47 protein-coding genes (1 of these 47 running past the window's edge) are annotated in these 57,671 nt (G+C 70.7%); 35 read left to right on the top strand and 12 right to left on the bottom strand.

Annotation, left to right across the window (positions count from 1 at the left end; translation table 11 throughout):
* A protein-coding gene (locus tag ACWCPY_RS27910; protein ID WP_451269463.1) for a glutamate ABC transporter substrate-binding protein crosses the window boundary here: on the bottom strand, window positions 1-381 show its beginning. Its footprint begins 456 nt before the window's first position; 381 of the gene's 837 nt are visible here — the first part of the coding sequence; it begins with the start codon at window positions 379-381; its stop codon lies beyond the left edge, outside the window.
* 69 nt (window positions 382-450) lie between these two features.
* Window positions 451-1,236 carry an amino acid ABC transporter ATP-binding protein gene (locus ACWCPY_RS27905; RefSeq protein ID WP_389981264.1) on the bottom strand — a complete coding sequence of 262 codons (786 nt, stop codon included), beginning with the start codon at window positions 1,234-1,236 and terminating at the stop codon, window positions 451-453.
* A gap of 357 nt (window positions 1,237-1,593) precedes the next feature.
* Here ACWCPY_RS27905 and ACWCPY_RS27900 point away from each other — a divergent pair, with 357 nt between their 5' ends.
* Together ACWCPY_RS27900 and ACWCPY_RS27895 are read left to right on the top strand one after the other, a co-directional pair.
* Entirely contained in the window at window positions 1,594-2,286 is a 693-nt protein-coding gene (locus ACWCPY_RS27900) for a response regulator transcription factor (protein ID WP_329819299.1), read from the top strand.
* Between the two features lie 15 nt (window positions 2,287-2,301).
* Complete coding sequence (locus ACWCPY_RS27895) at window positions 2,302-3,696, top strand: ATP-binding protein (protein ID WP_451269460.1); 1,395 nt, start codon at window positions 2,302-2,304, stop codon at window positions 3,694-3,696.
* Window positions 3,697-3,720: 24 nt separating this feature from the next.
* Here the strand turns inward: ACWCPY_RS27895 and ACWCPY_RS27890 are convergent, their stop codons facing one another.
* Window positions 3,721-4,719, bottom strand: coding sequence for a TAXI family TRAP transporter solute-binding subunit (locus ACWCPY_RS27890; protein ID WP_451269458.1), 999 nt, complete (start codon window positions 4,717-4,719; stop codon window positions 3,721-3,723).
* Between the two features lie 124 nt (window positions 4,720-4,843).
* On the opposite strand from ACWCPY_RS27890, the gene miaB reads away from it, so the two are divergent.
* The gene (gene miaB / locus ACWCPY_RS27885; protein ID WP_451269456.1) at window positions 4,844-6,373 is read left to right on the top strand and encodes a tRNA (N6-isopentenyl adenosine(37)-C2)-methylthiotransferase MiaB; all 1,530 of its coding nucleotides are present in this window, start codon (window positions 4,844-4,846) and stop codon (window positions 6,371-6,373) included.
* Window positions 6,374-6,432: 59 nt separating this feature from the next.
* The gene (locus ACWCPY_RS27880) at window positions 6,433-7,146 is read left to right on the top strand and encodes a class III extradiol dioxygenase subunit B-like domain-containing protein (RefSeq protein WP_451269454.1); all 714 of its coding nucleotides are present in this window, start codon (window positions 6,433-6,435) and stop codon (window positions 7,144-7,146) included.
* 83 nt (window positions 7,147-7,229) lie between these two features.
* Here ACWCPY_RS27880 and ACWCPY_RS27875 read toward each other — a convergent pair whose 3' ends face one another.
* Window positions 7,230-7,466 (bottom strand): antitoxin, encoded by a 237-nt coding sequence (locus tag ACWCPY_RS27875; protein WP_451269452.1) that lies wholly within the window; start codon window positions 7,464-7,466, stop codon window positions 7,230-7,232.
* A 182-nt stretch (window positions 7,467-7,648) separates the two neighbouring features.
* Here ACWCPY_RS27875 and miaA point away from each other — a divergent pair, with 182 nt between their 5' ends.
* From miaA to hflX, 6 genes are all read left to right on the top strand, one after another.
* Window positions 7,649-8,587 (top strand): tRNA (adenosine(37)-N6)-dimethylallyltransferase MiaA, encoded by a 939-nt coding sequence (miaA, locus tag ACWCPY_RS27870; RefSeq protein ID WP_451269450.1) that lies wholly within the window; start codon window positions 7,649-7,651, stop codon window positions 8,585-8,587.
* A gap of 107 nt (window positions 8,588-8,694) precedes the next feature.
* Entirely contained in the window at window positions 8,695-9,132 is a 438-nt protein-coding gene (locus tag ACWCPY_RS27865; protein ID WP_451269524.1) for a hypothetical protein, read from the top strand.
* Between the two features lie 76 nt (window positions 9,133-9,208).
* On the top strand, window positions 9,209-10,081 hold the full coding sequence (gene dapF, locus ACWCPY_RS27860; protein WP_451269448.1) for a diaminopimelate epimerase: 873 nt from the start codon (window positions 9,209-9,211) through the stop codon (window positions 10,079-10,081).
* A 208-nt stretch (window positions 10,082-10,289) separates the two neighbouring features.
* Window positions 10,290-12,464 carry a RelA/SpoT family protein gene (locus ACWCPY_RS27855; protein WP_451269446.1) on the top strand — a complete coding sequence of 725 codons (2,175 nt, stop codon included), beginning with the start codon at window positions 10,290-10,292 and terminating at the stop codon, window positions 12,462-12,464.
* A gap of 96 nt (window positions 12,465-12,560) precedes the next feature.
* The gene (locus tag ACWCPY_RS27850; protein WP_451269444.1) at window positions 12,561-14,015 is read left to right on the top strand and encodes a M1 family metallopeptidase; all 1,455 of its coding nucleotides are present in this window, start codon (window positions 12,561-12,563) and stop codon (window positions 14,013-14,015) included.
* 144 nt (window positions 14,016-14,159) lie between these two features.
* Window positions 14,160-15,680, top strand: a complete 1,521-nt coding sequence (hflX, locus tag ACWCPY_RS27845) for a GTPase HflX (protein ID WP_451269442.1) — start codon at window positions 14,160-14,162, stop codon at window positions 15,678-15,680.
* An 88-nt stretch (window positions 15,681-15,768) separates the two neighbouring features.
* Here the strand turns inward: hflX and ACWCPY_RS27840 are convergent, their stop codons facing one another.
* Entirely contained in the window at window positions 15,769-16,938 is a 1,170-nt protein-coding gene (locus ACWCPY_RS27840; protein WP_451269440.1) for a trypsin-like serine peptidase, read from the bottom strand.
* Between the two features lie 245 nt (window positions 16,939-17,183).
* Window positions 17,184-18,404, bottom strand: coding sequence for a trypsin-like serine peptidase (locus tag ACWCPY_RS27835; RefSeq protein WP_451269438.1), 1,221 nt, complete (start codon window positions 18,402-18,404; stop codon window positions 17,184-17,186).
* A 329-nt stretch (window positions 18,405-18,733) separates the two neighbouring features.
* Here ACWCPY_RS27835 and ACWCPY_RS27830 point away from each other — a divergent pair, with 329 nt between their 5' ends.
* Genes ACWCPY_RS27830 through ACWCPY_RS27810 form a run of 5 tightly spaced genes read left to right on the top strand, consistent with a single transcriptional unit; the run spans window position 18,734 to window position 26,794 of the window.
* Window positions 18,734-20,113: a diaminobutyrate--2-oxoglutarate transaminase family protein gene (locus ACWCPY_RS27830; protein WP_451269436.1), complete on the top strand. Its 1,380-nt coding sequence runs from the start codon at window positions 18,734-18,736 to the stop codon at window positions 20,111-20,113.
* A 29-nt stretch (window positions 20,114-20,142) separates the two neighbouring features.
* On the top strand, window positions 20,143-22,017 hold the full coding sequence (locus ACWCPY_RS27825; protein WP_451269434.1) for an IucA/IucC family protein: 1,875 nt from the start codon (window positions 20,143-20,145) through the stop codon (window positions 22,015-22,017).
* Between the two features lie 44 nt (window positions 22,018-22,061).
* The gene (locus ACWCPY_RS27820) at window positions 22,062-22,826 is read left to right on the top strand and encodes a GNAT family N-acetyltransferase (RefSeq protein ID WP_451269432.1); all 765 of its coding nucleotides are present in this window, start codon (window positions 22,062-22,064) and stop codon (window positions 22,824-22,826) included.
* Between the two features lie 60 nt (window positions 22,827-22,886).
* On the top strand, window positions 22,887-24,785 hold the full coding sequence (locus ACWCPY_RS27815; RefSeq protein ID WP_451269430.1) for an IucA/IucC family protein: 1,899 nt from the start codon (window positions 22,887-22,889) through the stop codon (window positions 24,783-24,785).
* A gap of 38 nt (window positions 24,786-24,823) precedes the next feature.
* Entirely contained in the window at window positions 24,824-26,794 is a 1,971-nt protein-coding gene (locus ACWCPY_RS27810; RefSeq protein ID WP_451269428.1) for an ATP-dependent DNA helicase, read from the top strand.
* Between the two features lie 81 nt (window positions 26,795-26,875).
* Here ACWCPY_RS27810 and lexA read toward each other — a convergent pair whose 3' ends face one another.
* Window positions 26,876-27,670 carry a transcriptional repressor LexA gene (lexA, locus tag ACWCPY_RS27805; RefSeq protein WP_072488421.1) on the bottom strand — a complete coding sequence of 265 codons (795 nt, stop codon included), beginning with the start codon at window positions 27,668-27,670 and terminating at the stop codon, window positions 26,876-26,878.
* Window positions 27,671-28,192: 522 nt separating this feature from the next.
* Between lexA and nrdR the strand changes: the two genes are divergently transcribed.
* The 5 genes from nrdR (at window position 28,193) to ACWCPY_RS27780 (ending at window position 35,321) form a co-directional block, all read left to right on the top strand.
* Window positions 28,193-28,705: a transcriptional regulator NrdR gene (nrdR, locus tag ACWCPY_RS27800; protein WP_362452646.1), complete on the top strand. Its 513-nt coding sequence runs from the start codon at window positions 28,193-28,195 to the stop codon at window positions 28,703-28,705.
* Between the two features lie 159 nt (window positions 28,706-28,864).
* Window positions 28,865-31,759: a vitamin B12-dependent ribonucleotide reductase gene (locus ACWCPY_RS27795; RefSeq protein WP_451269426.1), complete on the top strand. Its 2,895-nt coding sequence runs from the start codon at window positions 28,865-28,867 to the stop codon at window positions 31,757-31,759.
* Between the two features lie 167 nt (window positions 31,760-31,926).
* The gene (locus ACWCPY_RS27790; RefSeq protein WP_451269424.1) at window positions 31,927-32,376 is read left to right on the top strand and encodes a helix-turn-helix transcriptional regulator; all 450 of its coding nucleotides are present in this window, start codon (window positions 31,927-31,929) and stop codon (window positions 32,374-32,376) included.
* Window positions 32,377-32,381: 5 nt separating this feature from the next.
* The gene (locus tag ACWCPY_RS27785) at window positions 32,382-32,792 is read left to right on the top strand and encodes a VOC family protein (protein ID WP_451269422.1); all 411 of its coding nucleotides are present in this window, start codon (window positions 32,382-32,384) and stop codon (window positions 32,790-32,792) included.
* A gap of 132 nt (window positions 32,793-32,924) precedes the next feature.
* Window positions 32,925-35,321, top strand: a complete 2,397-nt coding sequence (locus ACWCPY_RS27780; protein ID WP_451269420.1) for an ATP-binding cassette domain-containing protein — start codon at window positions 32,925-32,927, stop codon at window positions 35,319-35,321.
* 96 nt (window positions 35,322-35,417) lie between these two features.
* On the opposite strand, the gene ACWCPY_RS27775 is transcribed toward ACWCPY_RS27780, so the two are convergent.
* Together ACWCPY_RS27775 and ACWCPY_RS27770 are read right to left on the bottom strand one after the other, a co-directional pair.
* Window positions 35,418-35,954: a TerD family protein gene (locus ACWCPY_RS27775; RefSeq protein WP_451269418.1), complete on the bottom strand. Its 537-nt coding sequence runs from the start codon at window positions 35,952-35,954 to the stop codon at window positions 35,418-35,420.
* Between the two features lie 146 nt (window positions 35,955-36,100).
* A complete protein-coding gene (locus ACWCPY_RS27770) occupies window positions 36,101-37,057 on the bottom strand; it encodes a DUF1152 domain-containing protein (RefSeq protein WP_451269416.1) in 957 nt (318 codons plus the stop codon).
* An 89-nt stretch (window positions 37,058-37,146) separates the two neighbouring features.
* On the opposite strand from ACWCPY_RS27770, the gene ACWCPY_RS27765 reads away from it, so the two are divergent.
* Complete coding sequence (locus ACWCPY_RS27765) at window positions 37,147-37,752, top strand: YdbC family protein (RefSeq protein ID WP_451269414.1); 606 nt, start codon at window positions 37,147-37,149, stop codon at window positions 37,750-37,752.
* A gap of 59 nt (window positions 37,753-37,811) precedes the next feature.
* Here ACWCPY_RS27765 and ACWCPY_RS27760 read toward each other — a convergent pair whose 3' ends face one another.
* Window positions 37,812-38,471 (bottom strand): TetR/AcrR family transcriptional regulator C-terminal ligand-binding domain-containing protein, encoded by a 660-nt coding sequence (locus tag ACWCPY_RS27760; protein WP_451269412.1) that lies wholly within the window; start codon window positions 38,469-38,471, stop codon window positions 37,812-37,814.
* An 82-nt stretch (window positions 38,472-38,553) separates the two neighbouring features.
* On the opposite strand from ACWCPY_RS27760, the gene ACWCPY_RS27755 reads away from it, so the two are divergent.
* From ACWCPY_RS27755 to ACWCPY_RS27730, 6 genes are all read left to right on the top strand, one after another.
* Window positions 38,554-40,164 (top strand): ABC-F family ATP-binding cassette domain-containing protein, encoded by a 1,611-nt coding sequence (locus ACWCPY_RS27755; RefSeq protein WP_451269410.1) that lies wholly within the window; start codon window positions 38,554-38,556, stop codon window positions 40,162-40,164.
* 34 nt (window positions 40,165-40,198) lie between these two features.
* Window positions 40,199-40,858 (top strand): histidine phosphatase family protein, encoded by a 660-nt coding sequence (locus ACWCPY_RS27750; protein ID WP_451269408.1) that lies wholly within the window; start codon window positions 40,199-40,201, stop codon window positions 40,856-40,858.
* 12 nt (window positions 40,859-40,870) lie between these two features.
* On the top strand, window positions 40,871-41,773 hold the full coding sequence (locus ACWCPY_RS27745) for an ADP-ribosylglycohydrolase family protein (protein ID WP_451269406.1): 903 nt from the start codon (window positions 40,871-40,873) through the stop codon (window positions 41,771-41,773).
* A gap of 215 nt (window positions 41,774-41,988) precedes the next feature.
* Complete coding sequence (locus ACWCPY_RS27740) at window positions 41,989-43,803, top strand: DUF4153 domain-containing protein (protein ID WP_451269404.1); 1,815 nt, start codon at window positions 41,989-41,991, stop codon at window positions 43,801-43,803.
* A gap of 111 nt (window positions 43,804-43,914) precedes the next feature.
* Window positions 43,915-44,625 (top strand): ribonuclease HII, encoded by a 711-nt coding sequence (locus tag ACWCPY_RS27735; RefSeq protein WP_451269402.1) that lies wholly within the window; start codon window positions 43,915-43,917, stop codon window positions 44,623-44,625.
* Between the two features lie 60 nt (window positions 44,626-44,685).
* On the top strand, window positions 44,686-45,300 hold the full coding sequence (locus ACWCPY_RS27730) for a hypothetical protein (protein WP_451269400.1): 615 nt from the start codon (window positions 44,686-44,688) through the stop codon (window positions 45,298-45,300).
* Window positions 45,301-45,366: 66 nt separating this feature from the next.
* On the opposite strand, the gene ACWCPY_RS27725 is transcribed toward ACWCPY_RS27730, so the two are convergent.
* A complete protein-coding gene (locus ACWCPY_RS27725) occupies window positions 45,367-45,996 on the bottom strand; it encodes a hypothetical protein (RefSeq protein WP_451269398.1) in 630 nt (209 codons plus the stop codon).
* 358 nt (window positions 45,997-46,354) lie between these two features.
* Between ACWCPY_RS27725 and ACWCPY_RS27720 the strand changes: the two genes are divergently transcribed.
* The 7 genes from ACWCPY_RS27720 (at window position 46,355) to ACWCPY_RS27690 (ending at window position 56,741) form a co-directional block, all read left to right on the top strand.
* Window positions 46,355-48,514 (top strand): RecQ family ATP-dependent DNA helicase, encoded by a 2,160-nt coding sequence (locus ACWCPY_RS27720; protein ID WP_451269396.1) that lies wholly within the window; start codon window positions 46,355-46,357, stop codon window positions 48,512-48,514.
* A gap of 235 nt (window positions 48,515-48,749) precedes the next feature.
* Window positions 48,750-50,048, top strand: coding sequence for a DUF4192 domain-containing protein (locus ACWCPY_RS27715; protein ID WP_451269394.1), 1,299 nt, complete (start codon window positions 48,750-48,752; stop codon window positions 50,046-50,048).
* 117 nt (window positions 50,049-50,165) lie between these two features.
* The gene (locus tag ACWCPY_RS27710) at window positions 50,166-50,930 is read left to right on the top strand and encodes an NUDIX hydrolase (RefSeq protein ID WP_451269392.1); all 765 of its coding nucleotides are present in this window, start codon (window positions 50,166-50,168) and stop codon (window positions 50,928-50,930) included.
* Between the two features lie 112 nt (window positions 50,931-51,042).
* Window positions 51,043-52,893, top strand: coding sequence for an ABC transporter ATP-binding protein (locus ACWCPY_RS27705; protein ID WP_451269390.1), 1,851 nt, complete (start codon window positions 51,043-51,045; stop codon window positions 52,891-52,893).
* Between the two features lie 124 nt (window positions 52,894-53,017).
* Window positions 53,018-53,905 carry a FadR/GntR family transcriptional regulator gene (locus tag ACWCPY_RS27700; RefSeq protein ID WP_451269388.1) on the top strand — a complete coding sequence of 296 codons (888 nt, stop codon included), beginning with the start codon at window positions 53,018-53,020 and terminating at the stop codon, window positions 53,903-53,905.
* 324 nt (window positions 53,906-54,229) lie between these two features.
* Complete coding sequence (locus tag ACWCPY_RS27695) at window positions 54,230-55,777, top strand: RNA polymerase sigma factor (protein WP_451269386.1); 1,548 nt, start codon at window positions 54,230-54,232, stop codon at window positions 55,775-55,777.
* A 133-nt stretch (window positions 55,778-55,910) separates the two neighbouring features.
* The gene (locus ACWCPY_RS27690) at window positions 55,911-56,741 is read left to right on the top strand and encodes a S1 family peptidase (protein WP_451269384.1); all 831 of its coding nucleotides are present in this window, start codon (window positions 55,911-55,913) and stop codon (window positions 56,739-56,741) included.
* A 102-nt stretch (window positions 56,742-56,843) separates the two neighbouring features.
* On the opposite strand, the gene ACWCPY_RS27685 is transcribed toward ACWCPY_RS27690, so the two are convergent.
* Window positions 56,844-57,077, bottom strand: coding sequence for a DUF7455 domain-containing protein (locus ACWCPY_RS27685; RefSeq protein ID WP_024489001.1), 234 nt, complete (start codon window positions 57,075-57,077; stop codon window positions 56,844-56,846).
* Window positions 57,078-57,491: 414 nt separating this feature from the next.
* On the opposite strand from ACWCPY_RS27685, the gene ACWCPY_RS27680 reads away from it, so the two are divergent.
* Window positions 57,492-57,671 (top strand): hypothetical protein (locus tag ACWCPY_RS27680; protein WP_451269522.1); only part of this gene is annotated, 180 nt, incomplete at its 3' end.

The raw sequence follows: 57,671 nt of genomic DNA, 5'->3' as shown, positions 1-57,671 counted from the left end.
CTGGTGGGCCAGCAGGTAAGGACCGGCGAAGTCGACCTTCTGCAGGCGCTCGTCGTTGATCGAGTAGGAGGCGGCGATGAACTTGACGTCACCGCGCTCGATCGCGGTCTCGCGGTCGGCGCTCTTGGTCTCCTTGAAGACGATGTCCTTGGCGTCGTAGCCGAGTTCCTTGGCCACGTACGTGGCGACATCGACGTCGAAGCCGGTGTACTTGCCGTCCGGGGTCTTCAGGCCGATGCCCGGCTGGTCGATCTTGATGCCGATCGTGATCTTCTTGCCGTCGCCCGAGCCGCCGTCCTCCTTGTCGGAACCACAGGCGGTGGCGGTGATGGCGAGGGCGAGCACGGCGGCCGAGGCGGCGGTGACCTTACGAAGCTGCATGGTGGTTTTCCCTAGAGTTGACGCGATGTGAGTGATCAGCCGGTCCGGGGCCCGGCGGTGCAGGATCAATCAGTGGTGAAGGATCTTCGACAGGAAGTCCTTGGCCCGGTCACTGCGCGGGTTGCTGAAGAACTGGTCGGGCGTGGCCTCTTCGACGATCTTTCCGTCGGCCATGAAGACGACCCGGTTCGCGGCCGAGCGCGCGAAGCCCATCTCATGGGTGACGACGACCATCGTCATGCCGTCCCGGGCGAGCTGCTGCATGACCTCCAGCACCTCGTTGATCATCTCCGGGTCGAGTGCCGATGTCGGCTCGTCGAAGAGGATCACCTTCGGGTCCATCGCCAACGCCCGTGCGATGGCCACGCGTTGCTGCTGACCGCCGGAGAGCTGGGCGGGGTACTTGTCGGCCTGCGTCGCCACACCCACCCGGTCGAGCAGCGAACGGGCCTTGTCCTCGGCGGACTTCTTGTCCGTCCTGCGGACCTTGATCTGGCCCAGCATCACGTTCTCGAGCACCGTCTTGTGCGCGAAGAGATTGAACGACTGGAAGACCATGCCGACGTCGGCGCGCAGCCTGGCCAGCTCCCTGCCCTCTTCGGGCAGCGGCTTGCCGTCGATCGAGATGGCGCCCGAGTCGATCGTCTCCAAGCGGTTGATCGTGCGGCACAGCGTGGACTTCCCGGACCCGGAGGGCCCGATGACGACCACGACCTCGCCACGGGCGATGGTCAGGTCGATGTCCTGGAGCACATGCAGCGCGCCGAAGTGCTTGTTGACGTTGCTCAGTACGACAAGGTCGTTCGCCGCGGGCGCGGCGTCCTCGGCGCCCTTGGTCACTGAAACTCCGCTCATCGGCTTCTTGCTCCGTCCTCCTCGGTTGGGAAGGACCCTAGTGACGGGGTGCTACCAGCGTCATTACATCTGAGCGGAAATTGAGGATAACGATCCGGCGGCAACCGGACACTCCGTGTGAAGGGGGTGCGGGGTGTGACGCCTGCGGCGTACCGGGTGGATAACAGATGGCCGGATGCGGCGGGCGGGCCTTGACTGACCTGCCTCTCATCGGAGTGGATGCCCTGGTACGCCATGACGTGAAACGCCTCGGTACGGGGAAGTGACGGGGAGCGTACGAGAGACCGCACCGAAACTTCTGCCGACGCGTACCGGCACCGCACGATCGAAACCATCGGGGAACCGGAGAGGGAGGCCATGAGACTGCTGCTCGTCGAGGACGACAACCACGTCGCGGCCGCCCTCTCCGCCATCCTGGCCCGGCACGGCTTCCGGGTCGTGCACGCGCGCAGCGGCGAGGAGGCACTGCAGGCGCTGCTGCCCGCGGACACGGAGCCCTTCGGTGTCGTGCTCCTCGACCTCGGCCTGCCCGACCAGGACGGCTACGAGGTGTGCGGGAAGATCCGCAAGCGCACCTCCACCCCGGTGATCATGGTGACCGCGCGCGCCGACGTCCGGTCGCGCATCCACGGCCTCAACCTCGGCGCCGACGACTACGTGGTCAAGCCGTACGACACCGGCGAACTCCTCGCCCGTATCCACGCCGTCAGCCGGCGCAAGACGACCGGCGAGGACACCGTGCCCACGCCCGTCGCCGCACTGCGCCTCGGGCACGTCCACATCGAGCTGCCGACCCGCCGGGTCAGCGTCGACGGGGCGGAAGTCCAGCTCACCCGCAAGGAGTTCGATCTGCTCGCGCTGCTCGCCCAGCGCCCCGGAGTGGTGTTCCGCCGGGAGCAGATCATCAGCGAGGTGTGGCGTACCAGCTGGGAGGGCACGGGCCGCACGCTCGAAGTCCACGTCGCCTCCCTGCGCTCCAAGCTGCGGCTGCCCGCACTGATCGAGACGGTGCGCGGGGTCGGCTACCGGCTCGTCGCCCCGTCCGCGTAGAGGCGTACGTCCCAGGTGCGCACCCGGCTGCTTCCCCTGCTCATCATTCTCATGGCGGGCGTGCTGCTCGCCCTCGGCTTCCCGCTGGCCGTCAGCGTGGCGGCGGCCCAGCAGCAACGCGTCGTCATCGACCGCATCGACGACACGGCGCGCTTCGCCGCACTCGCGCAGTTCATCACCGAGCGGGCGGCAGGTTACGACGAGCGCCGGCGCACCCTGCGCAGCGAACTCGACACCTACGCGTCGGTGTACGGCATCCGCGCCGGTGTCTTCTACCGCGACGACAGCGCCATGGCGAAGGCGCCCGCCGCCTGGCAGCTCCCGATCGAGGGGGAGGGGCGCGAGGCGTTCAAGGAGGCCCTGCTCGGCCGGCGCAGCCATGATCCGCCGCAGGTCTGGCCGTGGCAGGACGGCAGGGTCGTCGTCGCCTCACCCGTCGTACGGGACGGCGACGTGGTCGCCGTCGTCGTGCTCGACTCGCCCACCGGGGAGATGCGCGCGCGCACGCTGCGCGGCTGGCTGCTGATCGCGGCCGGCGAAGCGGTCGCGATGCTGGTCGCGGTCGGCGCCGCGATCCGCCTCACCGGCTGGGTGCTGCTGCCCGTACGGACCCTGGACGCCGCCACCCACGACATCGCCAGCGGGCGGATGAGGTCCCGGGTCGCGGCTTCCGGCGGGCCGCCGGAACTGCGGCGCCTGGCCCGGTCGTTCAACGAGATGGCCGACAACGTCGAGGACGTGCTGGAGCAGCAGCGTGCCTTCGTCGCCGACGCCTCGCACCAGCTGCGCAACCCCCTTGCCGCCCTGCTGCTGCGGATCGAGCTCCTCGCGCTGGAACTCCCCGAGGACAACGAGGAGATCGCCTCCGTGCGCACGGAGGGCAAGCGTCTCGCGCAGGTCCTCGACGACCTGCTCGACCTGGCGCTGGCCGAACACGCCGCGGCCGATCTCCGGCTCACGGACATCGGCGCGCTCACCGCGGAGCGCGTCGCGTCCTGGCGGCCGCTCGCCGAGGAGAAGGGGGTACGGCTCAGGACGGACGGCCCGTCCGCCGTGACCGCCTGGGCGGACCCCATCGCACTGTCGAGCGCCCTGGACGCGATCATCGACAACGCCCTGAAGTTCACCCCGGCCGAGGAGGAGGTCGTCGTCACGGTCGCCTCCGGCCCCGACGACGTCACGGTCGTCGTCGCCGACCGCGGACCGGGTCTCACGGCGGCGGAGATGGAACGCATCGGCGACCGCTTCTGGCGCAGCACCCAGCATCAGAACATCCGGGGTTCCGGCCTCGGGCTCTCCATCTCGCAGGCGCTCCTGGCAGCCGGCGGCGGCTCCCTGGGCTACGCGGCCCACGAGCCGCACGGGCTGCGGGTGACGGTCTCGGTACCGCGCAACGGCCCGCAGGGCTGAGCGCGACGCGACCGGGGAGAACGGTCAGGGCTTGACCGAGCGGTAGTAGCGGCTGGCCCCCTCGTGCAGCGGCAGCGGATCGGTGTAGATCGCCGTACGCAGATCCACCAGCTGGGCGGCGTGCACCTCGCGCCCGATCCGGTCCCGGCTGTCGATCACGGTCCGGGTGAACGCCTCCGTCAGCGCCGGGTCCGAACGGTCCGTGGTCACCAGCACATTGGCGACCGCGACCGTCGGCACCGCCTGGTCCTGGTGCGCGTTGCGGTAGGCGTCGGCGGGCATCATCGCCGAACGGTAGTAGCGGGCGGACCCGCCCGCCGCCTGGAGCTCCTTGACCAGCGAAGCCTCCAGCGGCACCAGCCGTATCGCGAACCGGTCCGACAACTCCTGCACGGCGGACGTGGGCAGCCCGCCGGACCAGAAGAAGGCGTCGAGCCGGTCGTCCTCCAGCTGCTTCGGCATGGTGTCGATACCGGCGGAGACCGGTTCCACGTCCTCGGTGGGATCGAGACCCGCGGCCGTCATCAGCCGGTCGGCGACCAGCCGTACGCCCGAACCGCGCTGCCCCACCCCGACACGCTTTCCGCGCAGATCCGAGACCTTCCGTATCTCCGAGTCGCGGGGCACGACCAGTTGGATGTAGTCGTCGTACAGCCGCACACAGCCCCGCAGCCGGTCGGCGCCGGGCTTGCCGCCGCGCAGATAGGTGGCGAGGGCGTCGGTGGTGGCGATGGTGAAGTCGGCCTTCCCGGTCGCCACCCGTTCGATGTTCTGCTGCGATCCCTCACTGGTCTGCAGCCGTATCGACACCTTGGGCAGATCCCTGGCCAGGTCCCCCTTGAGACGCTCGCCGTAGCGCTGGTAGACCCCGCTGCGCACACCGGTGCTGAAGGTCAGCGTTCCGGTCGGTGCCGGCTGCCCGAGCGGCAGCAGCCACCACAGCAGCAGCCCGAGCACGACGGCGACGGCGGCGCACGCCTGAAGAACGCGTCGCCTGCCGATACGGGAGAGTGCCTGGAGCATGGCGGCGATCCTGCCAGCCGACTGCGGCGATGACCAGGGCAGGACGCCCGCTCACCACGGACCGGCCGGTGATCACCGCGGCCGCCCGCCGGGGCCCCTCCCGGGACCACCTACCCTGGAGGGCATGACCAGCAGCAGCGACCGGAGCCCCGCAGTGAGCGTCGAGGGACCCAAGACCTACGAAGTCCGCACCTACGGGTGCCAGATGAACGTCCATGACTCCGAGCGGTTGTCGGGGCTGCTGGAGGGCGCGGGCTACGTCCGTGCGGACGAGGGTTCCGACGGCGACGCGGACGTCGTCGTCTTCAACACCTGCGCGGTGCGGGAGAACGCCGACAACAAGCTCTACGGCAACCTCGGCCGGCTCGCTCCGATGAAGACCAGGCGGCCGGGCATGCAGATCGCCGTGGGCGGCTGCCTGGCGCAGAAGGACCGCGACACCATCGTCGAGCGGGCCCCCTGGGTCGACGTCGTCTTCGGCACGCACAACATCGGCAAGCTGCCCGTGCTGCTGGAGCGTGCCCGTATCCAGGAAGAGGCGCAGATCGAGATCGCCGAATCCCTGGAGGCCTTCCCCTCCACGCTCCCCACCCGACGCGAGTCCGCCTACGCCGCGTGGGTCTCGATCTCCGTCGGCTGCAACAACACCTGCACGTTCTGCATCGTCCCGGCCCTGCGCGGCAAGGAGAAGGACCGCCGCACCGGCGACATCCTCGCCGAGATCGAGGCCCTGGTCGCCGAGGGAGTCTCGGAGATCACCCTGCTCGGCCAGAACGTGAACGCCTACGGCTCCGACATCGGCGACCGCGAGGCCTTCTCCAAGCTGCTGCGCGCCTGCGGGAGGATCGAAGGGCTGGAGCGGGTCCGCTTCACCTCGCCGCACCCCCGTGACTTCACGGACGACGTGATCGCGGCGATGGCCGAGACGCCCAATGTGATGCCGCAGCTCCACATGCCGATGCAGTCGGGCTCCGACACGATCCTCAGGGCGATGCGGCGCTCGTACCGGCAGGAGCGTTTCCTCGGCATCATCGAGAAGGTGCGCGCCGCGATGCCGGACGCCGCCATCTCCACCGACATCATCGTGGGCTTCCCCGGCGAGACCGAGGAGGACTTCGAGCAGACCATGCACGCGGTCCGCGAGGCGCGCTTCGCCAACGCCTTCACCTTCCAGTACTCCAAGCGTCCCGGGACCCCCGCCGCCGAGATGGAGGGGCAGATCCCCAAGGAGGTCGTCCAGGAGCGGTACATGCGTCTGTCCGCCCTCCAGGAGGAGATCTCCTGGGAGGAGAACAAGAAGCAGGTCGGCCGGACGCTGGAGATCATGGTCGCGGAGGGCGAGGGCCGCAAGGACGGCGCCACCCACCGCCTCTCCGGCCGCGCCCCCGACAACCGCCTGGTCCACTTCACCAAGCCGGACCAGGACGTGCGACCGGGCGACGTGGTGACGGTCGAGATCACCTACGCGGCCCCGCACCACCTCCTCGCAGAGGGAGCACCGGTGGCCGTGCGGCGGACCCGGGCCGGGGACGCCTGGGAGAGGCGCACCGCTGCCGAGGCCGCCAAGCCGGCCGGAGTGATGCTGGGGCTGCCGGGCATCGGAGTCCCGGCGCCGCTGCCGGCCGCGGCGGCGCCCGGCTGCGCCATCGACTGACAACGGGAGCCCGACGGCGGCCGGCCCGCGTGCCGGGGGCACGCAGTACGCTGCCCACCATGCTTGCCGCCGCCGCTGTCTGCCCCTGCCCGCCCCTGCTGGTACCCGAGGTCGCCGCCGGTGCCGCGCCCGAGCTCGATGCCGCGCGGGACGCCTGCGCCGAGGCCCTCGGTGTGCTCGCGGCCGCGCGTCCCGATCTGCTGATCGTGGTCGGGCCCGCGGACCTGACGGGGCGCGGCCCGCACCCCGAGGGGGCCACCGGCACCTTCAAGGGCTTCGGCGTCGACCTGGGCGTCCGGCTCGGGCGCGACCGGGGACCGGTGGCGGACGACACGCTCCCGCCGTCCCTCTCCGTCGGCGCGTGGCTGCTGGCCCGCGCGGGATGGGACGGTGCGCCGGTCGAGGGGCTGGGCGTGGGGGAGCCGCTGGAGACCGACCGCTGTACGAGCGCAGGACGGGACCTGGCCGCCCGGGCGGACCGGGTCGCGCTGCTCGTGATGGGCGACGGCAGCGCCTGCCGCACGCTCAAGGCCCCGGGCTATCTGGACCATCGGGCCGAAGCCTTCGACGCGGCGGCCGCCCGGGCGCTGGGCGCCGCGGACACCGGCGCGCTGACCGCGCTGGACGCGTCACTCGCGCACGAGCTGAAGGCGGCCGGCCGGGCGCCCTGGCAGGTCCTCGCGGGCGCGGCGCAGGGGGCGGGGCTGGCCGGGCGGCTGCTGTACGAGAACGCTCCGTACGGCGTGGGCTACCTGGTCGCCGCCTGGTCCTGAGCCCCCGCCGCCCGGGACATACGGCCGGCGGCCGTACAGCGTCGCCGCTCCACGGCCGTCCGCCGGACTTGATCAGTTCATGGTCAGGAAGCGGGCGGCGTACCACCCTCGTCCTTGTGGGTCAGGCGCTCGACCGCGTCCTTGGCCTTCCTCGTACCGGACTCGATCTTGTCGCTGTACTTGCCCTTGGTCTTTTGGTCGACCGTCCGTGCGGCCTTGTCGAGTCCCTGGTCGATCTTGTCCCCGTGCTGATGCGCGAGTTCGCCGACCTTTTCCCTGGCGGGGCTCAGCTTGGCCTTCAAATTGTCCAGGAAGCCCATCGGGCACCTTCCCTGCTGGGGGACTACGGATCGGGCGTTTCTCCAAACCATGAAAAAACACCCATATGCAATTTGGATTCTACTGTCGTGGGAGAAGATCCGCGCCGTTCGGCGTGCCTGCGGCGTCACCGGGCAAACTCATTCGTTCGGGAGGAGGCGCGGAGGTTTGCGAGACTGTGGCGGTGAGAAGTTCAGCTCCCGCACCGCGGGTCATCACCGTCGTCGGTCCCACTGCAGCCGGAAAGTCCGATCTGGGGGTATTCCTTGCTCAGCAGCTCGACGGCGAAGTGGTCAACGCCGACTCCATGCAGCTCTACCGCGGGATGGACATCGGCACCGCGAAGCTGACGCTCGCCGAACGCGAATCCGTCCCGCACCACCTGCTGGACATCTGGGACGTCACCGAGACCGCCAGCGTCGCCGAGTACCAGCGGCTGGCCCGCGCCGAGATCGACCGGCTGCTCGCCGCCGGCCGCACCCCCGTCCTGGTCGGCGGCTCCGGGCTCTATGTGAAGGGCACCATCGACGCCCTGGAGTTTCCCGGCACGGACCCTGACGTACGGGCCAGGCTGGAGGCGGAACTGGCCGAGCGCGGCTCCGGAGCGCTGCACGCGCGGCTCGCCGCCGCCGACCCCGGGGCGGGCCGGGCCATCCTGCCGAGCAACGGCCGCCGTATCGTCCGGGCCCTCGAGGTCATCGAGATCACCGGCAAGCCCTTCACCGCCAATCTCCCCGGTAACGATGCGGTGTACGACACCGTCCAGATCGGCGTCGACGTGGCCCGCCCCGAACTCGACGAACGCATCGCTCTGAGGGTCGACCGGATGTGGGCGGCCGGACTCGTGGACGAGGTCCGCGCCCTGGAGGCACAGGGGCTGCGCGAAGGACGGACCGCGTCCCGGGCGCTCGGCTACCAGCAGGTGCTGGCCGCGCTGGCCCGGGAATGCACCGAGGAGGAGGCGCGTGTCGAGACCGTGCGCGCCACCAAGCGCTTCGCGCGCCGGCAGGACTCGTGGTTCCGCCGCGACCCGCGGGTCCACTGGCTGAGCGGCGCCGCGGCGGACCGGGGGGAACTCCCGCGCCGGGCGCTGGCGTTGATCGAACGAGCGGTTACAGCCTGATCACGTGATGGCATCGGGAAGCCCTGCCCGTCATTTCGGTGACCCGGAGCGTGCCATCATCGAGCATCGATCGACCAGTGGAGTCCGAGTTGGGAGGGCGCGTGGCGATGGAGGCCGGCCCTCGCGACACTGAACAAGACGCACCGGACGAGCTGCACGGGACAGGAAGTCTGAGCCCCGACGGGCCGGACGAACTCGAAGCGACCCCCGAGGTCGAGGTCGAGCTGCGTCCCGCGCGCCGGCTGCGGATCTGGCAGCTGGCACCGATCGTCATGCTCGCCGCGGTGGGATCGCTGATGTTCGCCTTCCCCCTGGCCTTCGAGTTCGGCGACGGCGGCGCGGTCGTGGCCATGCTGGGCCTGCTGATCAGCTGCTGCGCGGCGGGCTGGGGCATGATGGCCGCCCGCCGCGTGGGATACACCTGGCCCGGGCTGCCGCAGCGGGGCTCGGGCGAGCGGTCCGACTGGCGGGTGATCGCCCTGTACGTCGTCGTCGTGGGCGCGCTGGTGGCGCTGGCCATCTGGCGCGTGGCACGGCTCCGCTGACCCCCTGCCCTCGCGCCGGGGTCCGCGGGACCGCCTGGCGCCGCCGGTTGCCGGCGCCGTTTCGTACAGTTGCCCTGTGAGCACCTCGCAGATCGCCTTCCTCAAGGGTCACGGCACCGAGAACGACTTCGTGATCGTTCCCGACCCGGACAACACCATCGACCTGCCCGCGTCCGCCGTGGCCCGGCTCTGCGACCGCCGCGCCGGTATCGGCGGTGACGGACTGCTGCACGCCGTACGGTCCGCCGCGCACCCCGAGGCGCGGGCCATGGCGGGTGAGGCCGAGTGGTTCATGGACTACCGCAACGCGGACGGCTCGATCGCCGAGATGTGCGGCAACGGCGTACGGGTCTTCGCCGGGTACCTCCAGCGCGCCGGGCACGTCGAGGAGGGCGACCTCGCCGTCGCGACCCGGGGCGGCGTGAAGAAGGTGCACATCGCCAAGGACGGCGAGATCACGGTCTCCATGGGGCGCGCGCTCCTGCCCGGGAAGGGCGTCACGGTCAGCCTCGGCGGCCGCAGCTGGGACGCCCGCAACGTGAACATGGGCAACCCCCACGCGGTGGCCTTCGTCGAGGACCTGGCGCATGCCGGCGATCTGCTTGCGGTGCCGCCCTACAGCCCTGCGGCCGTCTACCCCGAGGGCGTCAACATCGAGTTCGTCGTGGACCGCGGACCGCGCCATGTCGCCATGCGGGTCCACGAACGCGGCTCGGGTGAGACCCGCTCCTGCGGCACGGGCGCCTGCGCCGTGGCTGTCGCAGCGGCCCGCAGGGACGGCGCGGACCCCTCGGAGACCGGCACCCCCGTCACCTACACGGTGGATCTGCCCGGCGGCACCCTCGTGATCACCGAGCGGCCGGACGGCGAGATCGAGATGACCGGACCGGCCGTGATCGTGGCCGAGGGCCTGATCGACACCGACTGGCTCGAAGCGGACAACGCCTAGGTTCTTCCGCTCGGATCAGGCCGGATCCGGACCCGCGAGCCCGGCCCGGTCCAAACGAGAGGCCCCGGAGCTTCGCTCGAATGGGTGATCCGTTTCACGCTGGGCGAGAGCGGGACTCCGCCACGTGGTGGGCTCGGTAGCATCAAGCACCGGCCCGGAGGCGCGACCGCACCTTCCCACCGCCGGTCGATGCCGCCGGAGGTGCCCCATGAGTGCAGAGGCCACCAGCCCAGATGCCCCCATCCGCAGACGGGGCCGCCCCCGGATCGATCTGCGCCGGCTCGGCCGCGTCGCGCTGCTCGGCCCCGTCTCCCGCGACCGGCTGCCCGACGCCATCGGCCATGTCGCCGAGGCCCACCGGGCCCACCACCCGGACGCGGACCTCTCGATCCTGCGCCGGGCCTACGTGCTCGCGGAGTCCTCGCACCGCGGACAGATGCGCAAGAGCGGCGAGCCGTACATCACGCACCCGCTCGCGGTCACGCTGATCCTCGCCCAGCTCGGCGCCGAGACGACGACACTCACCGCGTCGCTGCTCCACGACACCGTCGAGGACACCGATGTGACCCTCGATCAGGTACGGGACCAGTTCGGCGACGAGGTCTGCTATCTCGTCGACGGCGTCACCAAGCTCGAAAAGGTCGACTACGGAGCGGCCGCCGAGCCGGAGACCTTCCGCAAGATGCTGGTCGCCACCGGGAACGACGTCCGGGTCATGTCGATCAAGCTCGCCGACCGGCTGCACAACATGCGCACCCTCGGCGTGATGCGGCCCGAGAAACAGGCCAGGATCGCCAGGGTCACCCGTGACGTGCTGATCCCGCTGGCCGAACGGCTCGGCGTGCAGGCACTCAAGACCGAGCTGGAGGACCTGGTCTTCGCGATCCTCCACCCCGAGGAGTACGAACGGACCCGCACGCTGATCGCCGCCGCGTCGGCACGGCCGGACGGCTCCGGCGCCGCCCGCCAGGACCCGCTCGCCGCCATCGCGGAGAACGTCACGACGGTGCTGCGGGAGGCCGGCATCCCCGCCGAAGTCCTCATCAGGCCACGCCACTTCGTCTCCGTGCACCGGGTCGGCGTCAAACGCGGCGAGCTGCGCGGCACCGACTTCGGCCGGCTGCTGGTGCTCGTCGGCGAGGACGCCGACTGCTATGCCGTGCTCGGGGAGCTGCACACCTGCTTCACCCCGGTGATCTCCGAGTTCAAGGACTTCATCGCCGCACCCAAGTTCAACCTGTACCAGTCGCTGCACACCGCCGTCGTGGGCGAGGACGGGGCGGTCGCCGAAGTCCTCATCCGTACCCACCGGATGCACAAGGTCGCCGAGGCCGGGGTCATCGCCCTCGGCAGTCCGTACGCGGCGGACAGCGGTACCGGCCCCCAGACGGCCGAACCCGCGGACGGCGAGCGCGCCGACCCCACCCGGCCCGGCTGGCTCTCCCGTCTCCTCGAATGGCAGCAGTCCGCCCCGGACCCCGACACCTTCTGGACCACGCTCCGCGCCGACCTGGCCCAGGACCGGGAGATCACGGTCTTCCGGACCGACGGCGGCACGCTCGGACTGCCCGCCGGAGCCAGCTGCATCGACGCCGCCTACGCGCAGTACGGGGACCGGGCGCACAACTGCATCGGCGCCCGGGTCAACGGCCGGCTGGCCACCCTCGGCACCGTACTCAGCGACGGCGACACCGTGCAGCTGCTGCTCGCCGAGGACGCCGCCTCGGGCCCCTCGCCCGACTGGCTCGACCACGCCAGGACCCCCGCCGCCCGCATCGCCATCAGCGGCTGGCTGGACACCCACCCCGAGGACAGCCCGGGCCCGCACGGCGGCCGGACCGGGACCGGGCAGTCGGCGCAGGGGCACTCCAGGCCCGGACCGCAGCAGCAGGAGCCGAGCGGCGCCGGGGCCGCCATGGCCCAGGACGGTAGTGCGACCGCCGTGGTGGACCGCCCGGACGCCACCGTACGGCTCGCGGGCTGCTGCACCCCCGCACCACCCGATGCCGTCACCGGGTTCGTGGTGCGCGGCGGCGCCGTCACCGTCCACCGGCTGGAATGTCCCGCCGTCGCCCGGATGCGGTCGGTCGGCAGGTCGCCCGTCGCTGTGAGCTGGGAAGACTCCACCGAGTGCCGGGTCACGCTGGTCGCCGAGTCCTTCGGGCGCCCCCGGCTGCTCGCCGACCTCACCGAGGCGATCGCGACGGCGGACGCGGCGATCATCGCCGCCACCGTCGAACCGCCCAGCGAACAGCGTGTCCGGCACACCTACACCCTGCAGCTCCCCGACGCGGCCGGACTGCCCGCCCTGATGCGCGCGATGCGTGACGTGCCCGGGGTGTACGACGTGAGCCGCACCCGGCACCCCGCCGCCACCGTCTGACGCCGGCGGGCAGCTGCCGTCCGCCGTACGCTCTCATTCGGGTGGCGCGGCGCGCGCCGCGCCTGCTCGGCGGGAAGTCGCTGGTAGCGGTAGTTCATGCCGTTCATCTCCCGCCGTCTGCGGGCCGCTCTGCTGGTCACCGCATCAGCCACCCTCGTCGCAGCCACCCTCCCCTCACCCGTGCCGCTCGGCATCGGGGATCCGCTCTTCCCCCATCTCGGCAACCCCGGGTACGACGTCCGCGCCTACGACATCGGACTGACCTACCACGGCGACAACAGCAAGCCGCTGGACGCCGTCACCAGGATCGACGCGCGCACCACCGAGCCGCTCGACCGGATCAACCTCGACTTCACCCGGGGCACTGTCCGCAGCGTCGAAGTCAACGGTCTGCGCGCCGACTTCGCCGTCACGGACGAGGACCTGGTCATCGAGCCACTGGGCCGGCTCCCCGCCGGGGTGCCGCTGCGCATCACCGTCCATCACACCAGCGACCCCAACGGCGACCAGGACAGCGGCGGCTGGCTGCGCACCGCCGACGGTCTGGCGATGGCCAATCAGGCCGACGCCGCGCACCGGGTCTTCCCCAGCAACGACCACCCCGCCGACAAGGCGTACTTCACCTTCCGGGTCACGGCGCCCAAGGACCTCACCGTGGTGGCCAACGGACTGTCCGCCGGCACGGCCCGGCACGGCGCCGACACCACCTGGACCTACCGGACCGAACACCCCATGGCCACCGAACTGGCCCAGGTCTCCATCGGGCGCTCCACCGTCCTGCACCGGACCGGCCCGCACGGGCTGCCGGTACGCGACGTGGTGCCCACCGCCGACCGCGAGCGCCTCGAACCCCGGCTCAGCAGGACCCCCGCCCAGCTGGAATGGATGGAACGACAGGTCGGCCGCTACCCCTTCGAGACGTACGGACTGCTCGTCGCCGCCAACGACACCGGCTTCGAGCTGGAGACCCAGACGCTCTCGCTCTTCGAACGGTCCCTGTTCACCGGAACCGGCTATCCCGAGTGGTACCTCGACTCGATCATGGTGCACGAGCTCGCCCACCAGTGGTTCGGCGACAGCGTCTCGCCGCAGAGCTGGTCCGACCTGTGGCTCAACGAAGGACATGCCACCTGGTACGAGGCCCGCTACGCCGAGGAGCACGCCGGCAAGCAGCTGGAGCGCCGGATGCGCGAGGCATACACCAAATCCGATGGCTGGCGCGCGGCCGGCGGCCCGCCGGCCCGCCCCGACGCCCCGGAACCCGGACAGAAGATCAGCCTGTTCCGGCCGGTGGTGTACGACGGCAGCGCGCTGATCCTCTACGCGCTGCGCCAGGAGATCGGCGCCAGCGCGTTCGACCGGCTGGAGCGGAGCTGGGTGCGCAAGCACCGGGACTCCAATGCCACCACCGAGGACTTTGTCCGGCTGGCCTCCCGGACCGCGGGCCGCGACCTGAGCTCGTTCCTCGACGGCTGGCTCTACGGGGAGAAGACCCCGCCCATGCCGGGGCACCCGGACTGGCACAGCGCGGCGCCTGCGGCACAGCGATAAACCGGGGTGACTGGCGAGGTACGGCCGTGCCACTATCGACGGGTCGCCGCGGCGGCCGGACCGGGGATTCACGACAGCGGGAATCATCGGAAGGGGTCACGCGTTGTGACTGACGTAACGGACTTCCATCGACGTAAGGATCCAATGACCTCCTCTTCTTCCCTTCCCCAGGACGCGCAGGACGCGCAGAGTGCTACGGAGAATGTCACCGAAAGCCTCACCGAGAGCCTTCGGGCCGACGCCCTGATGGAAGAGGACGTCGCCTGGAGCCACGAGATCGACGGAGAGCGGGACGGCGAGCAGTTCGACCGCTCCGAGCGTGCCGCCCTGCGGCGTGTGGCCGGACTCTCCACCGAGCTCGAAGATGTCACCGAGGTCGAGTACCGACAGCTGCGCCTGGAGCGTGTGGTGCTGGTCGGTGTCTGGACGTCGGGGACCGTGCGTGACGCGGAGAACTCCCTCGCGGAGCTGGCCGCACTGGCGGAGACGGCGGGCGCGCAGGTGCTCGACGCCGTCTTCCAGCGCCGCGACAAGCCCGACCCGGCCACCTACATCGGTTCGGGCAAGGCACTGGAGCTGCGCGACATCGTCCTCGAATCCGGGGCCGACACCGTCGTCTGCGACGGTGAGCTCAGCCCCGGCCAGCTGATTCACCTGGAAGACGTCGTCAAGGTCAAGGTGGTCGACCGGACCGCCCTGATCCTCGACATCTTCGCCCAGCACGCCAAGTCCCGAGAGGGCAAGGCACAGGTCTCGCTGGCACAGATGCAGTACATGCTGCCGCGACTGCGCGGCTGGGGTCAGTCGCTCTCCCGTCAGATGGGCGGCGGCGGTTCCAGCGGCGGTGGCGGCATGGCCACCCGCGGCCCCGGTGAGACCAAGATCGAGACGGACCGGCGCCGGATCCGCGAGAAGATGGCGAAGATGCGCCGGGAGATCGCGGAGATGAAGACGGGCCGCGAGATCAAGCGCCAGGAGCGCAAGCGCAACAAGGTGCCGTCGGTCGCCATCGCCGGCTACACCAACGCGGGCAAGTCCTCGCTGCTCAACCGGCTCACCGGTGCGGGCGTCCTGGTGGAGAACGCCCTGTTCGCCACCCTGGACCCGACCGTACGCCGGGCCGAGACGCCGGGCGGCCGGCTCTACACCCTGGCCGACACCGTCGGGTTCGTACGGCATCTGCCGCACCACCTCGTCGAGGCGTTCCGCTCCACCATGGAGGAGGTCGGCGAGTCCGACCTGATCCTGCACGTGGTGGACGGCTCCCACCCGGCGCCGGAGGAGCAGCTGGCCGCGGTGCGCGAGGTGATCCGCGAAGTCGGTGCGGTGGACGTGCCCGAGATCGTGGTGATCAACAAGGCCGACGCGGCCGATCCGCTGGTGCTCCAGCGACTGCTGCGCATCGAGAAGCACGCGATCGCCGTCTCGGCGCGCACCGGTGCCGGTATCGACGAGCTGCTCGCGCTCATCGACACCGAGCTGCCGCGGCCGTCGGTCGAGATCGACGCGCTCGTGCCGTACATCCAGGGCGGACTCGTCTCCCGGGTGCATGCCGAGGGCGAGGTGATCTCCGAGGAGCACACGTCGGAGGGCACCCGGCTCAAGGCGCGGGTGCACGAGGAGCTGGCTGCCGAGCTCTCCTCGTTCGTCCCCGTGGTGCACTGACCGCGGCACGACACGGCTCAGCAAGGCCCGAAGGCCCGTCCCCGACCGGGGGCGGGCCTTCGGGCCTTCATCGGGGTGCCGGCCGACGTCAGTGGCCGGCGAACTTCTCGCTCATTGTGGTGAAGACGTCCTTCGCGCCAGGACCCAGGTGGGGACCGGCGAGCCAGCCCGAGGTCACCGGCCCGATCGAGGTGTTGGAGACCAGTACGGACTTGCCGTCACTGCCCTTCCTGAACCAGCCACCGCCGGACGACCCACCCGTCATGGTGCAGCCGATGCGGTACATCGCCGGAGTGCTCGGGCTGATGGAGAGCCGCCCGGGGCGGTCGACGCACTTGTGCATGATCAGGCCGTCGTACGGGGGAGCGGCGGGGTATCCCCAGGCGCCCATGGCGCCGATCTGCGAGACCTCGGGAGCGTCGAAGTCGACCGCCAGGGCGTTGCCCACGGTCTCCTCCAGCGACTTGGTGCCCTTCTCCGGCTTCACATGCAGCACCGCGTAGTCGTAGGGAGCGCCCTCGCCCCCGGTGGGGCCGCCGTCGGCCAGCCATTCCCCGGACGTCGTCGCCCAGTCCGCCCAGTACGCGCCGTACGGGGCGACCTCCTGGGGCTGCGCGTTCTCCAGGGCGGCGGCGGACTTGCCCTTGTCGTTGTACGCGGGCACGAAGACGATGTTGCGGTACCAGCCGCCCTTCGAACCGGCGTGCACACAGTGTCCGGCGGTCCACACCAGGTTGGACCGGCCCGGGTTCCGCGGGTCCTTGACGACCGTGCCCGAGCAGACCATCGAGCCCTCGGGGGAGTCGAAGAACACCTTGCCGACCGGGGCCGCGTAGTTGTGGTACGGCGTCTTCTCGGGCTCGGCCCGCACCGGAGCGGGCTCCGGGTCGGTGACGCCCTGGCCGCCGGAGACGTCACCGGCCGCCATGGTCTTCGCCGGGTCCTTGGCCGACTTCATCCGGTCGGGCTTCCACAGCCCTTCGATGACCGGGTTGACGAAGTCCTTGGCCTCACGCAGCCACTTGTCCTTGTCCCAGTTCTTCCACTCGCCGTTCTTCCACTTCTCCGGGTTGACGCCGTGCTTCTTCAGCGTCTCGGCCAGACCGTCGGGCAGGGAGCCGCCGGCGCCCCGGCCACCCGCCGAATCGGCGGCGGGCTTGTCGCTCGCGGTGTCCTCGCTCGGGCCGCAGGCCGTGGCCGTCAGCGCGAGCGCGGCGACGAGTCCGGTCGCGGCGAGCAGTGGACGTATGGATCGCATGGGAAGGGTTCCCCCTGAAACTTCCGAAATTGCCATGAACGTGTCATGCGCATCGGCGGCCGGACCAGCGGCCGCCGAAGACGCAGGGCCCCACCCTACGACGGTCCGGAGCGTGCTCCCCGCCGCGACGGCGTGGCGCCACGAAGAGGGGCCCCCGGCGCTCAACTGCCGCGCCGGGGGCCCCTGATGCTCCGCCGTCGGAGCCGTCGTCCGTCACCGGAAACGGGCCGGGTGACGGTCCGTCGTCACTCTCCCGCGTACTTCTTGCTGACCGAGTCGTAGACGCCCTTGGCCTCCTTGCCGAACCGCGGCCCGGCCAGCCAGCCGGCGGTCACCGGCCCGATGGAGGTGTTGGAGACGAGTGCGGGCTTGCCGTCCTGTCCCTTCGCGACCCAGCCACCGCCGGAGGAACCACCGGTCATGCTGCAGCCGATCCGGTACATCGTCGGGTCCTGCGCCGTCAGCGAGAGCCGGCCCGGCCTGTCCGCGCACTGGAAGGCCTTCTGGCCGTCGTACGGCGGAGCGGCCGGGAAGCCGGTCGCCGTCATGCTGTCGATCTTCGGTACGGCCGGGGCGTTGAACTCGACGGGCAGCGCGGAACCGACCGTCTCCTCCAGGGACTTGCCCGTCGAACCCTTCTCCGGCGTCACGTGCAGCACCGCGAAGTCGTACGGCGCGCCCAGTCCGCCCGTCGAGGACCCCTGCGAGATCCACTGGTCGGACGTCTGCGCCCAGGTGCCCCACCACACGCCGTAGGGGGCGATCTCCTGCTTGGTCGCCTTCTTCAGCTCGGCGAGGGAAAGGCCCTGGTTGTTGTACGAGGGCACGAAGGCGATGTTGCGGTACCAGCCGCCCTTCTTGCCCGCGTGCACACAGTGCCCGGCGGTCCACACCAGGTTGGACTTCCCGGGGTGTGCCGGGTCCTTCACCACGGTCGCGGAACAGACCATGGAGCCCTCGGGGCTGTCGAAGAGCAGCTTCCCGGACTCGGCGGCACTGGCGTGGTACGGGGTCCGGACGCCTGCGGCCCGGACGGGTGCGGGCGTCGGGTCCGTCACGCCCTCGTCACCCGAGATGTCGTTCTCGACCGGCTTCTCGGGCGACTTGTCCGCATCCCGCATCCGGTCCGGGTCCCAGAGGTCCTCGATGATCGGGTTGACGAAGTCCTTGGCCTCACGCAGCCACTTGTCCCTGTCCCAGTTCTTCCACTCGCCGTTCTTCCACTGGTCGAGGTCGATCCCGTGTTCCTTGAGCCGGTTCTTCAGATCGTCAGGGATCTTGATCTTGCCGTCCGAGGACTGGCCGGCGGGGACGCTCGGCTTGTCACTCGCGTTGTCCTCCTCCGGCCCGCAGGCCGTGGCGGTCAGCGCGAGGACCGCCGTGACCGCGGCCACGGCGAGCACCGACGAGGGCCGGCGTCCCGCCCTCCCCCGGCGTGCGGCGAGAACCGGTCGAATGAGTCGCATGTGGTGATCCCCCTGGGACTTCGTAACTCAACACTTCTGTACTGCACTGCGGTACCGCTCCGAGCCATCCGCTCCGAACGCCCTGCGGACTACCGGACAGTTGTCCGGGATCCTGTGCGGCCCCCCACTATGCCGGTGCCGTTGGGGACGGCGAGCGGCAGGGCCGCGGTTCCGCCTCCGCAAGGATCTTCGGATTTACCCGTGATCCCCCGCCCCCGGCGTCGTTGGTACGTGCGAGGGACCCGGGGAAAGCGTTCATCCCCGAACTCCGTCCGCGCACCGACGTACTGATGTGCAATGCAACCGTTACACCGGGAGGACCGAAAGCCGTGGCCGTGACCGAACCAGCCCCGGTGGCAGCACCGACGGTGCACGAGGGGATCCTGCGCCGCCAGTCCCTGCGCGAATCCGCCGCCCGTACCTATGCGCGGTCACTGCCGATCGTGCCGGTGCGGGCCCGTGGACTGACCATCGAAGGCGCGGACGGGCGGCGGTATCTCGACTGCCTCTCCGGAGCCGGCACCCTGGCGCTCGGCCACAACCACCCGGTCGTCCTGGAGGCGATCAAGAAGGTCATCGACTCGGGTGCGCCGCTCCATGTGCTCGACCTCGCCACCCCGGTCAAGGACGCCTTCACCACGGAGCTGTTCGCCACCCTGCCGCCGCGGTTCGCCGACAACGCCCGGATCCAGTTCTGCGGACCGGCGGGCACGGACGCGGTCGAGGCGGCGTTCAAGCTGGTCCGCGGCGCGACCGGCCGCAGCGGCCTGCTCGCCTTCACCGGCGCCTACCACGGGATGACCGCGGGTGCCCTCGCCGCATCGGGCGGTGCCGAGGACGTACGCGTGACCCGGCTGCCCTTCCCGCGCGACTACCGCTGCCCCTTCGGCGTCGGCGGCGAGCGCGGCGCGGAGCTCGCCGCCCGGTGGACCGAGAGCCTCCTGGACGACCCCAAGGCGGGCACACCGGCACCGGCCGGGATGATCCTCGAACCGGTGCAGGGGGAGGGCGGTGTGAATCCCGCCCCCGACGGCTGGATGCGCCGGATGCGCGAGATCACCGAGGCCCGCTCCGTCCCGCTGATCGCCGACGAGGTCCAGACGGGCGTCGGCCGCACCGGCGCCTTCTGGGCGGTCGAGCACAGCGGGATCGTGCCCGATGTGATGGTGCTCTCCAAGGCGATCGGCGGCTCCCTCCCGCTCGCCGTGATCGTCTACCGCTCCGAACTCGACACCTGGCAGCCGGGCGCCCACGCCGGCACCTTCCGGGGCAACCAGCTCGCGATGGCGGCGGGCACGGCCACCCTGGCCTACGTGCGGGAGAACCGCCTCGCCGAACGCGCCGCGATCCTCGGCGCCCGCATGCTCGCCCGCCTCCAGGCACTGGCCACCGACCACCCCGTCATCGGCGACGTACGCGGACGCGGCCTGATGATCGGGGTCGAGCTGGTCGACCCGGAGGCCACCGCTCCCGGTGACGGCCCGGAGCCCCCGCCCGCGCCCGCCCTCGCCGCCGCCGTCCAGCAGGAGTGCCTGCGCCGCGGGCTCATCGTCGAACTCGGCGGACGCCACTCCACCGTCGTACGCCTCCTGCCTCCCCTCACCCTCACCGACGAACAGGCAACAGCGGTCGTGGACCGCCTCGCCGACGCCCTGGCAGCCGCCGAGCGGCTGCCGCTCCGCCGGACCACGACCGGGTCGGTCCGCTGACCCCGGACACCCTCACAAGAAGGACCGCCGTGAACCCCACCCCCGCGCCCCAGGCCGACGGCTCTCCCCCCACCCCGCAGCTCGCCGGCCCCCTCGTCGTCGAACAGTCCACGGTGCCGCGCCAGATGACGGCACCGCCCGACGAGCGGTGCACCCCGGACCCCGCGGCCACCGGCAGGCCCTCGGCCGACCCGCTCGACCACCCGGACCCGCTGCGGGCCGCCGACACCGCGGGCGCGGAGAATCTGCTCCGCTGCTGGGTCCGGGAGACCGGCCGGCCCGGCCCGGACGGCCGTACGCTGCGGATCCCGCTCCCCGCCAGCGGAACGGCCCTGCTCGTCCCCGTCCTCTACTGGTCGGCCACGGGCTGCCACCGCTTCGGCCCACCCGTCCTGGAGGGGGCACCCGAAGGAGCACCGCCCGCCGACGCCGTCACGGTCGCCGCTCTCCTGGGCCGCGAGGCCGACCGCGACGAGGGCGCCGACCTGGTGGCCCGGGTGGCCGACTCGGTACGGCGCACCGCCGGCTTCATCGCCGAACGGCGCCGCGCCCCCCACGCCCCGGCCGAGGCGGACCTCTTCCTCACCGCGGAGCAGTCGCTGCTGCTCGGACACCCGCTGCACCCCACCCCCAAGAGCCGCGAGGGGCTCTCCGACGCCGAGTCCCGTCTCTACTCACCCGAGTCGCACGGCTCCTTCCCGCTGCACTGGATGGCCGTCGACCGGTCCGTGCTGGCCACCGACTCCGCCTGGACCGACGGAGGCCGTCCCGTACCGGCCACCGAGCTGCTCACCTCCTACGCCGAGGGCCTGCGGCTCCCCGGCGACACCGTGCCGGTCCCGCTCCACCCCTGGCAGGCCCGCGAGCTCGTACACCGCCCCGAGGTGGCCGCCCTGCTCGACGCCGGACTCCTCCACGACCTGGGACCGCACGGCGGCCGCTGGCACCCCACCTCCTCGGTCCGCACCGTGCACCGGCCCGGCGCCGAGGTTATGCTCAAGCTCTCCCTCGGCGTACGCATCACCAACTCCCGCCGGGAGAACCTCCGCAAGGAACTCCACCGCGGCGTCGAGGTCCACCGGCTGCTCCGCACCGGGCTCGCCACGCGGTGGCACGCCGCCCACCCGGGCTTCGACATCGTCCGCGACCCGGCCTGGCTCGCCGTCGACGGTCTCGGCGGCGAGCCCGTGCGGGGCCTCGATGTGATGCTCCGTCACAACCCCTTCGGGCCGTACGACGACGCGGTCTGCATCGCGGCCCTGACCGCCCCGCGTCCTTGGCCGGGCCGGGCCGGCATGCACTCGCGCCTCACCGAGATCGTTCACGCGCTGGCCGCCGTCACCGGAAGGACCGTGGGCGCGGTCGCCGCCGAGTGGTTCCTGCGCTACCTGGACCGCGTCGTGCGCCCCGTGCTCTGGCTCGACGGCCACGCCGGCGTGGCGCTCGAAGCGCACCAGCAGAACACCCTGGTGCTGCTCGGCCCCGAGGGCTGGCCGGTCGGCGGCCGGTACCGCGACAACCAGGGCTACTACTTCCGCGAGTCCCACCGCACGGCGCTGGAGGACCGGCTCCCCGGCATCGGATCGGTCAGCGACACCTTCGTCTCCGACGCGGTCACCGACGAACGCTTCGCCTACTACCTCGGCATCAACAATGTGTTCGGCCTGATCGGCGCGTTCGGCGCCCAGCACCTCGCCGACGAACGCGTACTCGTCGCGGCCTTCCGCCGATTCCTCGGCTCGGCCGCCGCCCTGGGTTCCCCGCTCTCCGCCCACCTGCTGGAAAAGCCCCATCTGCGGTGCAAGGCCAACCTGCTGACCCGCATGCACGGCCTGGACGAGCTCGTCGGCCCCGTCGACACCCAGTCCGTCTACGTCACCATTGCCAACCCCCTGTGTGCCTGAGGGAACATGACCAACCCCTGAACCGCCGAGAGGAGCGCGACACCGTGGCTAGCGCCGATGCGCAGACCGACGCCGGTACCGGCCCTGTCCCACCGGCCGACACCGGTGCCGAGGACACCCTGGACCTGGAGCTCCCCGAGGAGCTCCTCGCCCTGTTCGCGGAGGACCCCCCGGCCGCCGAGGGCGACACGGGCCGGGCGGCGGGTGCGCCGCCGGCCGTGAGCAGGGCCGCCTCCTCCGACCTGCTCGACCGCCCGGCCGACTGGCGACCGGTCACCACCCCGGCCGGTGTCCTCCAGCTCGTGCCCGTGCGACTGGAACGCGACCTCGCCGTACTGAGCCGCTGGATGAACGACCCCGCGGTCGCGGCCTTCTGGGAACTCGCCGGACCCGAGGCCGTCACCGCCGCCCATCTGCGCCCTCAACTCGACGGTGACGGACGCAGCGTCCCCTGCCTCGGCGTGCTGGAGGGCGTCCCCATGAGCTACTGGGAGATCTACCGCGCGGATCTCGACCCGCTGGCACGCCACTACCCGGCCCGTCCGCACGACACCGGAATCCACCTGCTCATCGGCGGTGTGAACAACCGCGGGCACGGCCTCGGCACCACTCTGCTGCGGGCCGTTGCCGACCTCGTGCTCGATCACCGCCCCCGGTGCGCGCGTGTGGTCGCGGAACCCGACCTCCGTAACACCCCATCCGTCTCCGCCTTCCTGAGTGCCGGCTTCCGTTTCTCCGCGGAGCTCGAACTCCCCGACAAACGAGCCGCCCTGATGGTCCGCGACCGAACCCATCGTGCCCAGCTGTGAACGAACTGCCACCCACCTCACACCGCTCGAACCCCATCGGTTCCATCGCGAGGAGTCCCCGTGCCGAAATATCCCGAGAGCCATGATTCAGCGATCCCCGCCGAGCTGCTCAGCTCACCGGAACTGAACCGGGAGGTCTGGGACCGGGCCGCCGCCCGACTGCTCGCGAAGATGCTCGCCCAGTTCGCCTACGAGGAAGTCGTCGAGCCGGCCCGGCAGGCCGGTGGAGGCGACAGGTACACCCTCGGCCTCGACGACGGCGGAACCCTCGGCTTCAGCGCCCGGCGGGGCGTGTACGGGAGCTGGCACATCGCCCCGGACTCGATTCTGGAGACGCCCGGGAGCACCCCCGGAACAGCGGCCGGGGCGGGGTCCGGCGGCGAGCGGCCGGGCGGCCGGAACACCGGGGGCGTCCCCTTCCGTGATCCCCTCCGGTTCCTCGTACGCGCCCGCCGGCTCCTGGACATCGACGGCGCCACCCTCGGGCACCTCATCCGCGAGATCACCACTACCCTCGCCGCCGACGCCCGGCTCGACCACACCGCGCTCCCCGCCGCCCGGCTGGCCGAGCTCGACTACGCCGAGCTGGAAGGCCACCAGACCGGCCACCCCTGGCTCGTCGCCAACAAGGGCCGCCTCGGTTTCTCCGCCGCCGACGCCTCGCGCTACACCCCCGAGGCCCGCAAGCCCCTCACGCTGCCATGGATCGCGGTCTCCACGAGGATCGCCGGCTACCGCGGAGTGGCCCGCCTGGCCGTGCCGGAGCAGCTGTACGCACAGGAGCTCGACCCGTCGGTCCGCGACTCCTTCGCCGCCGTGCTCCGCGCCCGCGGCCTCGACCCCGCCGGTTACCTCTGCCTTCCCGTACACCCCTGGCAGTGGGACGAATGGATCGTGCCGGTCTTCGCCCCCGCCATCGCCGCCGGTGACATCGTGCCGCTGCACGCCGACGCGGACCTCAGGCTGCCGCAGCAGTCCATCCGCACCTTCAGCAACGTGGCCCGCCCCGACCGGCACACCGTCAAGCTGCCCCTGTCGATCCTCAACACCCTCGTCTGGCGGGGGCTGCCGACCGAACGCACCCTCGCGGCCCCCGCCGTCACCGACTGGGTCCACGGCCTGCGCGACCAGGACGCCTTTCTGCGTGACACCTGCGGGGTGATCCTGCTCGGCGAGGTGGCCTCGGTGGCGGTCGAGCACCCGCTCTACGACCACCTTCCCGAGGCCCCGTACCAGTTCAAGGAGATCCTCGGCGCGATCTGGCGCGAACCCCTCCAGCCCCGGCTCGCGCCCGGCGAGCGGGCCCGGACCCTCGCCTCGCTGCTCCACACCGATCCGCGGGGACGCGCCTTCACCGCCGAGCTCGTCGCCCGCTCAGGGCTGACGCCCACCGCCTGGCTGACCCGGCTCTTCGCCGCCCTGCTGCCGCCGCTGCTGCACTTCCTCTACCGGTACGGCACGGTGTTCTCCCCGCACGGCGAGAACGCCATCGTGGTCTTCGACGACCAGGACGTGCCGGTGCGCCTCGCGATCAAGGACTTCGTCGACGACGTGAACGTCAGCGCCCGTCCGCTGCCGGAGCACGAGTCGATGCCCGAGGACGTACGCCGTGTCCTGCTCACCGAGGAACCCTCCTTCCTCACCCAGTTCATCCACGCCGGACTGTTCATCGGGGTGTTCCGCTTCCTCTCCCCGCTCTGCGAGGAGCAGCTGGGGGTTCCGGAGGACGATTTCTGGTCACTCGTCCGCGCCGAGATCCTGCGTCACCACGCCCGCTTTCCCGAGCTCAAGGAGCGGTTCGAGATGTTCGACCTGCTGACGCCTCGCATCGAACGCCTCTGTCTCAACCGCAACCGCCTGCACGTCGACGGGTACCGGGACCGCCCCAAGCGCCCGCACGCGGCTATCCACGGGACCGTTCCCAATCCGCTCCACCCCTCCGCCGGAGTCCGGGAGTGACCGCTGTTGTCAGTGCGGCCCCGTAGGCTGGTCGGGCTATGACGAAGCCATCCCTCCCCGAGCTCCTGCACGCCGCCGTGACCGCCGTCGGCGGTACGGAACGACCAGGCCAGGCCGCCATGGCCGGGGCCGTCGCCGAGGCCGTCGACGACAATTCCCATCTGCTCGTCCAGGCCGGCACCGGCACCGGCAAGTCGCTCGGTTATCTGGTGCCCGCGCTGGCCCATGGGGAGCGGGTGGTGGTGGCCACGGCGACGCTGGCGCTCCAGCGCCAGCTCGTGGAGCGCGACCTTCCGCGCACGGTCGACGCCCTGCATCCGCTGCTGCGCCGACGCCCCCAGTTCGCCATGCTCAAGGGCCGGTCGAACTACCTCTGTCTGCACCGGCTCCACGAAGGAGTGCCGCAGGAAGAGGAGGAGGGGCTCTTCGACCAGTTCGAGGCGGCGGCCCCGTCGAGCAAGCTCGGCCAGGATCTGATCCGGCTGCGGGACTGGTCCGACGAGACCGAGTCCGGCGATCGCGACGACCTCACCCCCGGGGTCTCCGACCGCGCCTGGGCCCAGGTCTCCGTCTCCTCCCGCGAGTGCCTGGGTGCCAGCAAGTGCGCGTACGGCGCGGAGTGCTTCGCCGAGCAGGCGCGTGAGCGGGCCAAGCTCGCCGATGTCGTCGTCACCAACCACGCCCTCCTCGCCATCGACGCCATCGAGGGCGCCCCGGTGCTCCCGCAGCACGAGGTGCTGATCGTCGACGAGGCCCATGAGCTGGTCTCCCGGGTCACCGGGGTGGCCACCGGTGAGCTCACCCCCGGCCAGGTCAACCGCGCGGTGCGCCGCGCGGCGAAGCTGGTCAACGAGAAGGCCGCCGACGCGCTGCAGACCGCGTCGGAAGGGTTCGAGCGGGTGATGGAGCTGGCGCTTCCCGGCCGCCTGGAAGAGGTCCCCGAGGACCTCGGCTACGCACTGCTGGCGCTGCGCGACGCCGCGCGCACCGTGATCTCGGCCCTGGGTGCCACGCGCGACAAGTCCGTCCAGGACGAGGACGCCGTCCGCAAGCAGGCCCTGGCATCGGTGGAGACGATCCACGGCGTGGCCGAGCGGATCACCCAGGGCTCCGAGTACGACGTCGTCTGGTACGAGCGCCATGACCGTTTCGGCGCCTCCCTGCGGGTCGCACCGCTCTCCGTCTCGGGGCTGCTGCGCGAGAAGCTGTTCACCGAGCGGTCCGTCGTCCTGACCTCGGCCACGCTCAAGCTCGGCGGGGATTTCAACGGGGTGGGGGCCTCGCTCGGCCTGGCTCCCGAGGGCACCGCGGGTGACGACATGCCGCAGTGGAAGGGCCTCGACGTCGGCTCGCCGTTCGACTACCCGAAGCAGGGCATCCTGTACGTGGCCAGGCATCTGGCCACGCCGGGGCGGGACAGTTCCCGCACCGACATGCTGGACGAGCTCGCCGAGCTGGTGGAGGCGGCGGGCGGGCGCACGCTCGGGCTGTTCTCCTCCATGCGCGCGGCCCAGGCGGCCGCGGAGGAGCTGCGGGGCCGGCTGGACAAGCCGATCCTGCTGCAGGGCGAGGAGACGCTGGGCGAGCTGATCAAGAATTTCGCCGCCGACCCCGAGACCTGCCTCTTCGGCACGCTGTCGCTCTGGCAGGGAGTCGATGTGCCGGGGGCCAGCTGCCAGCTGGTGGTCATGGACCGGATCCCGTTCCCACGTCCCGACGATCCGCTGATGAGCGCGCGCCAGAAAGCGGTCGAGGAGGCGGGCGGCAATGGCTTCATGGCCGTCGCGGCGACGCATGCCGCGCTGCTGATGGCCCAGGGCGCCGGCCGACTCGTCCGGGCCATGGGCGACAAGGGCGTGGTGGCCGTGCTCGATCCGCGCCTGGCCAACGCCCGGTACGGCAGCTATCTGCGCGCCTCGCTGCCCGACTTCTGGTACACCACCGACCGCAATCAGGCGCGCCGCTCACTCGCGGCGATCGATGCGGCGGCCAAGGCGGACGGCAAATAGTCGGCCCCGGGCGGCCGACGGTATGGCAGGACCCCGGGATCGGCGCAGTGGATCCCGGGGCCCGGTCGGAAGCGGCGGGCTTCACACCCGCCGCAGTACCGCCACCACCTTGCCGAGGATCGTCGCCTCGTCGCCAGGGATCGGCTGGTACGCGGAGTTGTGCGGGAGCAGCCAGACATGGCCGTCCTCCCGCTTGAAGCGCTTGACGGTGGCCTCGCCATCCAGCATGGCCGCCACGATGTCACCGTTCTCCGCGACGGGCTGTCGGCGTACGGTGACCCAGTCGCCGTCGCAGATGGCCGCCTCGATCATCGAGTCACCGACGACCTTGAGCACGAACAGCTCGCCGTCACCGACCAGCTGGCGAGGGAGAGGGAAGACGTCCTCGACGGACTCCTCGGCGAGGATCGGGCCACCGGCGGCGATCCGGCCGACCAGCGGCACGTACGACGCCGCGGGCTTGCCGGTCGTATCGGTGGGCTGCGAGCTGGGCTGGTCCGAACCGCGGACCTCGTACGCCCGAGGGCGGTGGGGGTCGCGGCGCAGGAAGCCCTTCCGCTCCAGGGCCATCAGCTGATGGGCGACGGAGGACGTGCTGGACAGGCCCACCGCCTGACCGATCTCCCGCATCGAGGGCGGGTATCCACGCCGCTGCACGGAATCCCGGATCACCTCGATCACTCGCCGCTGCCGGTCCGTGAGCCCCGAGCTGTCCGCCCGGATTCCAGGAGGTCGGCCGGGCAACGAGCGCGCTGGGCGCGCGGGCTCTGGCCCCTCCATGTTCGTGACTGAGTCATTCATGGCATGCACCGGCTCGAATCGGCTCTGGGAGCGGTCCTGGGCAGTGATGGTGGCACTGTCTGCGGTGGTGGTCACGTCGGCCCCTCTCGAATGGTCTCCCTAGCTGGACAACGGTAGTAGCTTTCGAAAGGTTGCGCCAAACACACGTTCGAGTGAAAAACGAATAAAAGTCTGCCGTGTGTTCTCTGCCGGGTGTATGTGCGATGACCGAGTGGCCGGGAAACCGGCTGCGGGCCGACCCGCGATCCGGGCTTTCACGGTAGCGGCCGACGGGGCGGCGCCGCCATGCGGGGTGGTCGCCAGGGTGTTGTCCGGGTCCGACAAGGAGAGCCCCGCGATCCTGGCGGCCGCGCGGTTCCCGTAACCTCGTGGGCGGCCGTACGCTGCCTGCCGGTCGCTCGTAATGCGCGACACGCGGTAGGGCCGAATGCGCGGCCAAACCCAAGATCTAGTGGTTGGATTGTTCCAGCCGCCCAGAAGTTGTGGTCCCCGGTCCGCCGAGGGTGTGGCCATCGCCTATGCTTGTGACAGCTTCGCAGGGCCCCGTCGGGCCCTGGAGAGGCTATTCAGTCGTGCTGTGAAGGAGGGTTGGGAGCCATGCACTGCCCCTTCTGCAGGCACCCCGACAGCCGGGTCGTCGACAGTCGCACCACCGACGACGGCACGTCGATCCGACGTCGCCGCCAGTGCCCCGACTGTTCCCGCCGTTTCACGACGGTGGAGACCTGTTCGCTGATGGTGGTGAAGCGCAGCGGTGTGACCGAACCCTTCAGCCGCACCAAGGTCATCTCCGGCGTGCGCAAGGCGTGCCAGGGCCGGCCGGTCACCGAGGACGCCCTCGCCAAGCTCGGCCAGCGGGTCGAGGAGGCGGTGCGCGCCACCGGCAGCGCCGAGCTGACCACTCATGACGTGGGCCTGGCCATCCTCGGCCCCCTGCAGGAACTCGACCTCGTCGCGTACCTGCGCTTCGCGTCCGTGTACCGGGCGTTCGACACACTCGAAGACTTCGAGGCCGCCATCGCGGAACTCCGCGAGCGGTGGCCTTCGGTGGAGGAACGCGGGAAGGGCGAGACCGTCGAGGTCCCCGTTCCCGCCGTCGCCGCCGACTGAGCGGCGCCGGCCGGCCGACACGGTTCCGTGGTCGACGGCAGGGCGGCTTCATAGACCTGCTCCGGGCGCACTGCGTGGCGTCCGAGGCATCAGAGACAGACTGTGCCCCGGGAAGTTCTGGGCACTTCAGGGTGTTTTTGCCCACATATGGGAGGCGGCATGACAGAGACGGCGAGCGGCCCGGCACGAGGTTCCCGAGCCAAGGGAGCCAAGTCGAGCAAGGGTCTGCGTATCGAGCGCATCCACACCACCCCCGGCGTACATCCGTACGACGAGGTGGCGTGGGAGCGCCGTGACGTCGTCATGACCAACTGGCGCGACGGCTCGATCAACTTCGAGCAGCGTGGCGTCGAGTTCCCCGACTTCTGGTCGGTGAACGCGGTCAACATCGTCACCAGCAAGTACTTCCGCGGGGCCGTCGGCACCCCGCAGCGCGAGACCGGTCTGCGCCAGCTCATCGACCGGATCGTGAAGACGTACCGCAAGGCCGGTGAGGACAACGGCTACTTCGCCTCTCCCGCGGACGCCGAGATCTTCGAGCACGAGCTGGCCTATGCCCTCCTGCACCAGATCTTCAGCTTCAACTCGCCGGTCTGGTTCAACGTCGGAACGCCCCAGCCGCAGCAGGTCTCGGCCTGCTTCATCCTGGCCGTCGACGACTCCATGGAGTCGATCCTCGACTGGTACAAGGAAGAGGGCATGATCTTCAAGGGCGGCTCCGGCGCCGGCCTGAACCTCTCCCGTATCCGCTCCTCCAAGGAGCTGCTGTCCTCCGGCGGCAACGCCTCCGGCCCGGTCTCCTTCATGCGCGGTGCCGACGCCTCCGCCGGAACGATCAAGTCCGGTGGCGCCACCCGGCGCGCGGCCAAGATGGTCATCCTCGACGTCGACCACCCCGACATCGAGAACTTCATCGAGACCAAGGTGAAGGAGGAGGAGAAGATCCGCGCCCTGCGCGACGCGGGCTTCGACATGGACCTGGGCGGCGACGACATCACGTCCGTCCAGTACCAGAACGCCAACAACTCGGTCCGGGTGAACGACGAGTTCATGAAGGCCGTCGAGTCCGGCGGCAAGTTCGGGCTGCGCGCCCGCATGACCGGCGACGTCATCGAAGAGGTCGAGGCCAAGTCCCTCTTCCGCAAGATGGCCGAGGCGGCCTGGGCGTGCGCCGACCCGGGCATCCAGTACGACGACACCATCAACGCCTGGCACACCTGCCCGGAGTCCGGCCGGATCAACGGCTCGAACCCGTGCTCCGAGTACATGCACCTGGACAACACCTCGTGCAACCTCGCCTCGCTGAACCTGATGAAGTTCCTCAAGGACGACGGCAAGGGCAACCAGTCCTTCGAGTCCGAGCGCTTCGCCAAGGTCGTCGAGCTGGTCATCACCGCGATGGACATCTCCATCTGCTTCGCCGACTTCCCGACCCAGAAGATCGGCGAGAACACCCGCGCCTTCCGCCAGCTCGGCATCGGATACGCCAACCTCGGCGCCCTGCTGATGGCGACCGGCCACGCCTACGACAGCGACGGCGGCCGCGCCCTCGCCGGTGCCATCACCTCGCTGATGACCGGCACCTCGTACAAGCGCTCCGCCGAGCTCGCCGCGGTCGTCGGCCCGTACGACGGCTACGCCCGCAACGCCGAGCCGCACCAGCGCGTCATGAAGCAGCACGCCGACGCCAACGCCGCGGCCGTCCACATGGACGACCTGGACAACCCGATCTGGGCCGCCGCGACGGAGGCCTGGCAGGACGTCATCCGCCTCGGCGCGAAGAACGGTTTCCGCAACGCGCAGGCCTCGGTCATCGCGCCCACCGGCACCATCGGTCTCGCGATGTCCTGCGACACCACCGGTCTCGAGCCCGACCTCGCCCTGGTCAAGTTCAAGAAGCTGGTCGGCGGCGGTTCGATGCAGATCGTCAACGGCACCGTCCCGCAGGCCCTGCGCCGCCTGGGCTACCAGGAGGAGCAGATCGAGGCGGTCGTCGCCCACATCGCCGAGCACGGCAATGTGATCGACGCCCCCGGCCTGAAGACCGAGCACTACGAGGTCTTCGACTGCGCGATGGGCGAGCGTTCGATCTCCGCGATGGGTCACGTGCGCATGATGGCCGCGATCCAGCCGTGGATCTCCGGCGCGCTCTCCAAGACGGTGAACCTGCCGGAGACGGCCACCGTCGAGGACGTCGAAGAGGTCTACTTCGAGGCGTGGAAGATGGGTGTCAAGGCGCTCGCGATCTACCGCGACAACTGCAAGGTCGGCCAGCCCCTCTCCGCCAAGACCAAGGAGAAGGAGAAGGAGGCGGTCACCGCCAAGGCCGAGGAGACCATCCGTACCGCGGTCGAGAAGGTCGTCGAGTACCGCCCGGTCCGCAAGCGTCTGCCCAAGGGCCGTCCCGGCATCACCACCTCCTTCACGGTGGGCGGCGCCGAGGGTTACATGACCGCCAACTCCTACCCGGACGACGGTCTCGGCGAGGTCTTCCTGAAGATGTCCAAGCAGGGCTCCACCCTCGCGGGAATGATGGACGCCTTCTCCATCGCCGTCTCGGTCGGTCTGCAGTACGGCGTCCCGCTGGAGACGTACGTCTCGAAGTTCACCAACATGCGCTTCGAGCCGGCCGGCATGACGGACGACCCGGACGTGCGGATGGCGCAGTCCATCGTCGACTACATCTTCCGCCGCCTCGCGCTGGACTTCCTGCCCTTCGAGACCCGCTCGGCACTCGGCATCCACTCGGCCGAGGAGCGTCAGCGCCACCTCGACACGGGTTCGTACGAGCCCTCCCTCGAGGACGAGGAGCTGGACATCGAGAGCCTCGCCCAGTCCGCCCCGGTGCGGACGGAGCCGCTGAAGGCGGTGGCGGCGGTGCAGGAGGCGGAGCAGCCCGCCCCGAAGACCGCGCACACCTCGGCGGAGCTCGTCGAGATGCAGCTGGGCATCAGTGCGGACGCGCCGCTCTGCTTCTCCTGCGGTACGAAGATGCAGCGCGCCGGATCCTGCTACATCTGCGAGGGCTGCGGCTCGACCAGCGGTTGCAGCTGACCGGCCGACCAGCCGCCCGACGGCTCGGGACGCGACGTTCCACGTGATCTGTCCGGGTAGCCGAACCGCAGCTCAAGGAGGGCGCCGACCTACGGTCGGCGCCCTTCGCCGTGGTGCGCTCCCGGTCCGGCGCGCGGTGGTCCCGGCGGTGTGGCACCATCTCGCAGGTGACCAGCAGACCCGATGAGGCGCAGCGCCTGCGCGACCTTGCGCGGTTGCGCCGTGTCCGTGACCGGATCGACCGGGAATTCGCGCAGCCACTGGACGTCGAGGCGCTCGCCCGTGGCGTGCACATGTCGGCGGGACACCTGAGCCGCGCGTTCCGGCAGGCGTACGGCGAGTCGCCGTACGGATATCTGATGACGCGGCGCATCGAGCGGGCGATGGCACTGCTGCGGCGCGGCGATCTCAGCGTCACCGAGGTCTGTTTCATGGTCGGCTGCTCGTCGCTGGGCACCTTCAGCACGCGTTTCACCGAGCTGGTGGGCGTGCCGCCCAGCGTCTACCGGCGGGAGGCGGCCCGTGCGACGGTGGGGATGCCGTCCTGCGTGGCGAAGCAGGTCACCAGACCGATCAGGAATCGAGAAGCGCGGTCCGGGGGCCGCGATCTAGCGTGACGTCCATGGACATCACGATTCACTCCAGCTTCCTTCCGCACGAGGACCCGGACGCCTCCGTGGCCTTCTACCGCGACATCCTGGGCTTCGAGATCCGCAAGGACGTCGGGTTCGGCGGGATGCGCTGGATCACGGTCGGTCCCGCCGGTCAGCCCGGCACATCCGTCGTCCTGCATCCGCCGGCCGCGGATCCGGGCGTCACGGAGGAGGAGCGGCGCACCATCGCCGAGATGATGGCCAAGGGCACCTACGCCATCATCACCCTGGCCACCGCCGATCTCGACGCCACCTTCGACCGGCTCCAGGCCGGCGGCGCCGAGGTCGTCCAGGAGCCGACCGAGCAGCCGTACGGAATCCGCGACTGCGCCTTCCGCGATCCCGCCGGAAACCTCGTCCGCATCAACGAGGTGCGCTGAACCGTCCGGCGTTCGCGGCCACGAGCCGCGCGCACGACGCAGAACCGGGCCTACCGCTCGACGCCCGGGACGCCGAGCCAGGCGATGCAGACGGAGACCGCGAGGCGGCTCCGCCCGACAGATGGAGAAACGATGAGCATGGCCAAGAGGACGGACACGCAGTCGCCTGCGCCGCACGCCGCCGACAGCCACGACCTGATCCGCGTGCACGGCGCGCGCGTGAACAACCTCAAGGACGTCAGCATCGAGATCCCGAAGCGCCGGCTGACGGTGTTCACCGGAGTCTCCGGTTCGGGCAAGAGCTCACTGGTGTTCGGCACCATCGCCGCCGAGTCGCAGCGGCTGATCAACGAGACGTACAGCGCCTTCGTGCAGGGCTTCATGCCGACCCTCGCGCGGCCCGAGGTCGATGTGCTCGACGGGCTGACGACCGTGATCACTGTCGACCAGCAGCGCCTCGGCGCCGACCCCCGCTCCACGGTCGGCACCGCCACCGACGCCAACGCGATGCTGCGCATCCTCTTCAGCCGGCTCGGCAAGCCGCACATCGGCTCGCCCCAGGCCTTCTCCTTCAATGTCGCCTCGGTCCAGGCGAGCGGTGCGTTCAAGGTCGACCGCGGCGCCGACCGGACCAGGACCGTCAAGCGGACCTTCACCCGCACCGGCGGCATGTGCACCCGCTGCGAAGGCCGCGGAACGGTCTCCGACATCGACCTCGCCCAGCTCTACGACGACTCCAAGTCGATCGCCGAGGGCGCGTTCACCATTCCCGGGTGGAAGTCGGACAGCTTCTGGACCGTGCGGGTCTACGCCGAGTCGGGCCTCCTCGACCCGGACAAGCCGATCCGCAGGTTCACCAAGAAGGAGATGCAGGACTTCCTCTACCGGGAGCCGACCAAGGTGAAGGTCGAGGGCGTCAACCTCACCTACGAGGGACTGATCCCCAAGATCCAGAAGTCCTTCCTGTCCAAGGACAAGGAGGCGTTGCAGCCGCACATCCGAGAGTTCGTGGAGCGGGCGGTCACCTTCACCACGTGCCCCGGGTGCGACGGCAGCCGGCTCAGCGAGGAGGCCCGCTCGTCGAAGATCGGGAAGCTGAGCATCGCCGACGCGTGCGCGATGCAGATCAACGACCTGGCGGAGTGGGTGCGCGGCCTCGACGACCCGTCGGTGGCCCCGCTGCTCGCGGCGCTCCGGCGGACCCTCGACTCGTTCGTGGAGATCGGCCTCGGCTACCTCTCGCTCGACCGGCCGTCGGGCACGCTGTCGGGCGGCGAGGCGCAGCGCGTGAAGATGATCCGCCACCTCGGCTCCTCGCTCACCGATGTCACCTATGTCTTCGACGAGCCCACCATCGGTCTGCATCCCCATGACATCCAGCGGATGAACGACCTGCTGCTGCGGCTGCGGGACAAGGGAAACACGGTGCTCGTCGTGGAGCACAAGCCGCAGACGATCGCCATCGCCGACCATGTCGTCGACCTCGGCCCCGGCGCGGGCACGGGGGGCGGCACCGTCTGCTTCGAGGGCACCGTCGAGGGGCTGCGGGCCGGTGACACCATCACCGGCCGTCATCTCGGCGACCGGACCGTCGTCAAGGAGACGGTCCGTGAGCCCACCGGGACGCTGGAGATCCGCGGCGCGACGGCACACAACCTCCAGGGCGTCGACGTCGACATCCCGCTCGGCGTGCTGACCGTCGTCACCGGCGTGGCGGGCTCCGGCAAGAGCTCGCTCGTGCACGGGTCGATCCCGGCGGGCGCGGACGTCGTCCCGGTCGACCAGGGGGCCATCCGCGGTTCGCGGCGGAGCAACCCGGCGACGTACACCGGACTGCTCGACCCGATCCGCAAGGCGTTCGCGAAGGCCAACGGTGTGAAGCCGGCGCTGTTCAGTTCCAACTCCGAGGGTGCCTGCCCGACCTGCAACGGCGCCGGGGTCGTCTACACCGACCTGGCGATGATGGCGGGCGTCGCCACCACCTGCGAGGAGTGCGAGGGCAAGCGGTTCGAGGCATCGGTGCTCGACCACCGTCTCGGCGGTCGCGACATCAGCGAGGTGCTCGCGATGTCGGTGACCGAGGCGGAGGAGTTCTTCGGCGCCGGTGAGGCGCGCACCCCGGCCGCGCACAGGATCCTGGAGCGGCTCGCCGATGTCGGACTCGGCTACCTCAGCCTCGGCCAGCCGCTCACCACGCTGTCAGGGGGCGAGCGGCAGCGGCTGAAGCTGGCGACCCACATGGCCGAGAAGGGCGGGGTGTACGTCCTGGACGAGCCGACCACCGGCCTTCACCTCGCCGACGTCGAGCAGCTCCTCGGCCTGCTCGACCGGCTCGTCGACTCCGGCAAGTCGGTCATCGTCGTCGAGCACCACCAGGCGGTCATGGCGCATGCCGACTGGATCATCGACCTGGGGCCCGGCGCGGGTCACGACGGCGGCCGGATCGTCTTCGAGGGCACCCCCGCCGACCTCGTCGCCGCCCGGTCCACCCTCACCGGCGAGCACCTCGCGCAGTACGTCGGGGCCTGACCGAAGGGCCTCGCGCGGGCGTACGATCACGACCGCGCGGGGCCCTGGAGGCCGCCGCTCCCGCGATGCCTCCACGGGACCGCACCCAGCGATGTGTCAGGCGCCGGGCGTACGGCTTCCCATCGTCGTGGCGAACGAATCGGGGTCGCCGTCGAAGCCCCGGACCGTGCCGTGGAACTCCCAGGCCCCGGAGGCGCTCCGGACGAACTCGGCCACGGTCGCCGCGGTGGCCGTGCCGACGGCGGAGAAGTCGTCCTCCGCCAGGTTCGTATAGCCCTCCCGGACCTGGACACCGGTGTTGGCTATCTCGGCGAACGTCCTGCGGCCGTCGCGCTGCTGGATGGCGACCCCGACGACGACCCGGCTGTACGCGTCCGACAACCGCTCCAGTTCCAGCGTCATCACCTCGTCGAAGCCGAGGCCCTGACCGGTCCTGCTGTCACGGTTGAGGGTGATGGTGCCGTCCGGCGAGCGGCTGTCGAAGTGCACCAGGTACGCGGGGCTGCCGTACGGCGCTTCGGCGAGGTAGGTCGCCGCGATGATGTCGAGGTCGTGGGCCGGTGCGCCCGAAGGGCTGGGGTCCCACTTGAGTCTGACCTCGACCTTGTCGATGTCCTTGTTGGGCGTGCTCATCGGAGATGCCTCCCTGGCTGTCCGCTGGGCCGTCGGGCCGTTCACATCACCCGATCATGTCCGTAACCGACCGTGGATCCAACCGGCTTGGTTCCCTGCGATGGAATCGGGCCATCGACGGCCCGTGCCCGCGCGGCCGCTCCGGGTCAGTGCGGTATGCGGCGCGGCGGTCGCTGCCGGACCTCGTCCCGGAAGATCTCGATCGCGCTGCTGACCTGACGGATGAGCTGGGTGTCCTCGATGCGGTCGAGATAGAGGCAGTTGCGGGCCACCCCGTCCAGCTCGAAGGCGAAGCAGAGCGTCATCAGCGGGTTGATGAACAGCTCGCTGCCACGGGTGCGCGAGGTGAACTGCACGTCCCCGAAGGCTCCTTGGACGGCGGCGGCGATCGACCCGTTCACGATGCTGGGATGGTCGGGCGTGTGGTGCTGGGCGTGTGCCACGGCATCGACGAAGAGCGCGCCCTCACGGCTCGTACGGGAGACGGAGAACGCGCCGAGACAGGAACCGTCGCGTTCGAGCGCGGCGATGTTCTCCAGTACGAGGCCGTGGCTCACCCCGTGGTAGGCGTCGACGCCGAAGCCGATGGAGACGACCAGGCGTTCCGGCACGTCGATCGCCGCGAGCGCGGCGACGCTGGTCAGGTCCTCCTCCGGTGTGCCGAGACCGGACTCGTCGCCGCGCATCAGGATGTCAGTACCGCCGTCGACCAGGACGACCGCGTCGATGTCGTACTTTCCGATCAACTCCCGGTAGGCGGCGCGCAGTGGCTGCACGCCCACCCGGGAGAAGGCGTGGACCGTGCTCGGATAGCCGTGCAGGCCGAGCCACTGGGCGAGCGTCCGTTCCGGGAAGTACGCCTGGTGGAGGGCGGTTTCGGGGGTGATGGCGGCGACGTCCGGCGCGAGCCAGGAATCGAGGGGCAGCCCTTCGAGAGCGCTGAACGACAGATTGGCGAGCTGTACCTGCTTGCCCTGGTGGAGCAAGGAGAGCGCGATGGGCAGTCCGGCGTAGATGTCGAAGCCGCCGCCGGCCCCTGCGACGAGGACACGTTCCGCGGATTCGAGCCGGGCGAACAGGGGATTGGTGTGCAACGGGACCATGGAGATCATTCTGCGTTCCACGACGGTCACTTCGGGACTACTGCGTCCGAGCGTGACCCGTGCCACGCCCGGCACCGTACGATGGCGCGGTGCTGGTCAAGTGGATTCGTTGCACCGTGGTGGACCGTCGAGGTTTTGAACGGGGGCAGCGGAAGTGGGCGGGGCTGCTCGGCGAGCCCGGATTCAGGGGACAGGGCGGCGGGTGGAGCCGGGGGCGTCCGGATGTGGCGCACATCTTCGCCTTCTGGGAGAACCGCGTCTTCTACGACTCGTTCATGGCGCGCGCGCACGACGGCCTGGCCGCCGCCCAGTCCGGCACGTACAGCGGCATCCAGGTCAAACTCTTCGAGCACCGCTTCGATGTGAAGACTGCCTTCGAGCCGCGCTTCACCGACGCGGATGTGGTCCGGGTGGCGCACAGCAAGGTGCGCGAGGACCGGGTGGAACACTTCGCGTTGATGCAGGAGAGGGTGTGGAATCCGGCGATGGCCGGCTCGCCCGGCATGCTGCGCGGGGTGTTCGGGGAGGCGCCGGGGCAGGAGTTCCTCGTGCTGTCGATGTGGCAGTCGAGCGCCGAGCGCGGCAAGTACCGGGCGGGGAGCATCGAGCGGCTGTCGCAACGGGCGCAGCTCGAGGACGACGTGGCGGAGCTGGCGGGGGACGTCGTACAGCTGGAGCCGTCGTGGACGGTGTGACCGGCCCGGCCGGAGCGGTGCGGCCGGGGCGATGAACCGAGGGCGCTCCGGGCGGTTCATCAGGCGGATTCGGCAGGGGAGTTGAAGGATCCGGCGCGGGCCGCTGCCAGGGCCGCGTCGGCGGACCGGTCGGCCGACGCCCCGTCCACGGGCTCACGGGTGATGAACAGCCCGAGGAACAGCGGCGCGACCACGGCCCTGACCAGTGCTGCCGCGTCCGTGCGCCGGTCCAGCTCGTGCCGGGAGACGGCGCGCGCCACGATGGCCTCGCAGCGGGCGAACCGCTCCGTGTAGAAGGCGTTCAGCGCCTGTGCGGCGCGCTCGGACCGGAAGGCCGCGGCGATGAACGCGGTCGGCGCGGCAGCTGCGGCGGGGTCCTCGAAGGAGGCGGCCGTCGTCCGCGCCAGGGCGCGCAGATCTCCCTCCAGGCTTCCGGTGTCGGGCGGAGTCCAGCTGTCCTCCCCGGCCAGGTCCAGGGCGTCCACGACGAGCCCTTCGAGGTTTCCCCAGCGGCGGTAGAGGGTCGTCTTGTGGATGCCGGAATGCTCCGCGACGTACTCGACGGTGAGGCCCGGGTAGCCGTGCTCCACCAGGCCGGTGAGGACGGCGTCACGGACGGCCGCTCGGGTCCGGGCGGTCCTGCCGCCCGGACGGCTGGTGCCGGGGGCGACCGGGGGCTCCGGTGGATCGGGCTCCGGCGTGGATCTCAGCTCAGTCAATTGCTACTCCAGTTGCGTTAGTGAGTCCAGTCTGCCACACTCGCTCTAATGCGACAACGATTGCATTAGCCCGGAGGTGCCCTTGCCCACACAGATCTCTCTGCGCGGCGTGACCATGAGCCGTGGCGACAGGCTGTTGCTCGACGATGTCTCGCTGACCGTGCGCCCCGGCGAACGGATCGGCGTCGTCGGGGAGAACGGCGCGGGGAAGACGACCTTGGTCAGGCTCCTCGCGGGGCTCGAACAGCCCGATTCCGGGAGCGTGTTCACGGCTGCGGGGCGCGGCATCGGCCTGCTGTCCCAGACGCCCCGGCTGCCGCCCGGCAGTACGGTCCAGGACACGGTCGACGACGCGCTCGCGGAACTGCGCGCGGTGGAGCGGAAGTTGCGCGAGACCGAGGCGGACCTCGGTGCGGCCGACGAAGCAGCGCTCGCCGCCTACGGAGACCTGCTCGCGGAGTTCGAGTCGCGCGGGGGATACGAGGCGGACGCACGCGTCGACAGGGCGATGCACGGCCTCGGCCTCGGGCACATGGGACCGGACAGGAAACTGGGCAGTCTCTCCGGTGGCGAGCAGGCGAGGCTGGGTCTCGCCTGCCTGATCGCGGCGCGCCCGGAGGTGATGCTGCTCGACGAGCCCACCAACCACCTGGACGGAGCCGCGCTCGACTGGCTGGAGAGCACGTTGCGGTCCCACCCCGGCACGGTGGTCGCCGTGTCCCATGACCGGATCTTCCTGGAGCGGGTCGCCACCGCGGTGCTGGAGGTCGACGCCGACCGGCGGACGGTCATGCGCTACGGCGGTGGCTACGAGGGATTCCGTGCCGAGCAGCGCGCCGCACGGCAGCGCTGGGAGCAGTCCTACGTCCAGTGGTGCGAGGAAACCGCGCGACTGGAGGAGCACGCGGCGACCACCGCCCATGGCGTCGCCGCCGGCCGCGCCATCAAGGACAACAACAAGATGGCGTACGACCGGGCAGCGGGCCGGGTCCAGGCCTCGGTGTCCGGCCGCGTCCGCAACGCGCACAAGCGCCTGGAGCGGCTGAGGTCACAGCCCGTCCCCAGACCCCCGGACCCGCTGCGTTTCGCTGCCCTGCCCCCGGCCGGCGCAGCCGGGGGAGAGCTGGTCTCCCTGACCGGCATACGGGTCGGCGACCGACTCGCGGTCGACCGGCTCTCCGTGGCGGCGGCCGGAAGACTGCTGGTCCACGGAGGCAACGGAGCGGGGAAGTCCACCCTGCTCCGCGTGATGGCGGGCGTGCTCGAACCGGACGAGGGCCGTGTGGTCCGGCGGGGCGGGATCGGCTACCTCGCGCAGGAGATACCGGTGCACCGCCCGGCGGAGTCCGTGCTCACCACCTTCGGCCGAGGAATGCCGCTCCCTGATGAGGAGCAGGCGGAACTGCTGCTCTCGTACGGGCTGTTCCGCCCCCGGGACCTGCGGGTGCCGGTCGGTTCGCTCTCTGCGGGGCAACGCAGGCGGCTCGCACTGGCCCGTCTCCTGGCCCGGCCCGCGGATCTGCTGCTGCTCGACGAGCCGGCGAACCACCTGGCCCTCGGGCTCGTACAGGAACTGGAGGAAGCACTGGCCCACTGGCCGGGCGCACTGGTCGTGGTCTCGCACGACCGGCTGCTGCGCCGCCGCTTCACCGGCGACATCCGACGGATGGAGTCCGGCCGGCTGCTCGAATGAGCCGCAGTCGTTCGAGAAGCCCTAGGGTCGGTACATGGCACGACCGCAACGCATTGTCCTAGTCAGGCACGGGGAGTCCGAGGGAAACGCCGACGACACGGTGTACGAGCGCGAACCGGACCATGCGCTGAGACTCACCGCGACGGGGCTGAGGCAGGCCAGGGAGGCGGGAGTACAGCTGCGCGAACTGTTCGACGGCGAGCGGGTCAGCGTGTACATCTCGCCCTACCGGCGCACCCACGAGACCTTCAGGTCCCTCGGTCTGGACCTCGGACGGGTGCGGGTCCGGGAGGAGCCGCGCCTGCGCGAGCAGGACTGGGGAAACTGGCAGGACCGCGACGACGTACGGCTGCAGAAGGCCTACCGGGACGCGTACGGCCACTTCTTCTACCGCTTCGCGCAGGGGGAGTCCGGAGCCGATGTGTACGACAGGGTTGGGGCCTTCCTGGAGAGCCTGCACCGGAGCTTCGAGGACCCGGACCATCCGCCGAACGTTCTGCTGGTCACGCACGGACTGACCATGCGTTTGTTCTGCATGCGCTGGTTCCACTGGTCGGTCGCCGAGTTCGAGTCACTGTCCAATCCGGGCAACGGAGAGACCCGGACGCTGATACTCGGGGAGGACGGGCGCTACACCCTTGACCGGCCGTTCGAGCGCTGGCGCACCCCCGAGCCGTACGGCATCACCGGATAGAGTGGAGGGGCGATGACAACCGCTGACTCTGCCTCCGGCCAACGTTTCGAACGTGCCCTTGCCAGCCTGCGCGGGCTCTCCGTGGGAGACGCACTGGGCTCCCAGTTCTTTGTGCCCGTCAACTATCCGCTGCTGAAGCAACGCGAACTTCCACCAGGTTCCTGGCAGTGGACGGACGACACCGAGATGGCGTGTTCGGTGCTGGCCGTGCTGGTGGAGCACGAGCGGATCGACCAGGACGCGCTCGCCCGTTCCTTCGCCGGCCACCACGACTTCGACCGGGGATACGGCCCCGCCGTGAACCGGCTGCTCAGGCTGGTCCGGGAAGGCGGCGACTGGCGGGAGCTGGCGTCCGCGCTCTTCAACGGCCAGGGTTCCTGGGGCAACGGCTCGGCGATGCGCATCGCCCCGCTCGGCGCCTGGTACGCGGACGACCCGGAGCAGGCCACGCACCAGGCCGAGATCTCCTCGTACACCACGCACCAGCATCGCGAGGCGGTCGTGGGCGCGATGGCCGTCGCGGCGGCTGCCGCACTCGCGGCGGCGCCGGCCGGGCCGCCCACCCCGGCGGACCTGCTGGACGGCGTCGTCGCGCTCGTACCGCGCAGCGCCGTCGGTGCCGGACTGCGACGGGCACGCGACATGCTCGACTACGGCGACGCCGGCACGGTGGCGGCGGTCCTCGGCAACGGCCGGCGTACCAGCGCACACGACACCGTTCCGTTCGCCCTCTGGTCGGCCGCGCGGAGCCTCGGTGATTTCGAGCAGGCCTTCTGGGTGACCGCCCAGGCCGGCGGGGACGTCGACACGACCTGCGCGATCGCCGGCGGAGTCGTCGCGGCGAGCCGTGCGGGCGCGCCGCCGGCCGACTGGACGGCGCGGACGGAGGAGCTGCCGGACTGGCTCCCGCGGTAGGGCGGGCACGGAACGCCTGCCAGGGGCCGCCCGACTGTCACGGTACTGCCACAGCTCCTCCTCGCACGGCCCGGACCGGCGAGCGGAAGCTACTCTTTCGGCCACGCCGCCGCCGATGATCATCCAGACGGGCGTGCGCCGAAAATGAGACGCCGGGGTGCCCCGGCCGCTGCCCTGCGGGCGGTGTGCGCGGCCCTCGGTGGGGGAGGGGTCCCATGTCCGATCACACGTCAGAAACGCCCCGGCCGGGCGACGCTCCTGAGCAGCCTGAGCAGCCTGAGCAGCCTGAGCAGCCTGAGCAGCCTGAGCAGCCTGAGCAGCCCGAGCAGCCCGAGCAGCCCGAGCAGCCCGAGCCGTCGGGGCAGGCCGGAACGGCCGGGCAGCCCGCACTGTCGAAGGAACCGCCGCCGGAACCCGGGGGCACCGTTCCCGAGCCGCCGAAAGTGCCGGAACAGCCGCAACACGGTGGGCACCGGCAGCCGGCCGACCCCTGGCGGACGAGCAGCCCCCAGGCCGCCGCACTGTCGACGCTCCGCCCGGCCACGCCGGCCGCCGTCCCTGGCGCGACGCTCTGCTGCGTCATCGTCACGGCGGTACTGAGCGGCCTGTTGCTGGGCGACGGTCTCGGCCTGAACGCGCTGATCGTCGCGGTCCCCGCGGCGCTCGGGGCCTTTTTCGCCGCGCGGACCGCCGGTCGCCGCCTGCGTCCGTGGACGGGCTTCTGGGCGGTCGGCGGGCTGGCACTCCTCGCCGTCCCGGCCCTTCGGGACGCCGGATGGCCCGTCTTCCTGGCTGTCGTATCGGCGGTTGCGCTGGGCTCGCTCGCCCTGCACGGCAGCCGCAGCTGGCTCGGGGTGCTCCTGGGGTCACTGGGTCTGTTCAGCGCCGTCGCCGACGGTCTCGCCTGGGGCGGACGGGGCGTGCGCGCGCGGATGTCGGGATCCCGCGGCCGACTGGGCGGCGTTCTCCGCAGCGCCGCGGTGGCGGTCGTCCTGCTGATCGTGTTCGGGGCGCTGTTCGCGAGCGCCGATGCCGCCTTCGCCGACGTGCTCGGCAGTCTGATGCCCGATGTGTCGGTCAGCGGCAGCCCATGGCGATTCCTCCTCTTCCTGACGGGCCTGGTCGGCGCGCTCGCCGCCGCGTACGCCGCAGCCGCTCCGGTGCGCTGGGACGGCATCACCGTCCGCCGGGGAAAGCCCCGCGGGCGACTGGAGTGGGCCCTTCCGCTCGTCGTGCTGAACCTGCTGTTCGCCGTGTTCATCGCCGTCCAGCTCACCGTGCTGCTCGGTGGGTACGACAAGGTGATGGCCGAGACCGATCTCAGCTACTCCGCATACGCCCGGCAGGGCTTCTGGCAGCTCCTCTGGGCCACAGTCCTCACGCTGCTGGTGATCGCGCTCGCCCTGCGCTGGGCCCCCCGCGGGCGGGGGAGCGACCGCACCCTCGTCCGGACCGTGCTCGGCGTGCTGTGCCTGCTCACCCTGATCGTCGTGGCCTCCGCGCTGAGGCGGATGGACCTCTACGTCGACGCGTACGGTCTGACACGGCTGCGGATATCCGTGGCCGCGGTGGAACTCTGGCTGGGCGTGGTGCTCGTCCTGATCATGGCCGCCGGGGTGTTCGGTGCCCGCCTGCTGCCGCGCGCCGTGGCCGCGAGCGCGGCCGTCGGCGTCCTCGCGTTCGGGCTCGCCTCGCCCGACGGGCTCATCGCGGAGCAGAACGTGCAGCGGTACCGCGCCGACCACTCGATCGACATCGACTACCTCCGGGGCCTCTCGGCCGACGCTGTACCGGCTCTGGACACGCTGCCCGAGCCGCTGCGCTCCTGCGCCCTCAGGGACATCGAACGGTCGCTGCGCTCCGACGACGCCCCCTGGTACGCCACCAGCTGGGGCGAGGCGCGGGCCCGGGACATTCTGCGGAAACGGAGTCCGCGCGACGCGGAGCAGTCCTGCGCCCCGTCGTCGCGCACGGATGTCGGGGGCAGCGATCGCGACGGTGACGAGAGCGATGCCTACGACCCGTACTGACCGGTCCGTGCCGCGCGCGTGCGGGCGGTGGGGGCATGAACGGGTCCGGGACGGCCGACGGGCGCCCCGGGGTGTTGCGGGCGCCCCCATCGGCGTACGCTGACAGGCGCCATGCCGTACGAACCACCCACGCACACCGTCGAGCGCTCACTGCGCGCCACCACCGGTGCCAAGACCGTCGCCGGTGTCGATGAGGTCGGACGCGGAGCGTGGGCGGGACCGGTCACCGTGTGCGCGGCCGTCACCGGCCTCCGCAGACCTCCCGCCGGACTCACCGACTCCAAGCTGATCAGCCCCAAACGCCGCGCGGAGCTCGCGCCGTTGCTGGAGCGCTGGGTCACCGCGTTCGGTCTCGGCGACGCCTCCGCGCGGGAGATCGACGAGCTCGGGATGACGGCCGCGCTGCGCCTCGCCGCCGTGCGCGCCCTCGAAGCCCTGCCGGTCCGGCCGGACGCGGTGATCCTCGACGGCAAGCACGACTACCTGGGCCCGCCCTGGCAGGTCCGTACGGTGATCAAGGGCGATCAGTCCTGCATCGCGGTCGCGGCCGCCTCGGTGATCGCGAAGGTCCATCGCGACACGATGATGGCCGAACTGGGCGCGGATTCCGGGGAGTACGCCGATTTCGCCTTCGGGGCCAACGCCGGTTACCCGTCGCCCGTACACAGGGCCGCGCTGGAGGAGCGGGGGCCGACCCCCCACCACCGGCTTTCGTGGTCCTATCTCGACGCGCTGCCCAAGTGGCAGCACCTCAGGAAGGTCCGCATCTCCGCCGAGGCGGCTGCACTGGAAAGCGGGGGCCAGCTCGGCTTCGACTTCTGATCGCGCACAAGTACCCACCCGCCGACGTCCCGAGCGCCGGCGTTTGATAGACAACCACCCATGCCTCTCATCCCCGAGGAGCCTCAGATTCACGAGAGCGCCCAGGGTCCCCGCGTCACTCCGGCCGCAGGCCGTACCGCGCCGACCCCCCGTCCTGTACCCGGTCCGCGTTCAGCGGCCACGCCGCGTCCCGGTCGCCCCGGGCCCGGCCCCGCGAGGCCCGCGCCCCCGGCGCAGCGCCCGCACCCCACCTCCGACCGTCCCCGGACGGACCGGCCGGAGAATCGTTCCGCACCGCAGATCCAGCTGATCCCCGCCTCGGCGGCCGGCGCACTCGACGCCGCCGACGAAGCCGTGGACCTGCTGCTCGACTCGGGCCGCGCTCCGGGCGACATCCTGGTGCTCACCACCGGCGAGCAGCACCCGTGGGCCGCGCACGAACTCTCCTTCGGAGAGGCCGCCTACTGGGCGCAGCACGAGGCCGGCGAGGACGTCTTCTTCGCCGGTGCCGCGGCCGCGGACCGGATGAAGCCCCGTCCGGTGGTGATCGTCGCCGTCAACGGCGGTGATGCCGTCGCCGGCGCGCTGACCGGGGCGCGGGAACGTGCCGGAGCACTGCTGATCGTGTGCGGGGACCCGCAGCGGATCAACGCAGTGCTCGGCGTCGGCGTCTGATCCGCAGGACACACCGCACCGCGGTGGCCCGGCTGTCCGAGAGGGCGGCCGGGCCCGCGGCCACGGTCAGCGGGCGGCGGTGCGCCGCAGCGGCTGCGCCGCGCCGCCGCCGGAGCGCAACGGAGCCGGATCCGGGCCCAGCGAGGTGTCGGCGAGGGCGGACGGCCGCGACGTGGAGCTGGGACGGCGCCCGCCCCGGCCCTCGCCCAGCACCTGCCAACCGTCCCGGGTCAGCGTGATGTACGCGCCGCACCGCAGGCCGTGCAGCGTGCAGGCGTCCCGCAGGCCCCACATCCATGCCCCGTCCTCCTCCGTCCAACGCTCGTCGCCCTCGCGGCAGTAGAGCAGCACCGCGGTACGGACGGGCGTGCGGCGGCGGAGATCGTGCGGGATGACGCGGCGCAGATGCGCCAGCAGCGCGTTGCGGAACTCCCAGCCGTCCGCGGCCGTGGAGCGGCGGGCGAACGAAGCACTGGCCGTGAGGCGTTCCTCATGGTCGAGCACGGCGACCACAGCGGTCGACGGGACCGGCCTGTGCCGGGCGTGCAGGCCGCTGACGACCTCGCGCGGGCTGCGCAGCAACGGTATGCCCGCTTCGGCCCACTCGGCCGGTTCGAGCATCCTGGCGAGACGGTTGGCCGAGTCGGCGGACGCGGATATCGAAGTGGTTGCGGACGGAGCGAATCCGAAGGTCACGATCCTCCCTTCGCATACGCGCCCATGGTGCGGGCAGGGCCGGGTGAGGGCGCACCGGGGCACAGTCCTTCCGGGCCGCGAAAGGGACTGTGCGGGGAGCGAGTCCAATTCTTCCTGGCGTATCGGCGGGCGGCAACGAGCAATTGGCGCGGCTGACGGGAATCAGCCGGAATGACTCTGATATCCCTGCCCACGCCATGCCCGGACGACGCCTCCTGCCCCGCCTGAACGGCGAGGACCAGCGGAAACACCCCGTCCGCCCCGTTCGGCCGCTTCAGCCCCGTTGCCACCGCCCGGCGCGCGGGTGTCCCGAGGGGTGGATTCGCCGATTGTCAGTGCCATCGGGTTGCATGGAGGCATGGACAACCTGGAGCTCCGCGCCGAAGCCGATGCCATCCTCGCCGAACTCGTCGGCGACCCGGGCGGTTCGGCGCGGCTCCGGGAGGACCAGTGGCAGGCGGTGGCGGCCCTGGTGGAGGAGCGTCGGCGTGCCTTGGTGGTGCAGCGCACGGGCTGGGGCAAGTCGGCGGTGTACTTCGTCGCCACCGCTCTGCTGCGCAGGCGCGGCTCGGGACCCACGGTGATCGTCTCGCCGCTGCTGGCGCTGATGCGCAACCAGGTCGATTCGGCGGCGCGGGCCGGTATCCGGGCGCGCACCATCAACTCGGCCAACCCGGAGGAGTGGGAGACCATCTACGAGGAGGTCGAGCGCGGCGAGACCGATGTCCTCCTCGTGAGTCCGGAGCGTCTCAACTCGGTGGATTTCCGCGATCAGGTGCTGCCCAAGCTCGCGGCCACCACGGGTCTGCTGGTGGTGGACGAGGCGCACTGCATCTCCGACTGGGGACACGACTTCCGGCCCGACTACCGCCGGTTGCGGGCGATGCTTGCCGAGCTCGCCCCCGGCGTGCCGGTGCTGGCCACCACCGCGACGGCGAACGCGCGGGTCACCGCGGACGTGGCCGATCAGCTGGGCACCGGCGCCGGCGAGGCCCTGGTGCTGCGTGGTCCGCTGGAGCGGGAGAGCCTGCGGCTGGGCGTCGTCCGGCTGCCGGACGCCCCGCACCGCCTGGCCTGGCTCGCCGAGCACCTGGACGAGCTGCCGGGCTCCGGAATCATCTACACCCTGACCGTCGCCGCGGCGGAGGAGGCCACCGCCTTCCTGCGCCAGCGTGGCTTCCGCGTCGCCTCGTACACCGGAAGGACGGAGAACGCCGACCGGCTGCAGGCCGAGGTCGACCTGCAGGAGAACCGGGTCAAGGCGCTGGTCGCGACCTCGGCCCTGGGCATGGGCTTCGACAAGCCGGACCTGGGCTTCGTGGTCCACCTCGGCTCGCCGTCCTCGCCGATCGCCTACTACCAGCAGGTGGGGCGCGCGGGGCGCGGGGTTGCCCACGCCGATGTGCTGCTGTTGCCGGGCAAGGAGGACGAGGCCATCTGGCGCTACTTCGCCGATACCGCCTTTCCGCCCGAGGCGCAGGTCCGGCAGACCCTCTCGGCCCTCGCGAGTGCGGGACGGCCGCTGTCCGTGCCGGCTCTGGAGGCAGTGGTGGACCTCCGGCGCACCCGTCTGGAGTCGATGCTGAAGGTGCTGGACGTCGACGGTGCGGTCAAGCGGGTCAAGGGCGGCTGGACGGCCACGGGCGCCGAGTGGATGTACGACGCCGAACGCTACGCGTGGGTGGCACGGCAGCGGGCTGCCGAGCAGCAGGCCATGCGGGACTACGCGAGCACGTCCGAGTGCCGGATGGAGTTCCTGCGCCGGCAGCTGGACGACGAGGGGGCGGCCCCGTGCGGCCGATGCGACAACTGCGCGGGGGCCTGGGCCGACACGGCCGTTTCCGCCGAGACGCTGACGGGTGCGACGAAGGAACTGGACCGCCCCGGCGTGGAGGTCGAGCCGCGCCGCATGTGGCCGACGGGGATGCCCGCGCTGGGCATCGACCTCAAGGGCCGTATCCCGGCCAAGGAGCAGTGCTCCACCGGACGCGCTCTGGGACGTCTCTCGGACATCGGCTGGGGCAACCGACTGCGCCCGCTGCTGGCCGACAACGCACCCGACGGTCCGGTCCCCGACGATGTCCTGCGTGCCGCGGTGGCGGTCCTCGCCGACTGGGCGCGCTCCCCGGGCGGCTGGGCACCGAATGCCCCGGAAGCTGCCGCCCGGCCGGTGGGAGTCGTCGCCGTACCGTCCCTGACCCGCCCGCAACTGGTCGGCTCCCTCGCCCAGGGAATCGCGGCCGTCGGCCGCCTTCCCTTCCTCGGCACCCTGGAGTACGCCGGGCCCAGCGGTGCGCACGCGGCCCGGCGCAGCAACTCCGCCCAACGCCTCAGGGCGCTCTCCGGAGCGTTCGCCGTTCCCGAGGAGCTGGCCGGCGCTCTGGCCGGCACCCCCGGCCCCGTTCTGCTGGTGGACGACTGCACCGACTCCGGCTGGACCCTCGCCGTCGCCGCCCGCCTGCTCCGGCAGGCAGGCAGCGAACAGGTTCTTCCCCTGGTCCTCGCCGCAGCAGGCTGAGGTCGTTCGCCCCTGTGCCCGCGCCTGTACCTGTGCCCGCGCCGCGACGGCCGTTTCGCGCCGAGCACGCGTGAGCGGATTGAACGGTCGCTGATCAGCGCCCGGTGCTCGTCGACGGCGATCACGCCTCCATGCAACCCGATGACCGGGACAGAGCGCCAACGACCTCGTGCCCCTGTGGACAAGGTTATCCACAGGGGTCGCGGAATCCGGCCGCGCGCGGGACGGTCGTCCCATGAACCAGCACCACGAATCCACCGGTCCGGCCGACGAGCAGCAGATCACCCTGCGAGGCCCTGCCGAACTCGCCGATGCCCTCCCGTATCTGATGGGGTTCCACCCGAACGACAGCGTGATCATGGTCGCCCTGCACGGTGGCAGGGGGCGCTTCGGCGGCCGGCTCAGGCTCGGCATCCCGCAGGCGCCGCAGGAATGGGCACCCGTCGCCGAGCAGCTCGCCGAGTGCCTGATCAGGGGAAGCGAGCGGCGTGGGGAGCGCCCCGACGCGATCGTCATCTTCCTCTGCCAGGATCCCGCCGAGGGCGAATCCGGCAGTCAGATCATGGAGCGGCTGCGGCCGTTCGCCCAGCGTCTGCGCACGGCCTGCGGCGCGCTGGACGTACCGGTGCTCGAAGCGCTCTGCATCTCCGACGGCCGGTACTGGTCCTACTGCTGCCCGGACGGGCGCTGCTGCCCGGCGGAGGGGAACCAGATGGCCATGCCCGGCACTTCGGTGATGGCGGCCGCTGCCGCGTACGCGGGTATCCAAGTACGCGGATCGTTGCGGGAGATGGAGGCGAGGCTCGCACCGCTGAAGACCTCGGCGGCGGCAGACCAGCAACGCGCACTCGACTCCGCGGGTGCCGAGCTGCTGCCCAGGCTCCTCGATGAGGAGGGACGGGAGGAGGTGGCCCGGGAGACCCTGGACCTCGCCCGGCGGCTCATGAAACGCCTCAGGGAGGCGCCGGCGGGGGCGCCCTCCTTCTCGGACATCAATGACGACCGGCTGATCAGCCATGACGAAGCAGCAGCGGTGATCCTCGGCCTCCAGGACCGGGAGACCCGCGACAGGGCCGCGGAATGGATGGAAGGCCCGGAAGCCGATTCGGCGTTGCGGCTCTGGCGCGCACTGGCCCGTCGTTGCGTGGCACCGTACGAGGAGCATGCCGCGGCGCCACTGACCCTGGCCGGATGGGTCTCGTGGTCGACGGGCGACGAACCGGGTGCACGGGTTGCCCTGGGCCTCGCCCTGCGGGCGGATTCCGACTACACCTTCGCCCAGCTTCTTCACGAGGCGTGCAACCAGGGCCTCGACCCGGAGACCCTGCGCCGATGCCTGCGCGGGGAACGCAGCGCACGAACGGGGCGGCGCGGTCACCGGCCGGAGGGCGGTGTGCGACGCCGCACGGCGCGGCCGGCCACCACCCGCCGGAAAAAGCCCCCGTCCGGCCCCGCCGGTCCCGAATCATCGGCCACCCGGCGTCGGTCCGGGCAGGCCGCCCCCGGCAGGCGCGCACCCGGTGGCGAGGGATGACCCGCAGGCCCCGTCGCCACGGAGACGGGCGGGAGCAAGCGAAGAGGCGGCGAAGAGCTCCTGGAAGAGCATGGCGAAGGGAGTGTTTATCGTCAGGCAGACGACTATGATCACCACATGCCGCCCTACGACCCGTCGACCTTCCCGCCCTTCGCTGTCACCGTCGACCTGGTCGTGCTCACGGTGCGCCGCCATGCGCTCTGCGCGCTGGTGGTACGCCGCGGTGAGCCACCGTTCCAGGGGCGATGGGCACTGCCCGGCGGGTTCGTCAAAGCCGATGAGGACCTCGGAGCCGCAGCAGCGCGCGAGCTGGTCGAGGAGACGGGTCTGTGCGCCCAGGACCCGGCGGCCCCGGCGATCGGGAACGGCGCCCATCTCGAACAGCTCGCCACCTATGGCGATCCTGGTCGTGACCCGCGGATGCGGGTCGTCAGCGTCGCCCACCTCGCCCTGGCTCCCGATCTGCCGGCCCCACGTGCGGGCGGCGATGCCAACAGCGCGCGATGGGCGCCCGTCGACGATCTGCTCGGGGCGGAGGGGAACTTCGGCCACGATGGTGAGAACCAGGCCCCACTGGCCTTCGATCACGCGCAGATCCTCGCCGACGGCGTCGAACGCGCCCGTTCCAAGATCGAGTACTCGTCCCTGGCCACTGCCTTCTGCCCGCCGGCCTTCACGGTCGGCGAGCTCCGGAGGGTGTACGAGGCGGTGTGGGGAGTGGTTCTCGACCCGCGGAACTTCCATCGCAAGGTCACCGGCACCCCGGGCTTCCTGGTGCCCACCGGCGGCACGACCACCCGCCAGGGCGGACGCCCGGCCCAGCTCTTCCGGGCCGGCGCGGCCACCGTGCTCAATCCTCCGATGCTGAGGCCGGAAGTCTGACCTCGCGGAACGCCCACAGGGTCGACGCTGCGCAAAAAGTCGGATATGTCACGTTATCTTTCTGCGGTACCTGCCCTGCCGCCGAGCGGTCTCACCTTCCGCGAGAGAAGCGATGCTCCAGGCCATCGGACTCACCAGCGCCCCCCGCCGCCGTCTTCCGACCGCCGTGGACGATCTCACCTTCGAAGCCCGGCCCGGCCAGGTCACCGCACTGCTGGGTGATTCCGGCTCGGGCAAGACCGCGGCCCTCCGCCTCATGCTCGAACTGGACCCGGGGAGAGGGGTCGCCTACTTCCGGGGCAGACCGATGCACCGGATCCCACACCCCGCGCGTGAGGTCGGAGTGCTGCTCGGGGACGTACCGGGGCACCCCGCCCGTACCGCTCGGGGCCAGCTCCGGATGCTCGGCGCCGCCGCGGGCGTACCCCCGGCACGGGCCGATGAGCTGCTTGAGCTCGTAGGTCTCGCCGGGCTCGGGGACCAGCGCATCGGCGCACTCTCGCTCGGCATGGACCGGCGGCTCGCCCTCGCCTCGGCGCTGCTCGGCGATCCCCACACGCTCGTCCTCGACGATCCGGCAGAAGGCCTCGCGTCGCGCGAGGGTGGTTGGCTGCACGGGCTGCTGCGGGCTCATGCGGCCCGGGGCGGGACCGTTCTGTACACCACCGCGGACCCCAAGGAGGCCGCGCACGCCGCCGATCGTGTGGTCACCATCGACGCCGGTCGCCTTGTCGCGGACCAGGACGCCGGTGACTTCTCCCGGACCCGCCTCCGCCCCCGGGTCGCGGTCCGGACCCCGCACGCGGCTCGCCTCGCGGCAGTCGTCAGCCGCGAGGCCCGGGCGGCGCGGCGCTCGGTCGAGGTGGTCGCGGAGGCCGGTGGCCGCCTCGCGGTGTACGGCTCCACGTGCGCGGAGATCGGTGACATCGCGTTCCGGCACGGTCTGCCGGTGCACCGACTGGCCGACGAGGTCGGCGACACCCGCTCCACCGCACCCGGAGAGGACATGAACCCCGCGGAGCCCGGAGACTCGGCAGGTTCCCCGCGGCCTCCAGGGCCCACAGGGCCTGGAGGCCGCAGGGGACCGTGCGATCCGCGACCGGCCGCGCGGGCGTCGGTCCCGGGACAGGCGCCGTCCATCCGCCGCCACCCGGCTCCCGGTCCGCTTCATCCGCTGCGGTACGAACTGCGCCGCCTGCTCGGCGTCAGAACAACAGCCTTGATCATGGCCGCTGTTCTGGTCGTCTCCGTCGGACTCTCCGTGCTCCTCGCCCGCACCGGCCATGCCCCGTTGCCGAAGGTGCTGGCGGCCTGGCCGTCGCTGCTGCCCCTGCCGCCCGCGGCGGTCGGGGCCGGGCTGCTCGGTGCCCTGTCGTTCGGTGACGAATTCCGCTACCCCGCGCTTGCCGCGGGCCGGGGCACTGTTCCCCGTCGCCTGAGACTGCTTCTGGCCAAGTTGGTGGTGTCCGCGGGCGTTGCCGCGGTGCTCGCTCCGGCCGTCGTGCTGGCCTCCGCCGGAACTCTTCGCCTCGTGTACGGCCACGGCTGGATGCACATCCCGCCGCACCCGGTGCCTCTGGGCGCGAGTTGGGTGGCACTGACCGTGGGCTGCGCCTGGGCGGGCCTCCTGGCCGCCGGAGTCTTCAGGGTGACGACGGCCGGTGTCGCCGCGGTGCTTGCCGTTCCCGTACTCGTCGTACCGCTCGTCCAGCTGGTGCTGAGGGCACCGGGGCCCCGTCCGGTCACCGGATTGCCGACCAGGCTGCGCGAGCTGATGTGGCCGCGCTGGCCGCACGAGACGGACCGATGGGTGGCGCTCGCCGTGGACGTCGTGGCCCACCCGGTGGGGGCCGCGTTGGCGTTGTCGCTGTCGGTCCTGGTCTTCGCCTATCTGTTCACCGGCCTTCTTGGCAGGCCCCGTTGGCGGCCTCAGAGGGCCGCCGGATCGGGGCCGGCCACGTAACCACTTTGAGAATGCCCGGTTTATACCAGTAAAGCGTCAATTGGGGGGCGGGCGCCGATCACCCTTTCGTGTGCTTTTCACCAAAGACCTCAAGAGCCGAGTGAGCCGCGCCGACAAAGGATGCGTGAGTACCCTTGCGCACACCATGATGACCGCCGCCCGCTCCGCCGATTCCGGCCTCGCCGGCCCGGGTGAACTCGACCGCTACCCGTATGCGGAGGCGCCGGCCGGCGAGCGTGCCGCTCTTCGCTCCTGGGAGGGCTCCGACGTCGACCTCGGCCGGGTGAGCCGGCGGGGCTCGGCCAGTCGGGGTCGCGGCCTCCACGGCCAACTCGTTCAGCAGCTGGGTCAGATGATCGTTTCGGGCGACCTGGGCGCCGACCGCCCTCTCGTGCCGGAGGAGATCGGTCAGCGTTTCGAGGTCTCCCGCACCGTCGTACGCGAATCGCTGCGTGTCCTTGAGGCCAAAGGCCTGGTCAGCGCCCGGCCCAACGTGGGTACCCGGGTCCGCCCCGTCAGTGACTGGAACCTGCTGGATCCCGACATCATCGAATGGCGCGCCTTCGGACCTCAGCGCGAGGACCAGCGGCGCGAGCTCGGGGAGCTCCGGTGGACGATCGAGCCCCTTGCCGCGCGTCTCGCCGCGGGTCACGGTCGTGAGGACATTCAGCAGCGCCTCGGCGACATGGTGGAGATCATGGGGCACGCGGTCGGGCAGGGGGACGCGATCACCTGCTCCCGGGCCGACGCGGAGTTCCACTCCCTGCTCATCCAGGCGGCCGGCAACCGCATGCTGGAGCACCTCTCCGGCATCGTCTCTGCGGCCCTTCAGGTCTCGGGCGGCCCGGTCACGGGCTGTGACCGCCCCAGTGAGGCATCCCTCGGTCATCACGCCCGGATCGTCGACGCCCTCGCGTCCGGCGACGCGGCAGGCGCCGAGGCGGCCATGCGTCAACTGCTCGTCGTCCACCCCGAGGTGGAGCGTGTGGTGCCCGCGCCCCGCGAGCACTGACCACAGCACGGCCACGGTGTGCGAACCGTGTGTCGCCGGGCCGTCACGGTCCGGCGACACGGTTGCGAGGTTTCTGCACCCTTGGTCACGTTCGTCGCAAATGAGGTGTGACTCGGGCCACGCGGATTGGGCGTAACACTCCTCGAAACAGTGCGATGACTTAAGAGGTGACCGCCGCGGAAGGAATACAGCAGCCATTGAGTGCGCTGTGGAGTTCTGAGGCGACACCCGCGCCGTCGGTACATTCCCAGACCGGCGGTCGTCGGCTCAACCCCTTTCCGGGGCCGGGCCGGAAGCCGTTTCCATCGTTCCGAGAGGTTGTTCGTGTCGGCCAGCACATCCCGTACGCTCCCGCCGGAGATCGCCGAGTCCGAGTCTGTGATGGCGCTCATCGAGCGGGGAAAGGCTGATGGGCAGATCGCCGGCGATGACGTGCGTCGGGCCTTCGAGGCTGACCAGATTCCGCCAACCCAGTGGAAGAATGTTCTGCGCAGCCTCAACCAGATCCTCGAGGAAGAGGGTGTGACGCTGATGGTCAGTGCCGCGGAGCCGTCCAAACGTGCCCGCAAGAGCGTCGCAGCGAAGAGCCCGGTCAAGCGCACCGCCACCAAGACTGTCGCGGCCAAGACAACCGTGACCAGGACGGTCGCGGCCACTGCCGCCCCGTCGGCAGAGACCGTGGACGTGGTGGCTGACGACGCTGCCACGGCCGGCCCTGCGAAGAAGGCAGCAGCCAAGAAGGCAGCTGCCAAGAAGACCGCCGTGAAGAAGACGGCGGCCAAGAAGACAGCAACGAAGAAGTCCGGAAAGCAGGACGACGAGCTCCTCGACGGCGACGAGGCGGTCGAGGAAGTCAAGGCCGGTAAGGGCGAGGAAGAGGAGGGCGAGGGCGAGAACAAGGGCTTCGTCCTCTCCGACGACGACGAGGACGACGCACCTGCGCAGCAGGTCGCCGTCGCCGGCGCCACCGCCGACCCGGTCAAGGACTACCTGAAGCAGATCGGCAAGGTTCCCCTCCTCAACGCCGAGCAGGAGGTCGAGCTCGCCAAGCGGATCGAGGCCGGTCTGTTCGCCGAGGACAAGCTGGCGAACTCCGACAAGCTCGCTCCGAAGCTCAAGCGCGAGCTGGAGATCATCGCCGAGGACGGCCGCCGCGCCAAGAACCACCTGCTGGAGGCCAACCTCCGTCTCGTGGTGTCGCTGGCCAAGCGCTACACCGGCCGCGGCATGCTCTTCCTGGACCTCATCCAGGAGGGCAACCTCGGTCTGATCCGCGCGGTCGAGAAGTTCGACTACACCAAGGGCTACAAGTTCTCCACGTACGCCACCTGGTGGATCCGTCAGGCGATCACCCGTGCCATGGCCGACCAGGCCCGCACCATCCGTATCCCGGTGCACATGGTCGAGGTCATCAACAAGCTCGCGCGCGTGCAGCGCCAGATGCTCCAGGACCTGGGCCGTGAGCCCACGCCGGAGGAGCTGGCCAAGGAACTCGACATGACCCCCGAGAAGGTCATCGAGGTCCAGAAGTACGGTCGTGAGCCGATCTCCCTCCACACCCCGCTGGGTGAGGACGGGGACAGCGAGTTCGGTGACCTGATCGAGGACTCCGAGGCGGTCGTCCCGGCCGACGCGGTCAGCTTCACGCTTCTCCAGGAGCAGCTGCACTCGGTGCTCGACACGCTCTCCGAGCGTGAGGCGGGCGTGGTCTCGATGCGCTTCGGTCTCACCGACGGTCAGCCGAAGACCCTGGACGAGATCGGCAAGGTCTACGGCGTGACGCGTGAGCGCATCCGTCAGATCGAGTCGAAGACCATGTCGAAGCTGCGCCACCCGTCGCGTTCGCAGGTGCTGCGCGACTACCTCGACTAGGTCGCAGGAGCAAGTGGACCGAGGGCCCGGATCCCCATGGGGGAGCCGGGCCCTCGGCCTATCAACGCGTGCGGTCGACGACCGGCGGGATGACTCTGGGTGGGAATGGTTCACCACAGAGTCAGGAGCGCGCATGTCCCGTACCGTCTTCCGCGCCGTGACCGGGGCGCAGGCCCTGGTTGCCGCCACCGCCCTGATACTGCTCGGGTCTCCCGCCCGGGCGGCCGAGGGCGGCGTCGTCATCGGCGGTCAGCCCGCACACGTCAAGGACAACCCTTGGGTCGTGGCACTGTCCAGCCGTGACCGGTTCGGAGAATCCCGCGCCGGCCAGTTCTGCGGCGGAGTCGTGGTGGCGCCGAAGAAGGTGCTGACCGCTGCGCACTGCCTGAGCCGGGCCGCGCTCGGCGTCGATGTCGGCAGCGTGCGTGATCTGCGCGTCATCACGGGCCGCGATGCGCTGCGCGGGACCGGAGGGAAGGAGATCGCGGTACGGGGGACATGGGCCAATCCGCGGTTCGACCCCATCACCAACGCGGGGGACTTGGCCGTGCTCACCCTCACCGAAGCACTCCCCGAGAAGAGTGCGATCCCGATGGCCGAATCCGGCGACGCGGCGTATGCACCTGGCACCGAAGCAGCCGTCTACGGGTGGGGTGACACGACGGGCAACAACGACTACGCGTCGTCGCTGCGGTCCGCGAAGGTGAGCGTCCTGCCGGACGCCGCATGCGCTCAGGCCTACCCGGGCGGCAGGAACGGCACGTACGACGCTTCAGCGATGCTCTGCGCGGGCGAACTGCTGGGCGGGTACGACGCATGCCAGGGCGACAGTGGCGGGCCGCTGGTGGCCCGTGGGCGGCTCATCGGGCTGGTCTCCTGGGGGAACGGCTGTGCCAAGGCAGGAAGCCCCGGGGTGTACACGCGGATCTCCGCTGCGATCGGATGGATGCCGGAGGCCGACTGAACGGCTTGACCGCGCAGGCACGAGAACGGGCGGCTCCCCCTCTGGGGAGCCGCCCGTCGGCCGGTCCGGAACCTGGCCCCTGCTCGTCGTGGATGCGAGGTGTCAGTGTTGTTCCTCTTCGGCGGCTTGGGCCTGCACAGCCGTGAGCCGGTCCGTCTCATCCTGTATTTCCGCGGCGATCTTCTTGAGTTCCGGCTCGAACTTGCGACCGTGGTGGGCGCAGAAAAGCAGTTCACCGCCGCTGATCAGGACGACGCGCAGATATGCCTGGGCGCCGCAACGGTCACAGCGGTCTGCTGCGGTCAGCGGGCTCGCGGGGGTCAGAACAGTAGTCACGTCGCCTCTTCTCTAGCTCGACGAGCTGTCGTACCAGGGTCAACATCCAACCAGGCCGAAAACGTTCCCGCTCGTGGCTTTTCTTCGAAACTTCTTCTCAAGATGGCTGTCTGTTGCCGGTTGGCGGCGAATGTGCCGTATTGCGGAGCGCTACGGTTTCGCGTTGCTTGTCTTGGTGGGATCCTCCCGGCTGGCTTGCCGGTTTGTTCATGAGGACGTGCCCGGAGCCTAAATGGTTCATGCCTGGAAGGGAACGTGATGTTCGCGTCACTCCTACGAGGGATCGAACGTGTATGCGAGGCTGGACTAGTGTGAGGGTTGTTGAAGGGTGGCGTTACAACCGCTCTACCAGGCCTCGGTACCCTCTCAGCGGCGACCGAAGCCGAGCCCGTTACCCACTGGGCCCCAAATGAAATTCAGCGAGGAGCGAACCGCGTGACCGCCGATACGTCCGTGCCGTCCACTGCGCTGCTGACCGGAGCAGACCGAGACGGCTCCAACTACACCGCGCGGCATCTGCTCGTACTCGAGGGGCTCGAAGCGGTTCGCAAGCGCCCCGGGATGTACATCGGGTCCACCGACAGCCGTGGCCTC

The organism is Streptomyces sp. NPDC002403 (genome assembly GCF_053593015.1).
The sequence above is the reverse complement of the archived record's forward strand: the minus strand, read 5'-3'. Positions and strand labels throughout refer to the sequence as shown.

Bases quoted from the DNA above. Each gene is read 5' to 3' on its own strand.
- nrdR (WP_362452646.1), top strand. From the start codon at position 28,193: ATGCACTGCCCCTTCTGCAGGCACCCCGACAGCCGGGTCGTCGACAGT.
- ACWCPY_RS27810 (WP_451269428.1), top strand. From the start codon at position 24,824: ATGACGAAGCCATCCCTCCCCGAGCTCCTGCACGCCGCCGTGACCGCC.
- ACWCPY_RS27740 (WP_451269404.1), top strand. From the start codon at position 41,989: ATGTCCGATCACACGTCAGAAACGCCCCGGCCGGGCGACGCTCCTGAG.
- ACWCPY_RS27785 (WP_451269422.1), top strand. From the start codon at position 32,382: ATGGACATCACGATTCACTCCAGCTTCCTTCCGCACGAGGACCCGGAC.
- ACWCPY_RS27875 (WP_451269452.1), bottom strand. From the start codon at position 7,466: ATGGGCTTCCTGGACAATTTGAAGGCCAAGCTGAGCCCCGCCAGGGAA.
- ACWCPY_RS27720 (WP_451269396.1), top strand. From the start codon at position 46,355: ATGGACAACCTGGAGCTCCGCGCCGAAGCCGATGCCATCCTCGCCGAA.
- ACWCPY_RS27730 (WP_451269400.1), top strand. From the start codon at position 44,686: ATGCCTCTCATCCCCGAGGAGCCTCAGATTCACGAGAGCGCCCAGGGT.
- ACWCPY_RS27835 (WP_451269438.1), bottom strand. From the start codon at position 18,404: ATGCGACTCATTCGACCGGTTCTCGCCGCACGCCGGGGGAGGGCGGGA.
- ACWCPY_RS27850 (WP_451269444.1), top strand. From the start codon at position 12,561: ATGCCGTTCATCTCCCGCCGTCTGCGGGCCGCTCTGCTGGTCACCGCA.
- ACWCPY_RS27865 (WP_451269524.1), top strand. From the start codon at position 8,695: ATGGAGGCCGGCCCTCGCGACACTGAACAAGACGCACCGGACGAGCTG.
- miaB (WP_451269456.1), top strand. From the start codon at position 4,844: ATGACCAGCAGCAGCGACCGGAGCCCCGCAGTGAGCGTCGAGGGACCC.
- ACWCPY_RS27770 (WP_451269416.1), bottom strand. From the start codon at position 37,057: ATGGTCCCGTTGCACACCAATCCCCTGTTCGCCCGGCTCGAATCCGCG.
- ACWCPY_RS27855 (WP_451269446.1), top strand. From the start codon at position 10,290: ATGAGTGCAGAGGCCACCAGCCCAGATGCCCCCATCCGCAGACGGGGC.
- ACWCPY_RS27905 (WP_389981264.1), bottom strand. From the start codon at position 1,236: ATGAGCGGAGTTTCAGTGACCAAGGGCGCCGAGGACGCCGCGCCCGCG.
- ACWCPY_RS27705 (WP_451269390.1), top strand. From the start codon at position 51,043: ATGCTCCAGGCCATCGGACTCACCAGCGCCCCCCGCCGCCGTCTTCCG.
- ACWCPY_RS27900 (WP_329819299.1), top strand. From the start codon at position 1,594: ATGAGACTGCTGCTCGTCGAGGACGACAACCACGTCGCGGCCGCCCTC.
- ACWCPY_RS27690 (WP_451269384.1), top strand. From the start codon at position 55,911: ATGTCCCGTACCGTCTTCCGCGCCGTGACCGGGGCGCAGGCCCTGGTT.
- ACWCPY_RS27795 (WP_451269426.1), top strand. From the start codon at position 28,865: ATGACAGAGACGGCGAGCGGCCCGGCACGAGGTTCCCGAGCCAAGGGA.
- ACWCPY_RS27715 (WP_451269394.1), top strand. From the start codon at position 48,750: ATGAACCAGCACCACGAATCCACCGGTCCGGCCGACGAGCAGCAGATC.
- ACWCPY_RS27890 (WP_451269458.1), bottom strand. From the start codon at position 4,719: ATGCTCCAGGCACTCTCCCGTATCGGCAGGCGACGCGTTCTTCAGGCG.
- ACWCPY_RS27750 (WP_451269408.1), top strand. From the start codon at position 40,199: ATGGCACGACCGCAACGCATTGTCCTAGTCAGGCACGGGGAGTCCGAG.
- ACWCPY_RS27775 (WP_451269418.1), bottom strand. From the start codon at position 35,954: ATGAGCACGCCCAACAAGGACATCGACAAGGTCGAGGTCAGACTCAAG.
- ACWCPY_RS27780 (WP_451269420.1), top strand. From the start codon at position 32,925: ATGAGCATGGCCAAGAGGACGGACACGCAGTCGCCTGCGCCGCACGCC.
- ACWCPY_RS27745 (WP_451269406.1), top strand. From the start codon at position 40,871: ATGACAACCGCTGACTCTGCCTCCGGCCAACGTTTCGAACGTGCCCTT.
- ACWCPY_RS27880 (WP_451269454.1), top strand. From the start codon at position 6,433: ATGCTTGCCGCCGCCGCTGTCTGCCCCTGCCCGCCCCTGCTGGTACCC.
- ACWCPY_RS27710 (WP_451269392.1), top strand. From the start codon at position 50,166: ATGCCGCCCTACGACCCGTCGACCTTCCCGCCCTTCGCTGTCACCGTC.
- hflX (WP_451269442.1), top strand. From the start codon at position 14,160: ATGACCTCCTCTTCTTCCCTTCCCCAGGACGCGCAGGACGCGCAGAGT.
- ACWCPY_RS27840 (WP_451269440.1), bottom strand. From the start codon at position 16,938: ATGCGATCCATACGTCCACTGCTCGCCGCGACCGGACTCGTCGCCGCG.
- ACWCPY_RS27735 (WP_451269402.1), top strand. From the start codon at position 43,915: ATGCCGTACGAACCACCCACGCACACCGTCGAGCGCTCACTGCGCGCC.